Below are 56,268 nucleotides of genomic sequence, written 5' to 3'. Positions count from 1 at the left end.
ACCCTGGTAATAATGGTCGTCGGACATGGTTCCGCTCCGGTAGGAGTTGAGCGCCCGGGGAACCTCGGGCCGGGTTCAGAAACCCCGCGGGCGCACTTGCATTTGATTGCAACATACACCGCATTTCCACAATATGGCAACAAAATCCGTATTTTCCATACCGTAGAATGAAAGGCCGTCCGTCAACACCGAACCGGGGTGAAACTCCCCGCGCAATGCGCCTTCATTTAGTCCGGGATATATGGATTCTCCGGTAATTTTGCGCTAGACTCATTCGGCGTCGGAACCAATTACCCCCTGGATGGACTCAATATGCTCGCTTTCCTCGACAAAATCGAAATAGGCACTCCGCGCCTGCGACGGATTGTTTTCTGGCTGCTGACCGCGTTCGCCGCCTATACCCTGTTCGGCTTCTTCGCCGTGCCGCCAATCATGAAATCCGTCCTGACCTCGCAAGCCCGAAGCATCCTCGACCGGGAAGCGCAGGTGGAGGAAATCTATTTCAACCCGCTCAACTTCCACCTGGAGATCACCGGGCTGCGCGTCAAGAACCGCGAGGAGGAAGGCGACCTTATCTCCCTGGGCCACATGATGGCCGCGCCCGGCATCGCCACCATCTGGAAACTGGCGCCGGTCATCGGCTATCTCAAGCTGGACGACCTGAATGTAAACCTGACCTTCTACGGGAACGGCCGATATTCCATCTCCGACCTCCTGGGCACCCCGGAAGACGCCGAAGAGCAAAAGGAAGAGGGAGCTATTTTCCCCTTCGCCCTCTACGGCTTCGAGATGACCAACTCGACCATCACCTTCGACGACCGCCCCCGCGAAAAAAAGCACGTCATATCCGACATCAACCTGGTGGTCCCGTTTACGTCGAGCTTCACGGACCAGGTCAAGGAATTCACCCAGCCCATGTTCAAGGCGGTGGTCAACGGCGACCCCGTGGAACTCAAAGGCAAGACCCTGCCCTTCGACAAGACCCTGCAAACGGAATTCGAGCTGGGGGCCGTGGATGTGGATTTGCGCCAATACTGGAAGTACGTCCCCATCAAGACTCCGCTCCAGTTGAGCAAGGGCCGGTTCACTTCGGATTTCTCCCTGTTCTTCGAACGGCCCGAGGGCCAGCGGATCAGGTTCTTCCTCGGCGGCGGCGGCAGCCTTACCGATCTGGAGCTGACCACCCCCGGCGACGGTTCCGTCCTCACCATGAAGAAACTCTCCTTCGAGATGGAGCGTTTTTCCTTGAGAGACAACGCCCTGGTCGTCAAGCAGGTGACCATGGAGCAGCCGTTTTTCAAGGTCGTGCGCCGGGACGGCGGCGAAATCAATTGGGCGGGATATTTCCCCGGCTCCCAGGCCGGGGCCACCGGCCCCAAGGTCAAGACGGAAGCGGACACGGACGCCGCCTTCGTTCTGGACCTGCGTAAATTCGAACTGAACAACGGCACCATTGATTTCACCGACAAGCAGGTCAAAAACGGCTTCCAACACACCTTCCGGCAGCTCGACATCGATGTGGAGGGGCTGACCACCCGCGCCGCTCAGACCACCGTGGTCAAGGGTTCCTTCGGGGAAAAGGGCTTCATCTACATCAACGGCGAGGCCACCGTGGACCCGCCGACGGCCAAACTGACCCTTTCCGGCAAGGACCTGGACGTGCCCCTTTACGGTCCCTACATCAATGAATTCCAGCCGTTGCTGGTGGATTCCGGTTCCCTCGGCTTTTCCGTGAACATCGACTACCGCGATGCCGACGGCGCTCCGCAACTGACCGTGCAAAACGGAACCGCCAGCCTGGCGGGCCTGGCCGTACGCAAGCCGGAAGCCGAGGAGCCGAGCTTCACCATGGACACGCTGAACGTATCGGGCGCGTCTCTCGATCTGGCGGCCCGCGAAATCGGCGTGGCCGAGATCAAACTGACCGCGCCCTCGGTCAAAGTGATACGGGAAAAGGACGGCCGACTGGACCTGGAAAAGATTTTCGCGGACATGGGCCAAACGGCCGAAGACTCTCCCGCCGACGAGGTGAAGACGGAAGGGAACGGCGAAAGCCAAGAACCCTGGAAGGCCACCCTGGGCCACCTCGTGGTGGAGGAGGGAGCCGCCGACTTCCGCGACCTGGCCCTGGAGCACCCTGCCCGGCTTGGAGTGCGCAACTTCAAACTGGACATGGCCGATTTCACGACGGAAAAGGGCGCGCAAATGCCCTACTCCCTGAGCGGAGGCTGGTCCGGCGGGGGTTGGTTTTCCGCCAACGGCCGGGCCTCCCTGGACCCGCTCGCCTCCTCGGGCGGTATACGGGTCGACAAGCTCGGCCTCAGGCCGCTGGACGGCTACCTGGCCGAGGACACCGAACTGCTGATCTCGGACGGCGCGGCCCACGCCAACATCTCCTATGCGTTCACCGGGGGCGAGACACCGAAGTACACGGCCAGGGGCGACACGGCCCTGACCGGGCTCAAGGTCAAGACCACCTTCGACGACGCCGAAATGGCGGGCATCGACCGCCTGGACGTCAAGGGCGTCACCTTCGCCAATGCCCCCATGTCCCTGTCCGTGGGCGAAATCAACCTGAACGGCCCGCGCGCCCTGGTGCACTTCGACAAGGACGGCAGACTGAACATACGGCGCGCCCTGCGCCTGGCCGAGCCCCCGCAGCCGCCCGCCGATTCCGCAGCGGCCGGACCCGACGCGCCGGCCCCGGTTCCCCCGGCCGAGGTCGCGGCCATCGAGGCGAAGACCGAAGCCGAAGCCGCCGAGGAGAAGCCGTTTTTCGAAACCCTGACCGTGGGCAAAATCGGTATGCAGAACGGCTCGGTCAAATTCCGAGACGACAGCATCCACCCGGCCTATGCCACGGAGACCACGGACATGAACCTTGTCCTGACCGACATCGGCCAGACCGCGGAGGCGCGTCCCAAGGTGGAATTCAAGGCCAAACTCGGCCCGACGCCCGTGGCGGTCACCGGCGTGCTCAACCCCCTGGTCAGGCCGATCTACTCCGATCTGACCATTTCGGTGAACGGCATGGAGCTGGTTCCCCTGACCCCGTACACCCTCAAGAACCTGGCCTACCCCATAGAAAAGGGGCGGCTATACGCGGACGTGATATTCAAGACCGAGGACTGGGTCCTCAACGCCAAGAACAAGTTCTTCATCGAGCAGCTCAAGCTGGGCAAGAAGGACAAACGGCCCGACGCGCCCAACATCCCGGTCGAGTTCGGCCTATCCCTGCTCCAGGACTCCAACGGCGACATGCAGCTCAACCTGCCCGTCTCCGGAAGGCTGGACGACCCGAACTTCCGCATCGGCGGCATCGTGTTCCAGGCCATCATCAACCTGCTCTTCAAGGCCCTGACATCGCCGTTTTCCCTTATCGGCTCCATATTCGGAGGCGGGGAAAACATGGATTTCGTAGTCTTCGATCCGGGCCGGGCAGCATTGAGCGCGCAGGGCACGGAGAAGCTCGACACGGTCGTCAAGGCTCTTACGGAACGCCCAAAGCTCAAGCTTGAAGTGGATGGGGTTTACGACCCCGTCGCCGACACGAACGGCTTGGTTCAGGCCATTCTCGAACACAAGGTCAGGCAGGCCAAATACGACGACCTGCCGCGCTCCAAGCGGGCCGAGACCACGGTTGACGCAATCGTCGTCGCCCCGGAAGAATACGAGGACATGCTTTATGAGGCGTACGCCGACGAGCCGGACGAGGAAGGCGTCAAGCCCACCACCCTGTTCGTCACTGACCGGCAGCCCGTGGACGTCATGGAAAAGTTCATCCGCGACAGGATCGTCGTGACGGACGAGATGCTCCGTGAACTGGCCTTGCGGCGGGCCAACGCCGTCAAGCAGTACGTCATCACCGGCAATCCGGACCTGACTGACCGCGTCTTCCTCCTCGACCGCGACACCAAACCCGAGGGCAAGACCGGCGTGCCGAAACACCGGGCGGACCTGGGCATCGACTAAGGCGGCCGGACCGGCTTGCACCACGCCGACAACGACAAAGGGCCTCATCGAATTCCGATGAGGCCCTCTTCATTGATAGCGTGTCCTTCGGCCCGCGGCCGAAAAGGCTCTCCTACCCGCCGATGGAGGCCATGCGGGTCTTGCAGACGCCGTGATCGGCGGCGCGCATCTTCCGCAGCAGCTCATTGCCGATGGGCTTGTTCTTTCCGGCCAGCCGGATGATCTTCTCGACCTTTTCCATGCCCAGGGCCGGATGGCGAAGAGCGGGACGGAGCCGGTAGACCCTGTCCGAAAAGAGGCAGGTTCTCAGATTGCCGTCCGAGGTGATGCGCAGCCGGTTGCAGGTGGAGCAGAAGTGGTCGGAATAAGGGGAAATCAGCCCGATGCGGCCCAGGCCGCCTTCGATACTGTACATGCGGGCCGGGCCGCGACGCCGCGCCCCGGGCTCGGTCACGGGGATCAGTTCGGCATAGGGACGGGCCTCGGCCAGGATTTCGGCGGCGGTCCAGACGCGGGAATCATCCCAGCCGGTCTCCAGCCCCACGGGCATGAACTCGATAAACCTGAAGTCCACGGGATGGGTCCGGGCGAACTCGATGAAATCGCCCAGTTCATCGTCGTTGACGCCCTTCATTGCCACGGCGTTGATCTTCAGCGCCATGTTCGCGGCCAGGCAACGGTCGATGTTCTCCCGAACCACGGCGTAATGATCGCGGCCGGTGATGGCCTTGAACTTCTCGGGATTCAGGGAGTCCAGGGAGATGTTCACCCGCCTGATACCCGCCGCAGCCAGCCGTTCGACGTGTTCGCCTATGAGGGTAGCGTTGGTGGTCACGCACAAATCCAGGTCCCCGAACCGTTCGGCCGCAGCGACCATGAAATCGGCGAAACCCTTCCGGACGAAGGGCTCTCCGCCCGTGAACCGGATTTTCCGCACCCCGAGGTTCCGGGCCATGCCCATGAGCTCCAATATTTCTTCGTAACGCAGGATGTTCGGATGCGGGATGAAGTCCAGCCCCTCGCCCGCGCAGTAGGTACACCGCAGGTTGCACCTGTCGGTCACGCTGATGCGCATGTAGCTGACCTCGCGGCCGTGGATGTCCTCAAGGTTCTTGTGCATGGCGTCCTACGCGAAGATTTCTTTCTTGGACACGGCCTCGGCCTTGACGCGGTCAAGGAAGTCGGCCAGGGCAGGCTTGACGTTTTCACGGATGTCGCCCGCCACGATGAGGAAAAGCACGTCGTCACCGGGCTTCATGTGGCCCGAGTTGGCGTGGCACCAGGCGCGGAAAATACCTTCGCGGGCCTCGATCTCCTGACGGATTTCCTCCATCTTCTCGAAATCGGGGGTGATGTCGATGGCCACCACTTCTTCGCGGCCCTTGCGGGACCAGCTCCGAACCACGCCGTTATGCACCAGGATCATGCCCACGTTCTCGGCGAAACCGGGCTCCTTTTTCAGATCTGCCAGGACCTTGTTGAAATCCATATCCGACTCCTTGTTGTCACATTCGTACCGGGTCAAGGTATGCCCTTGGCACAAACCGGACAACCTTTTTGTTTTTCCCCCGGATCAGACACCCGAGGACAATGAAAATATAATACCACTATCCGGCCAAAAAGGTATGTTCGAACCAACGGCCGCACAGGCCGCCTGAAAACGGCACTCCTCCCCTTGCTGACGGTTACCGGCATCGCACCAGGAGAGTCGCGTTCCCCGGACCCAAGCCCTCCACTGCGGCCGGCGGTACCTGCAACGCGGCTGAGATGTCGAAACCGTCCCGAACGGGGTCAGGGACAGCTCCCGGAACAGACCCGGCCCGGGACCGCCTGACCCCTTTTTCGCGCCAGGATGCCCCGCCGCGAAAGACGAAGTGCCGCCCCCCGCAAGAATATTCCGATCGTCGGTCAACAGGCCCGGAAGCGTCGTCCTTACAGCGCCTTGAGACCGGCAAGAACCTCATCGATGAGGAGCCTGGGAGTGGAGGCCCCCGCGGTGACGCCGATGCGCTTGTAGCCCGCGAGTTCGTTCATGGGCAGTTCTTCCATGGTCTCCACGTGCTTGCAGGGCGTGCCCTGTTCCGTGACCACCTTGGCGAGCCTGCGGGTGTTGCCGCTGTTGTACCCGCCGACCACGACCATGAAATCCACTTTCTTCGCCAATTCCTTGGCTTCGGTCTGGCGCAGCTTGGTGGCGTCGCAGATGGTTTCGAGCACGACGACGTCCAGGTCGCCCCGCCCGGCCAGGCTTTCGGCGATGGCCTCGAATTCCACCCGATCCTGGGTGGTCTGGGCGGCCAGGACATACCGCTCCCCCGGAGTGAGCTCGTATCCGGCCAACTCTTCGGCGGAACCGAAGACGAAATGGCCGTTCCCGGCGTAGCTGACCAGACCGGCCACCTCGGGATGGTCGGCCTCGCCGTAGAGAAGCAGCTTGCCGCCGTCCGCGGTGTTGCGCTCGATGAGCAACTGCGCCTTCTTGACCCGGGGACAAGTTGCGTCCTTGATGAGCACCTGCCGTTCGCGCAGGGATTCCTCCACCTGGCGGGTGATGCCGTGGGCACGGATGACGACGTGCGCCCCGGCCGGGACCTCGGCGGGATCGTGAACCATTATCACGCCCTTGTCGGCGTAGCGCTTGAGCACCTGCGGGTTATGGATGATGGGTCCGAGTATGTAGATGGGATGGCCGTCGGGCTCGGCGACAAGCTGGTCGAGCTTGGTCAGGGCCATGTCCACGCCCATACAGAACCCCGCGGTTTCGGCTAAGATGACTTCCACTTCCACGCTCCTTGCGGTTGTTCGCGAAACAATCGGCTCCGGGGAAAACCCTTGACTTGCCGACTCCACTCATGAATAGAATTCGTCAAACATATGTTTCAAGCTTTTTTACTGCGTATTTTACGCCCGTAGGCCCTTAATTATGAACGATTCCCCCGACGTCAATACCAAAACCGCGCTTTTGCTCGCCGCCATGGAGGTTTTCGCCGACAAGGGATTCGACTCGGCCACGGTGCGGGACATCTGCGGCCTGGCCAAGGCCAATGTTGCGGCGGTGAACTATCATTACGGCAGCAAGGACGGCCTGTATGCGGCCGTGCTCGAAGAGATCTTCCCCAAGGGGGAAGAGTGGATTTCCAGCGACGACAGGGACCTGCCCCCCGAAGAGCGGCTGCACAAGTTCGTCAAGGGGCTGGCGGAAGAGATCTACACCCAAAGCACCGGGCAAATCGCGCAGAAGTGGGCGATTTTCCTCCGAGAAATGGCCAAACCGAGCCACAACCTCGACCTTATCGCACGGCACCAGGTCCAGCCGCGCGCCAATGAATTGCGCGACATCCTGAGCAAGCTGCTCGGCCCGGGCACGCCGGAACAGACGCTGGCCTATTGCAGTTCGAACATCTGGGCTCTCATGCTCGACCACCTTCTGACCCAGCCTATCCTGGACCGCCTGACGCCAAACCGGCCCGGTCTGGGCCTTGATGTGGAAGCTTTCGTGGACCACGTGGTCCGCTTCGCCCTCGGCGGCGTTAATGCCGTAAAACATCGCGCGTAAGGCGTGCGGCGGACCGGCCAACCTCCCATAAGATCATGCCGGTCTTCCGCGCCCTTCCCGGGAGCGGGGAGCCGCATCATGAATGCCCCCCCGCTCCCTTTTCCAGGACCGCCCATGCACATGCCCATCGCCATTCTCATGCTGCTGGCCCTGACGGCTTGGGCCGCGCCCGCAGCGGCGCAAACTCCCGTCATCCCCTGCCGGACCGTCGCCGAATATCCTCACGACGCCGGGACCTCCACTCAGGGGCTCTTCCATCTCGACGGCGTGTTCTACGAATCTTCGGGCGGATACAATCGTTCCTTCGTGGCCATGGTCGAGCCCGGGACCGGCCGCAAGCTGAAGACCGTGCCGGTCGCGCCCTCCCTGTTCGCCGAGGGCATCGCGCCCCGGGGCAGCACCTTGCGAATGCTCACCTGGAAGTCGGGCATCGGCCTGATATTCGACCTCAAGGACCTCGCGCCCAAAGGACGGTTCGCCTACCGCTCGACCTTCGGAAAAACCGAGGGCTGGGGGCTGGCCTTCGACGGGGAGAGATTTGTCATGTCCACGGGAAAATCCCGGCTGGAACTGCGCGACGCCGATGACTTCGCCCTCACGGGCACATTGGATGTAACGGACGAGGGACGCCCGGTGCGTCTGCTCAACGAACTGGAATTCGTGGGGGAATGGCTCTACGCCAACATCTGGAAGTCGGACAGGGTGGCGATCATCGACCCGGCCGACGGCAAGGTCCGCGCCTGGCTCGACCTGTCTTCCCTGCGCGGGAGACTGAACCGGGGAGCCGGGACGGCCAACGGCATAGCCTATGACGCGACGGGCGGACGCCTCTACGTCACCGGCAAGTGTTGGGACCGCCTGTTCGAAATCGAAGTGCCGGTATTACGATGACTTGCGATACGCCCAAATCAACCAGCCGAGACCGAACAGGATCATGGGCAGGCAAAGCACCTGGCCCATGGACATCCAGTTGAGGGCCACGAAGCCGAGTTGCCGATCAGGCTCGCGGGCGAACTCCACCAGGAAGCGGAAGACACCGTAACCGAGCAGGAACAGCGCGCCGACACATCCCCTCGACCGAGGTTTGGCCGAATAGACCCAGACGATGATGAACAGGACCAGCCCCTCCAGCGCGGCCTCGTAGAGCTGCGAGGGGTGACGCGGCAGCCCTCCCGCCCCGGGGAACGGCATGGCCCACGGCAGGTCCGTGTAGCGTCCCCACAGTTCGCCGTTGATGAAGTTGCCGATGCGCCCGAAGAACAGGCCGGGCGGAACGAGGGGGGAGATGAAGTCGCCCACTTCGGGAAATGTCATGCCGTTGGCGCGGCCGAAGAGCCAGCAGGCGAGCAGCACGCCGAGGCAACCGCCGTGGAAAGACATGCCGCCCTCCCAGACCGCGAAAATCTGAAGCGGATTGGAAAGATAAAACGAGGGATTGTAAAACAGGACATAGCCGATACGGCCCCCGAAAACCACGCCGAGGATGGCCCAGGTAATGAAGTCGTCCATGAGTTTGGGCGTCATCTTGTTCCACGGCTTGGTCGCGCGGTAACGGCCCAGCAGCCAGCCGCTCAGGATGCCGAAAACGTACATCATGCCGTACCATCGCAGGTCCAAAGGACCTATGGAAATCATGATCGGGTCGAATTGAGGATAGTCGAGCATGAAAAAAGTCTCCGCCGTCAAGGACCGTATTTGTTTTCTTCAAAAAATCGGATACGCTGTGATACAACGTACAGGGTGTCTTTTTTTTCGCCGCCCCGTCAAGCCCAAAGCGGACCGCCATGCAGAAGCCACAGGAACTCGACATACTTGAAATGCCCGTTGAGGGGCTGGCCGCCTACTGGCTGTCCATCAAGAAGATCATGGACGCCCGCAAGGGCCGCGACATCCTGGACGAGGAAATCGCTTCCGCCTCGGAGCCCTACATCCTGCACCTGCTCGAAACGGTCTTTTCCTCCCTGGACGTTCCCCTGGTGCGCCGGTTGGCCTCGGCCAAGAAGGACATCCTCATCGACGACTACCGCACCAAGATCGACCTCATGCGGCTGGCCGTCTACGCCATCGCCTCGGGGGAAAACCCGCGCGTCACCCTGGTCCGGCTGGACTCCAAGTTCGCCCAGCCGCTCATGACCGAGGACCGGGCCTTCGACATGGCCTCGGCCATGTTCGACGCCATCAAACCCCGGGGAGTGGATCTGGACATCCTGCTTTCCGTGGACCACAAGATCAAGGCCGACCGGCTGCTGGTCAAACTGCTCTTCTTCGTCATGTACGCCCGGCGCGAAGGCAGACAAAACCTCGACCGCTTCATCCCGCATCTCGGTTCGCGTTTCTTTTCCGAAGGCATCTCCCTGGCCATCGACAATTTCGAGGCCGACTTCCTGGCCAACCACCTCGAATCCATACGGGATCGTGTCATGGCCGAAACGGCCCGCAAGATGGACATGGCCCTGGAAATGGCCCTGGCCATCCGCAACAAGACGGCCTACGACGACATCTTCCGCATAGCCAGGACCTACATGTCCTGAACAAGGAGGCTTCCACCATGCGCAAAACCCTGACCGCAACCATCGCCTTTCTGCTGATCCTGGCCACGGCCCTGCCCGCAACGGCGGACCCGGTCTCCCTGGGCGACCGCAAATTCCAGCGAGCATGGAGGATGTACGTCACGCGCAGCAACGACAAGGCCGTCGGGCACTTCAAGGATGCGGCCGCGACATACGCCGAGGCGTTGCGGCATGACCCGCCCCTGCGCACCATGAAATTCCAGTCGAACATGGTCGAGGCTGGCATAGCCATGTATTTCGCCGGGGAGTACGACCTGTGCATAAAAACGCTCGAAGACGCCCTGGGAGAGAAGGACAAGATATGGGACGCAGCCCTGTTCATCGCCCTGGCGCAGGGGAAGAAAGGCGACAAGGAAGCCTCGCTCAAGGCCTTCGACAGATTCCTGGACAGCAATCCTTCGCAACGGTACATCACCACGCAAATGTCGAAGGTGCTGCCGGGGGTCAAGGACGGTTCGGTCCCGCTGGCCGACGCCATCGCCTCCATCGAAAAGGAAACCCAGCATCAGTTCGTGGAAAACGTGGCAAGATACAACGGCAGGGACAACGTGATTCCGTCCACGGACAGTTGTAACGGAGCATACTGGTGGCGCCAGAACAGCACCCCCTGCTCCCGCGGCTTGTACCACATGGAATAGTCCGTCAGCTCGCCCGTCCGACAACTTCCGGTCGGACGGGCAACCTAGTACTTGACGAACCTGCGGGAATGTAGAACGATCCACCAAAATTTCTAACGCACCAAGCATATTAATGACTACGGACAGCCTCGATATTCCGCAACAGTACCTTCGGACCTTTTCCAAGGAAGAGATCAACGACCTGCCCCTTCGCCGCTATGAAGGGGAAATCAAAGTCGTCCGAACGGATTCCGATCTCGAAGAAGCTATGGAAGGAATGCTTGATTCCTCCCTGCTCGGCTTCGACACCGAGACCCGTCCGGTTTTCAGGAAGGGCAAAAAGCCCGGTCCGCCTTCCATCCTCCAACTCGCCACAGCCGACTGCGCCTACGTCTTCCAGTTGGGCGTCCTTCCCCTGGCCAAAGGGGTCTGCGACATCCTGGCCAACCGGCGCATTCTCAAGACCGGCGTGGCCGTGCGCGACGACATTCTCGGGCTCCAGAAACACACCCGGTTCAAACCGAGCGGTTTCGTGGACCTGTCCACCATCACGGCCAAATACAATCTTCAGACGCACGGCCTGCGCAACATGGCCGCCAACCTGCTCGGGTTCCGCATTTCCAAGTCCGCCCAATGCTCCAACTGGGCCAAGGACAAGCTCTCCCGGCAGCAAGTGATCTACGCCGCCACCGACGCCTGGATCAGCCGCGAACTGTATCTCGCCCTGGAAGAGCTCGGCCTGACCTAAACGACCCGCCCGGGACCGCAGGTCCTTGGCATGTATCGTGCAATTTCTCCCGCGACGGGCAATTCATGCCCCTTTCTCGCCGCGATTCTGACGGACCGTCTTGTGTTGCGGCCTCCAACGACTTGAATACATTGGACGTATCATGAAAGAGCCGAGCGCACCCCAAGCCGCCGCAGTCATCGATCAGGCCGGAAAACGAACCGCAACGGAACGAATCTACCGATTCAGCCCCAAGGTCATCCTCATCGCCGGGCCGCCGGCAGCGGGCAAGAGTTTCGCGGCCAGGCAACTTGCCCGGGACCTGGACTATGAGCTCCTGCGCCTGGACGCCTTCACGCCGGAGGTGGCGGCCCGATACGGCGACGACATCGAAGCCGTGCGCCAGCCGGGAACCTACTCGGATTTCAAGGGAATCTTCATCCGCAAGCTGCGCGCTCTCCGCTACCGGAATCTCGTGCTCGAAGGATGCCGCATCAGCCACGCGCACATCCACCAGGCCTTCCTCGACGCCCTGGACGACATTTACTCGCCCTTCACCATCGTCCGGCCCTTCTATCTCAACCCGCCGCGCGAGGTCCGCATGGAACGGTTCGCCCTGCGCCGGGTGCGCAAGACCAAGGAAGCCATCCGCGCGGGCAAGCCCATTCCTGCGGGGACCCCGTTCTGCGAGACTCTCGAACCGGTTTTGCCGGGCTATGAGGTGGTCGCGGACACCGGCGACATCCTCCGCTGGGCCGAGGCAAACCGTGACGCAGCCCATCCGGGCGTACCCGAAACCGACCGCGAGGTTTTCAAGACCATCGCCGAAGCGGACTCGTTCAATCCTTTCTACCAGACCATCGAGTACCGGGGCCGCGTGCTCGTGCCCGGCTTCACCCAATCCGGCCTGGCCTGGCAAAACATCCTCAAGCTCGGCGTGGAGTTCTCGGGCAAGTCCCTGTGCGACTACGGCTGTATGCACGGCTATTACACCTTCAAGGCCGAGGAATTGGGCGCGGCGGGAGTGGGACTCGACATGGACCGTGGAGCCGTGGACCTTGCCAATCGCCTGGCCTCGGCCAAAGGCTCCGGCTGCCGCTTCATGGTCTACGACATCACCACCCCGTTGCAACGCAAGTACGACATCATCATGGCCCTGAACGTCCTGCACCGCACAGGCAAATTCGAGCTGACCACCGAGATCATGTTCGCCCACTGCAACGAATGCATCCTCGAAGTGGGCGAGAGCCAGTTGCCGGTCATCATCGCCGAGGCCACGCGCCAGGGATTCAAGCTGAAAAGGAATCTCCCGTCCCACCGCCAGCAGTCGTGCATCGGCCCCAGGCGCATCCTGCACATGGCCCGCAGGGAAGGATAGGCCGTGAAGCGAATCGCCTGGATCGGCGGCTACTATTTCCGGCCGCAGCATACCCGGGACGCGGGCTTCGACATCGTCAACATCCCCCTCTCCGGGCCGGACACCCTGGAGTGGGAGGACATCGTCGCCCGCTGCCACGGTGAGCCGGACATCGTCCTCTACGCGGACAGGTCCATCCCCCCGCCGCTCATCGGCGTGGAATCATACCCTTGCGCCACGGCATTTTACGCCATCGACTCGCACATCCACTCCTGGTACCCCATGTACGCCCAGGGGTTCGACATGGTCGCCGTGTCCCTGCGCGACCACATGCCCCGCTTCCGCAAGCGGCTGGCCGACGAACGGATTCTCTGGCTGCCGCCCTATCCCCTGCGCGACGAACAACCGCCGGAACCGCCTCCGGCCAAGGAGTGGGACCTGCTCTTCGTGGGCAACGTGAACCGCGAGACCACGCCCGTGCGCTATGAATTCCTCAAGGAGCTCAAGGCCCGGCTGCCCAATCTCCACGTGGCCAAGGGCGAATTCGGCGAGCTTTTTCCCAAGGCGAAGGTCGTCCTGAACATCGCCGAGCGGGGCGACCTCAACTTCCGGGTCTTCGAGGCCCTGGCCACGGGCTCCTGCCTGGTCACGCCCGACATAGGCCACGGCCAATCCCTGCTCTTCAAGGACGGCGTGCATCTGGTCACCTATCCCCCCGACGACATGGACGAGCTGGTCCGCATCGTCTGCGAACTCCTGGCCGATCCCGAGCGGCGGGAGGCCATCGCCCGCGCGGGCCACGCCGAGATCGAAGCGGCGCACAGGGCGCACCACAGGGCCGGGACCCTGCTCGCCGCCATGGACGCCATCCCGCCGGAAGCCGTGCAAAAGCGGCTGGCCGACGCGAAAAGCATCCACGCCAGATATCTCAAGGTGGTCTATCTGCACCTGGCCGAAGCCTATGCGGACATGGAACTGGGAGAACGCTACCTGAAGGCCGCCCTGAGAAAGGGCTAATATTCCCCGCTGAAATCGGGCAGTTTGCGATCGCGCTTGCGATCGGCCGTGCGCTTCTTGCGGTCCAGCCGCCTGCGCTTGGCCGACATGGGTGTCCTTGTCTCCCTGCGCGGAATCACCGGCGCGAGCGCCCACTGCATGAGCTCCACGAACCGCTCCACGGCCGAATCCTTGTTGGTCTTCTGGCTGCGGAACTTCTGGCTGGTCACCTGAAGCACCCCGCGTTTGTCCATACGGCGTTTGAGCTTGCCCTTGACCGCCACCTTCTGCAATTCGGTCAGGCTCGGGGAATTCTCCACGTCGAACAGCAGCGTCACACGGGTATCCGTGGTGTTGACGTGCTGTCCGCCCGGCCCGGAACTGCGGCAGGCGATAAAACGGAGCTCGCTCCAGGGTATGGAAACGGTATCGGTGACGGGAAGCATGATCGCAGGGTGCCATGCCGGGCGGCAAGGGGCAAGCGGTTACTCATTGACAGCCGGACGGTTTTCTCTACAATCCGCTGACCAAAAACCAAACGAGGTATCCCATGTCCCAAGAATGCCCTTGCGGGTCCGGCCTGGAACTGTCCAAGTGCTGCGCCCCCTATATCTCCGGCGAGGCCGTGGCTCCGACCGCCGAAGCGCTCATGCGCTCCCGCTATACCGCCTACGTGCTCCAGAAGCTCGATTATCTCAAGGAAACCCTCGCGCCCGAGGCCCTCAAGGACCACGATGACGAATCCGTGCGCAAGTGGGCCGAGGCCGCCGAATGGCTTGGCCTGACCATCCACGACACGTGGGCAGGCCAGGAAGGCGACGAGGCGGGCATTGTCGAGTTCACCGCCGAATACGCCATCGACGGCGAGGAACAAAAGCACCGCGAGCGGAGCCGGTTCCACTTCCTGGACGGCAAATGGCTCTATGTGGACGGCCAGATGGTCGCCGGGCCTCCCATCCGCAAGGAACCCAAGATCGGCCGCAACGAGCCCTGTCCCTGCGGCTCCGGCAAGAAATACAAGAAGTGCTGCGGCCGCTAGGCGCGCCGCAAACGCCGAAAAAGGGAAGGAAAAACCTCTCATCAAGGTTTTTCCTTCCCTTTTTTTTCGCCCCGACCGACCGTTCCCTACAGCGTCCTTGACGCCCGCCGCGCCTGCCCGCGAACAGGATTGAAAGGCCGCGCGTCCGCCCAGGTATTCCGGCAACGCCCCGCCGCCGTGGCGGTCAGGCCCTCTTTTCGAGCCAGAGCGAGGATTCGAAGGCCTGTTCCGGTACGGTTATCGGCCAGTTTTCGATGGCTTCCCCCATGCAGCGGCGCACGTAGGCCGAAGCGAAGCGAACCTTGAACCTGTCGCCGCCCGCCAACAGGGAAGCGGCCAGGAGCTGTTCGTTGTAGCCTCGCCACGCCCAAATGTCCGGGTAGCCGTTCGGCAGGAAAATGTCGTGGACATGCACCCATACCCCTGGCGCAAGGCCGGGCAGAATCCGATTGAACAGGGTATCGACGTCCGTGCCGGGCATGGCTATGTGGCTGCCGTCAAAAAACAGGATGTCGCCAGCGCCCAACTCGCCGAACGCGGCAGGGTCCGCCTTGTCCAGGGTCGTGCGAACGACTTCGCGGCAGAGGTGGTCGATATCCCGTCTCGGCACCGGATCAATGGAGGAAAACCGGGTGGAAAGCTCCCCGTCGCGAATGGCCCGGGCCATGAACCGCGTGGAATGGCCGGAACCGATCTCGATGATCCGCTCGGGCTTCAGCTCCCTGACAAGGGCATAGGCCGCGGCCCCGTCCAGGCCGGGGAACCAGCTCTGGTCGAAACGGGGCCGATCCGGGTCATCTGGGGCGGCCGCCGAAAACTCGGCCAGCCGGTCCAGGTGTTTTTCAATGAGGGAAAGGGTTTCCTCGAACGGGGCGCGATCCGCGTCCCAAGCCGCCTTTATCCATTCGTAGCGGTCATCTTCAGTGAAGGGCGAGAGGCTCCCGGCCCAACGGTACGGGATATGAAACCCCTGCATGATGCCGCCGAACCCCATCCAGGAGCGCAAGGTCGAAACGCCGCGGAAAAAACGGCCCAGCCGGGTGAAGAGACCGGTGCCGGGCGGAAGCATTTCGCGGGAGGCCATGACGGCTATCCACAGAGCTTCTTGAGCGCCCGCTTTATCCCGTCCTTGTCGAGTCCGAGCATTTGGCGCAGTTCCTTTTGCGCGCCGTGCTCGATGAACTCGTCCGGGATGCCGAGCTGCTTGATGCGCTTGCCGTCCATGACTTCGCGCGCGGTGAACAGTTCGAGCACCGCCGAGCCGAAGCCGCCCGCCATGGCGTTCTCCTCCACCAGCAGGATGCGGTTGAACCGCCCGGCCAGTTCCAGGAGCTGCTCCTCTGGCAGCGGCTTGACGAAACGGGAGTTGAAGACCGCCACGTCCAGCCCTTCCCCGGCCAGCTCCATGGCCGCCTCAACGGCGGGATAAACGCGGGAGCCGATGGTTACGACAAGGGCGTCCGCCCCGTCATGCATCAACTCGCCCCGGCCGATGGCGATGGGGGTCGGATCGGAGGACACCTTGGCCCCGACTCCGGTGCCGCGAGGGTAGCGGATGGAGCATGGACCTTCGTGAGCAAAGGCAGTGACCATCATCCGGGCCAGTTCGGCCTCGTCCTTGGGGGCCATGACCACCAGGTTCGGGATGTGGCGCAGGAAACTCATGTCGAAGGCCCCGTGGTGGGTCGCGCCGTCTTCGCCTACCAGCCCACACCGGTCCAGGAAGAAATTCACGTTCAGGTTCTGCAGGCAGACGTCGTGCACTATCTGGTCGTAGGCCCGCTGCATGAATGTCGAGTAGATGGCCACGGCGGGCTTGTACCCCTCGGTGGCCAGCCCGGCGGCGAACGTCACCGCGTGCTGTTCGCAGATGCCCACGTCCACGAACCTGTCCGGATAATTCTTGCGGAAACACTCCGTGCCCGTCCCCTCCGGCATGGCCGCGGTTATGGCCACGATCTTATCGTCCTTGGCCGCGAGGGAACACAGGGTGGAGCCGAAAATCGAGGTATAGGACGGCAGGCCGGAGCCGGAGAACTTCCGGGCCAGGCCGGTCTCGGGGATGAACTCGCCCACGCCGTGGTAGTGTGAGGGGTCGGACTCGGCGGGCTCGTAGCCCTTGCCCTTCTTGGTCATCACATGGACCAGCACCGGCTTGTTCAGCTTCTTCACCTCTTCGAAGACCTTGACCATGGTGGCCGTATCGTGGCCGTCGATGGGGCCGACGTAGGTGAAATGAAACGCCTCGAACAGCATTCCGGGAGTGAAGAAGGATTTGACCGAATCCCCGTACCGCTTGGCGTACACGGCCAGGTCGCCGCCGATCTTGGGAATGGTCCCGAGCAGCCCCTCCACGTCGGATTTCAGCCGTTGCAGGAACGGGGTGGTCATCTTGCGGCTCAGGAACTGCGACAGCGCGCCCACATTTTTGGAGATGGACATTTCGTTGTCGTTGAGGACCACGACCATCTTGCGGCCCAGGTCTCCGGCCTGATTCAAGCCTTCAAAGGCCAGCCCGGCGGTCAGGGAGCCGTCGCCGATGACCGCCACCACCTCGTGATCCTCGCCCTTGAGGTCGCGGGCCATGGCCATGCCGAGCGCCGCCGAGATGGACGTGGACGAATGGCCCACGCCGAAATGGTCATAGGGGGACTCGGCCATACGCGGGAAACCGCTGATGCCGCCCTTCTGGCGAAGGGTGGCAAACTCCTCAACCCTGCCGGTGAGCAGTTTGTGGGCGTAGGCCTGATGGCCCACGTCCCAAACAAGCTTGTCGTGTTCAAGGTCGAAGGAGCGGAAAAGGGCCAGGGTCAACTCGATCACGCCGAGCGACGGGGCTAGATGGCCGCCGTGCACCGAGACCTGGCTGACGATGATGTCACGCAGCTCCTGGGCGAGCGTGGCCATCTGATCCCCTTCCAGGTCACGAACGTCACCGGGCTTGTGTATCTTCGACAGAATGGTCGTCTGTTTCGGGTCTTTGATCATGGGAGCGAAATCCTAGTTCAATCAATAGACCCTGTCCACTATGTATCTGGCCAATTGCCAGAGGAACTCCTGTTCGCTCCCGAAATAGCCGGACAAATGGGTCAGGGCCTCGTCCACATAGTCCTTTGCCAACGATTTACTCTTTTCAAGTCCCATGAGCGCCGGATACGTCGACTTGCCCATGGCCTCGTCGCTGCCGACGGGCTTGCCAAGAGTGGCGGTGTCGCCGACCACGTCGAGGATGTCGTCCACGATCTGGAAGGCCACGCCGATGTTGCGCCCGAACCGGCGGGCGTTGTCGATATCCGCCTCGTCGGCTCCCGACAGGATCGCCCCGCACTCGCAGGCGGCGGTGATGAGCGCCCCGGTCTTCATGGCGTGCATGTTCCTGAGCTCTTCCAGGGACACCCCGGTGCGCCCGGTAAACTCCATGTCCACGGCCTGGCCGCCGACCATGCCGCCCGCTCCGGCAGCCCCGGCCACGATATGGATGGCCCGGAGCACCCTGTCGGCGGGCAGTCCCTTGAATATGGACGACGCGGACATGAGCCCGAAGGCCTCGGTCAGCAGTCCGTCGCCCGCCAGGATGGCCGTCGCTTCGTCGAATTGCTTATGGTTGGACGGCCTGCCCCTCCGCAGATCGTCGTCGTCCATGGCGGGCAAATCGTCATGGATCAGCGAATAGGTGTGGATGCATTCGAGCGAGGCGGCAAAAGGCATGGCCTTGGCCGTTTCGCCGCCGAGCAGTCCGTTCCAGGCCAGGACCAGCACCGGCCGCAGCCGTTTGCCGCCTGCCAGCAGGGAATATTCCATGGATTCGAGCAGTCGCGCCGGTACTCCCCTGCCCCGCAGGCAGGTGACGAGATATCCCTCAACCTCGGCCGCGCGGCGGCCCAGCTCATCCTTGAACGTCACAATTCGTCCTCCGTTTCCGAGTTCAGAGCCTCAAGGGCGTCGAATTCCCGGACCAGCCCTTCGGACACGAGCTTGACCTCGTGCCGAGCGGTCTCCAACTGTCTGCCGCACGCCTTGACGAGTTCCAACCCCTCCTTGTAGAGGGCCACGCCCTCTTCCAGGGGCAGATCGCCGCGCTCCAGCTTTTCCACTACGAGCTTGAGCCGCTCCAGCCGGTCTTCGAATGTATCGTTCGCCACGGGCTACCTCCCTCGGCTTGATTAATCAATTCTTTATTATTCAAATATGTTGCAAAAAGACGTTTGAAATAAAACCTCCGGATCGACCACCGCCCCAAGCACAAACGCGGCCAGATGCAGATGCGCGCCCGTGACCCGGCCTGTGGCCCCGGACAATCCGAGGACCTGACCGGCCTCGACCATATCCCCCTGCCTGACCATCGTTTCGGACAGATGGGCGGACATGGAGAAAAAGCCGTTTCCGTGGTCGATCAACACGCTGTTCCCAGCATAGTAAAAGCCGTCGACAAGAACAACTCTCCCGGCGGCCAGGGCGTGGATGGGCGTGCCGAGCCATGCCCGGAAGTCCAGGCCGGTATGCCGCGCCGCCACATTGCCGTTGAACGTCCGGTACAGGCCGAACCGGCTGAGCATCTTCCCCTTGACCGGACGGTGGAAGGGCAAGTCCCAATACCGTTCCGGAGAAACCACGGCCAGGGCGGCGGCAAGCGTCTTCCGCTCCTTTTCAATACGGGCAAGCTCGGAGGCGGGCGGACGAACCATCTTCGGCTCCACGGACAAAGTCTCCGTGCCCCACTCGGATTCCAAGACCTCGACAGAACGCGCAAACCGCCGCTCATGCCCCCAGATATGCGCCACCACTTCCAGCTCGCGGAGCCCGGACCCGCCGCGATAGTCCGTTCCCAGCAGGACCACGGCCTCTGACCGTTCCCCGCGCAGCGTCACAGCAGGGCGCACGCTCTTCCTGTCCCATCGGACCTCCAGGTCCTCCAAAGGGTACCAGGTGCCGATGCGCACCAGGAAGGGCTTGCCCGTCCCGACGGACGCCGGGGCCTCGACGTCGACCATATCCCCGGCCAGGGCCGGGACCGACGCCATCAGGCAGATGAGAAAGACGAGGCAGGGACCCAACGGCCCCCGCCGTTTATTCGAAGATTGGCAATACATTGAAATCGATCAACCCATTCCTATGGGAACTATCCCTTTAACTCCCTGAAGACAAAATCAGGCGTTGAAAGCCGCTTGGCGGCAACAGCCGGGTGATTTCGCCTCCGGCGGGCAAGGGTTAACACCCTTGCATCCCCGGAATGCGCCTTCGGCGCGGATTTTTTCCGCTCCGCGGCGTCCTGCCGCGAAACCGGGGAGTTAAACATATAGGTCCCATTCCTATTGCAACAACGTGTCTGCGGACATGGTGAACAAGGGCGCCGGATCGACCAGTTCCCCCTGAACCGACAACGAAAAATGCAGGTGGGGGCCGGTGGCCCGTCCGGTCATGCCGGTGAGCCCTATGGTCTGGCCTCGCTTGACCTCGTCCCCTTCCTTGACCGTGGGCTCCGACAGGTGGAAGTACATGGACACCACCCCGTTGCCGTGGTCCACGTAAACCGAATTGCCCGCATAGTAGTGGTCGCCCACCAGGATGACGCGACCGCCGTCCACGCACTTGACCGGATTGCCCATGGGAGAACGAAAATCCAGTCCCCGATGCGGATTCTTGGGCTTGCCGTTGAGGATTCGCTGTGCCCCATACACGCTCAGGATCTTGCCTTGGACGGGCCGCTCCAGGGGCAGATGCCACATGCGCCGGGCCGAAACCGTATTCTTGGCCTCCGTGGTCAGCTTGCCCTCGGCCGCAATGCGGTCGTGAACCTCCTTGGGCGGGGAGACCATCTTCTCCGGCAGGGTCAGCTCCTGCTTGGGATAGTCCTCCGGCGCGATGCGCACCGTGCGGCGCAGGGTGCTTTCCCTGCCTCCCACGGAAGCGACGACAACCAGCTCTTCCTTGCCCGGACGCTCGGTGAGCACGTCCGTGCCGAGCATGGCCAGGGCCACATGACGATCGTTCCAGACGGAAATGGACGGAGCCACCTCGCGCCCCTGCCAGCGAATCGATACCGATTCCAGCGGCAGGTCCGAGGTCAGCCGGACCAGAAACGGCTTGCCCACACCGGCCTTGCGCGGCGCGGCCAGCACCAGGGTCGGAACAGGCTTGACCGCAACCGGAGCGGGTTCGGCCGCAGCCTGAACAGGAGCGGTTTCGACAGGAGTCGGGACAGCCTCGGCCGGGGCTGTTTCTGCCTCGGCGGGGGCGGATTCGACCGCTTCCGAAGACGGCTCGGACTGAGCCGGGGCGGGCACGGCCGGGAGGGACTCGGCCTCGGCGGGAGCGGCAACAGCCGAAGCGGGCTCGGCCGGAACCGGGGCGGGCACGGCCTGTGCTTGGGATTCGGCCGCAGTGACCAGGGAAGGGCCGTCGCCCTCTTCCAGCCCGAAGGACGCATCCTGGGCCATGGCATTCAAGGGAAGGCCCAGCAGGGCAGTCAGAAACACAATCAGAAAAAACCGTCGCATAAACCTCTATTCCTTGTTTGGTCGGGAATCCGTCACAATAGCCGCCACTCGGCCGTCACGCACTGTGATATCAAGAGCATCGCCCTTCGTCACCCTTCTCGGGTCACATAAAAATTCGCCGGTTCCGGCCACCCGCACCAGGGCGTAGCCCCGTTCGAGCGGCCCTTCCGGATCAAGGCCGCGCAAGGCCGTTTCCAAGACGGCCAGCCGCTGCGCCGCGCCTTCGGACGCCGTCCGGCCCCCTTTGTCCAACAGCCGCCCGAGCCCGGCCACGTCCCCGGCCATGCGGTCCACGCGCTGCGGGCCAAAGGCCCGGTTCAGGCGGCCCGCCAGCCCGGCGACCTCCCGCCCCAGCCCCATCGGCCGCTGCGGCCCGTAGGCCCGGTCCAGCCCCTCGGCCGTGCGCACGGCCCGTTCCGCGCATCCGAAAAAATGATCCAATCCAGCCCCTTCCAGCCTGGCCATCAACGCCGAGAACCTGTCCTCCATGCGTTCCAGCCGCCGCGCGGGCGACAGCCAGACCAGGGCCTTGCGCATATGCTCGAAAGCCCCTTCCTTGCCCGACAGCCATCCGGCATATGCCCGGCCCAGGCTCAGGTCTAGGGCGTCCACCTTCTGCGCCAGCGTCTCGCGCCGGGGCCACAGCTCCTGGGCCGCATGGCTCGGGGTGGCCGCCCGCTTGTCGGCCACGAAATCAGCAATGGACACGTCCGGCTCATGCCCCACGCCGGTCACGACCGGCAACCGCGCCCGAAAAATGGCATCCGCAACTTCCTCCGTATTGAAGGCCCACAAATCCTCCAGCGACCCGCCGCCGCGAATGAGCACGGCCACTTCGGCCCAGGATTCCCCGTCCACAAGGTCGAGCGCGGCCGCAATCTGCGCGGGCGCCCGGTCGCCCTGCACCAGCACCGGATAAATACGTATCTCCGCCCCGGTGCCGCGCGTGTCCGCGATGCGCAGGAAATCCCGAATGGCCGCGCCGGATTTTGAGGTAATGACCGCCACCCGCCGGGGATTCCTCGGCAGGTCCAGCTTCCGGTCTTCGTCGAAATATCCCTTGGCCGCCAGCTTCTTCTTCAACGCCTCGAAGGCCACGGCCAGATCGCCCACGCCCTGCGCCTGGACCAGTTCGGCCACCAGTTGATACTGCCCGCGCGGCTCGTACACGTTCAGCCGCCCGGCGCAAAGCACCTCCATGCCGTCCTCAAGCCCGCTGCCGGTCAACGCCGTGCCGCCGGACGATTCCTCGATCTCGCCGGTCAGCGGGTTGACCATGTCCCCGCCCTTTTTTACAGGCTCCGCCGACCGCTGCGACGATCGGAACCAGACCACGGACAAGGCCGCGTCGCCGTCGGTCAGCGTGAAATACACATGCCCGGACGCCGGTCGCGCCAGGTTCGACACCTGCCCCCGCACCCACACGAACGGGAACTCGGCCTCCAGCAAGGCCTTGACCGATCTGGTCAGTTCGGAAACGGTCAGTATATTGGACAAAAAAATGCCTCCCATTCCCCCGGCCCCACATCCCCTCCCCCTTCCCAAACTTTTTATTACGCTTCGCTGTATTGGCGAGGGGATGATGGTTTGGTTGAAATTCTACGTTACTCCGAGGCGATGGCTGCTCCGGCTCCGATCATGATGGTGCCTGCGGTGCGGTTCATGGCCTTCCACAACCGGGTGGAACGGATGGCGTGACGGCCGCGCGAGGCGAGCCAGGCGTAAACAAGGGGGACCGTGGCGATGATCGGAACAATGATGGCCATGACCAGAACCACGTCCGTGGAATTCAAGGACCGCATGTCCACAAAACCGGGCAGGAACCCGCAGTAGAAGGCGATGGCCTTGGGGTTGCCGAGCGTCACGCACAGTCCGGCCAGAAAGCTGCGCCCCGTGCGAACCGGCAGTTCGCACGACGCAGCCGAAAAATCAGGCTTCGCCAGCCAGCAATTCACGCCCATATACACCAGATAGGCCGCGCCCGCCCATTTGAGGACCGCGAAATACGGCCCGATCTGCGAGGCGATCCAGCCCATGCCGAACAGGGCCGTCAGCAGATAGCACACATCGCCCAGGACCAGTCCCGCCGTGAATGCGCCGCCCGCCTTGAAACCGCGCGCCAAAGACTGCGCCACCACGGCTGAAATGCCCGGTCCGGGGATACACGCAAACACCAACGTCGCCAACGCCAACGCAATACCGCTCTCGATTGCCATAGCCCCTCTCCCATACGTCTGTTCCGGCCGATCAAAACCTACCACCCACAACTCCATGCTTCAACCTGAAAGCGCGGAGTTGGGAATGCCTCCGGCGGCCAGAGGGGAAACTTTTGAAAAAGTTTTCCCCTCTGGACTCCCTTTCAAAACTTCTTGTCGCTCGCTTCGCTCGATTACCTATCTATCCAAACTTTCTATTTTTTCCCGTATTTTGGTTCCTCCCGCAAAGCGCACAAAAAGCTTTGGAAAAGGATGGAGATGGGGGTCCGGGGGAAGAGGAAGGAAAGAACCTTTCACCGAAAGGTTTTTCCTTCCTCTTCCCCCGGCCGCCGGAGGCACAAAAAAAACCCCGGCGCGGATTCCGCGACGGGGGTTTCGGATAACAACGAACAAGCGGAATCTACGGGGTTTGCAGGCCCCAGCTATTCCAGATCTGATTGCGCCATTCGGCGAAGGACTCGGCGAAGGTGTCGAGGGGCAGCTCGATCTTTTCGCCGGTCTTGCGGTCCTTGGCCTCGATGATGCCGTTCTTGAGGCCCTTGCCGCCAAGCACGAGCTGCATGGGATAACCGATGAGATCGGCTTCGGCGAACTTGACGCCCGGCCGCTCGTTGCGGTCGTCGAAAGCGACGTCCACGCCCATGCCCTTGAGTTCGGCGTAGAGTTCCTCGGCCTTGTCGGCCACATCCTGATCCTTGCCGCCGAGGGCGATGAGGCACACCTCGAAGGGGGCGATGGACGGCGGGAAACAGCAGCCGTTCTCGTCGAAGTTCTGCTCGATGGCCGAGGCCACGATGCGGGACACGCCGATACCGTAGCAGCCCATTATCATATATTGGGACTTGCCGTTCTCGTCGAGGAAGGTGGCTTCCATCTTCTTGGAGTACTTGAGGCCGAGCTTAAACACGTGGCCCACTTCGATGCCCTTGGTGAACTCGATCGCTCCGCCGCATTCCGGACAGGGATCGGTGGGTTCGATGACGCGCAGGTCGGCGAACTTGACGATGTCGCAATCGCGGTTCAGTGCCAGGTGGAGCACATGGGTGTCGCCCTTGTTGGCTCCAGCCACCCAGTCAGTAGCGGCAAGCAGTTCGTGATCGGCGTAGATGGGCACGTCCTTGTCCAGCCCGGCGGGACCGGCGAACCCTACCGGAGCGTTGGTCAGCTTGCGGACCAGCGCCTCGTCGGCCAGCTCGATCTCGTTGCCGCCCACAAGGTTGCGCAACTTGACGTCGTTCAACTCGCGGTCGCCGCGAACCAACCCGGCCACGGGCTTGCCGTCCACGACGAAAAGCAGGGTCTTGACCAGCTTGTCGGCGGGGATGCCCAGAAACTCGCAGACCTCCTCGACAGTGTGCGCACCGGGAGTGGCGACCTCCTCCATGGGCGGCACGGCCGACTCGTCGGCGGGTTCGCCCTGGGGCGCCTTGACCTTGGCCTTTTCGAGATTGGCCCCGAAATCACAGGACAGGCAGGAGGCGATGGTGTCCTCGCCGGTATCGGCCAGCACCATGAATTCATGGGAGAAATCTCCGCCGATGGCCCCGGAGTCAGCCTGGACCGGCTTGAAGCGCAGACCGATGCGGGAGAAGGCCTTCTTGTAGGCCTCGAACATGTCCCAATAGGACTTTTCCGCGCCCGCCTCGTCCTTATCGAAGGAGTAGGCGTCCTTCATGATGAATTCGCGGCCGCGCATGAGGCCGAACCGGGGGCGAATCTCGTCGCGGAACTTGGTCTGGACCTGATAGAGATTGATGGGAAGCTGCTTGTAGGACTTGATCTCCCCGCGCACCAGATCGGTCATGATCTCTTCATGGGTGGGTCCGAGACAGTAGTCGCGGTCGTTGCGATCCTTGAAGCGGAGCAGTTCCTTGCCGTAATAGTCCCAACGGCCGGTCTCCTTCCATAGGTCGGCGGGCTGGACCGTGGGCAGGAGCACTTCGAGCGCCCCCGCGTTGTCCATCTCCTCGCGGATGATGTCGGCGACCTTGTTGACGGCGCGCAGGCCGAGCGGCAGGTAGTTGTAGATGCCGCTGGTCAGCTTGCGGATCATGCCCGCGCGCATCAGGAGCTTGTGGGAGACGACCTCGGCGTCGGCCGGGTCCTCCTTCAGGGTCGGGATGTAGTAACGGGAAAGACGCATCTATTCACTTCTCCTTTCTTCCAGGAATTTTTCGATTTCTTTCATGAATTCGGGCAGCAGGTTGGCGTTGCCCTTGACCTTGCGGACCACCTCGCCCTTGCGGAAGATGATGCCCAGGTCGCGACCTCCGGCGATGCCGATGTCGGCCTCGCGGGCCTCGCCCGGGCCATTGACCACGCAGCCCATGACGGCCACGGTGAAGACCTCCTCCACGCCGCGCAGGGCGGCCTCCACTTGCTCGGCCAGCTCGATGAGCCCGATCTCCGTACGCCCGCAGGTGGGGCAGGATATAATCTCAGGGCCGCGTTCCCGCAAGCCCAAGCTGCGCAGGATCTCATAGGCAACGCCGATTTCGGCCACGGGATCGTGGGTCAGGGACACGCGCATGGTGTCGCCGATGCCCTCGAACAGCAGAATACCGAGCCCCACGGAGGATTTGACCGCGCCGCGCACCAACGTGCCAGCCTCGGTGATGCCGATATGCAGGGGGTAATCCACCTGCTCGGACATAAGCCTGTAGGCCGCGATGGTCTTGAGGACCGACGAGGTCTTGAGGGAAATCTTGATGTCGTGGAAACCGCGCGCCTCAAGCATACGCACATGGCGCAGACCGGACTCGACCATGGCCTCGGGCGTCGGGCCGCCGTACGTCTTGAGCAGGTCCTTTTCGAGCGAACCTCCGTTGACCCCTATGCGGATGGGCGTGGCACACGCCTTGGCCGCCCGGACCACGGCGTCCACCTTGGCCTCGTCCCCGATATTGCCGGGGTTGATGCGCAGGCCGTCGAACCCGGCGTCCAACGCGGACAGGGCCAGCCGGTGGTCGAAATGAATGTCCGCGATGAGCGGCACCGGGGATTGGGCGCGGATGGTTTCGAGCTTGGCGGCCGCGGCCTCGTCGGGCACGGCCAGCCGCACGATCTCGCACCCCGCCTCGGCCAGTTGGTTGATCTGGGTCACCGTGGCCAGGACGTCGCGCGTATCCGTGTTGCACATGGACTGGACCCGGACCGGGTTGTCCCCGCCGATGCCCACGCCGCCGATGTTCACGACTCTTGTCTGCTTGCGTTGCATAAGGATTGGCACGTTACGCAATTTCCCCGGCCAAGCCAAGAGGCCGCAAGCGGCAAATACAGGCTCCGCGGTTGGCGAGCGACACGTTCGCCGCAGACGGTCGCCGGCCGAGAACCGCCCGGACCGGCCCCTCCGCACACGGTGGCTGGAAAGGGCCGTGGACCGCCCCACCGAGTAACACGTGCGATGGAGCATATGCATCGCCATAATCGCAACTTTTATTTTTTGGTGGACGGCTCATGGAACGCCGCTTTCCAAGCAAAAACCGAATCGCAACAGTCCGTTTTCCTTTTCCTCTTGACGCTCTTGTCCCTTTTATTTAGGAACGTCATAGTGTTACATTTTCACATTTCGTAGCAATATAATCATTTCATTCAAATTTTTTTATGCCACCAAAGGTGCTCAAATGCGAAAAAATCATCTTGTCTACGCCCTGTTGCTGCTTTTCCTGACCTTTCCCACGGACGGGGCGGCCCGCTCCCTGACCGATTCAATCGGCAGGGCCAACGAAATCCCCGACAAGGTGGACAGGGTCATCTGCTCCGGCTCCGGCTGCCTGCGCCTCTTGACCTACCTCCAGGCCCAGGACCGCATCGTGGCCGTGGACGACATCGAGGCGCGCCGCCGCAAGTTCGACGCCCGGCCCTACGCCATCGCCAACCCGCAATTCAAGGAAATGCCCATCTTCGGGCAGTTCCGGGGACACGACAATCCCGAGCTCATCCTGACACTGGAGAAACAGCCCCAGGTCATCCTCAAGACATACTCGGCCATGGGCCACGACCCCCAGGAGCTCCAGGACAAGACCGGCATTCCGGTGGTGGTCCTCAACTACGGCGACCTGGGCAAGAACCTGCCCGAGATGTATCGGAGCCTGCGCATCATGGCGAAGGTCGTGGGCAAGGAGCAACGCGCCGAGGACATTATTAATTACATGGACGGACTGATCCGCGACCTGAGCCTCAGGACCGGCGACGTGCCCGGGCAGGAGCGGTCCACGGTCTACGTGGGCGGCGTGGCCTTCCGCGGCCCCCACGGATTCCAGTCCACGGAACCCGCCTACCCTCCGTTCACCTTCGTCAACGCCATCAACCTGGCCTATGAAGCGGGCGAGGCGGGCAAGAGCATGACCCAGTCGGATATCGCCAAGGAAAAGATCGTGGAATGGGACCCGGACGTCCTTTTTCTTGATCTCTCCACCCTGCAAATGGGCGACGACGCAGGCGGCCTTTACGAGCTGCGCAACGACCCGGCCTACCGCATGTTGACCGCCGTCAAAGAAGGCCGCGTTTACGGACTGCTGCCCTACAACTGGTACACGCAGAACTTCGGCTCCATCCTGGCCAACGCCTATTTCATCGGGACGATCCTCTACCCCGAGCGGTTCGCCGACGTGGACCCGCAAGCCAAGGCGGACGAAATCTACTCGTTCCTGGTGGGCAAGCCGGTCTTCAAGGACATGGACGCCCAATTCAAGGGGATGGCATACAAGCCCGTGCCGGTGAACTGACATGCACTTCTCCGACGGACAGGTTCCCGCCGAATACAGGCGCTACATCGGCGTCAAGCTGCTCCTGATCGGCCTTGCCGGCGGGCTGCTGGTCCTGGGACTGGTGGTTTCCATCTCCATGGGTGCGGCGCACATCCCGGTTGCGGACGTCGGCCGGACCCTCATGGGCTGGGCCGTTTCCAAACGCTATGACGTCATCATCTGGAACATCCGCCTTCCCCAGGCCCTGTCCGCCATCGTGGCGGGCGCGGGCCTGTCCGTCGCGGGCGCCGTCATGCAGTCCATCCTGCGCAACCCTCTCGGCTCGCCCTTCACCTTGGGGATATCCCACGCGGCGGCATTCGGCGCGGCGTTTTCGGTGATGATCCTGGGCGGCGGCATCATGGCTTCCACCAACGCGGACGCCGTGAACATCACCAACCCGTACCTGACCACCGCCGTGGCCTTCTTCTTCAGCCTCGCCGCAGCCGGAGTCATCGTGGCCGTATCGAGACTGCGCGGGTCCACGCCCGAGGTCATGATCCTGACCGGCGTGGCCCTGGGCGCGTTGTTCACCGCCGGGACCATGTTCCTGCAATTCTTCGCCGACGACGTGCAACTGGCGGCCATGGTCTTCTGGACCTTCGGCGACACGGCCCGGGCATCATGGTCCGAGCTGGGCGTCATGACCGCCGTCACCGTCGTCACCTCCCTCTACTTCCTGGCCAACGGCTGGAACTACAACGCCATCGACGCGGGCGACGAGACCGCAAAGGGGCTGGGGGTGCGCGTGGACCGCGTCCGGCTGATCGGCATGATGCTCGCTTCCATGCTCACGGCGGTCATCATCGCGTTCCTGGGCATCATCGGCTTCGTCGGGCTTGTCGTTCCGCATATGGTCCGCAGGCTCATCGGCTCGGACCACCGCTTCCTGCTGCCGGGCTCCATCCTGGCGGGCGGCCTGCTTCTGCTCGCTTCCGACACCGCCGCCCGGCTCATCCTCGCCCCGCATATGCTGCCGGTCTCGGTTCTGACCGCCTTCCTCGGCGCGCCGGTCTTCATTTATCTTATAATAAGGGGGCAGCGGCGATGATCCTCTCCGTCACCGACCTCGACTTCGCCTACAACGGGCGCAAGGTCCTTCGCGACGTAAATTTCGATATCGAGGGCGGCGAGCTCATGGCCATCCTCGGGCCCAACGGCGTGGGCAAGACCACCCTGCTCAAGTGCATCAACGCCATCCATGCCCCGTGCGCGGGCAAGGTCATGGTCGAAAACCGCGACGTGCTCAGGATGCGCCCTGACGAAATAGCGCTCGGCATCGGCTACGTGGCCCAACGCAACGAAACCGCACGGCTGACCGTGTTCGACGCCGTGCTCATGGGCCGCAAGCCCCACATCGTCTGGCGCGTGGGCGAAAACGACCTCAAAATCGTGGATTCCGCCCTGAAAAGGCTGCACATGGCCCACTTGGCCCTGCGCCACATCGACCAGCTTTCCGGAGGCGAACTGCAAAAGGTCGCCATCGCCCGCGCACTGGTCCAGGAACCCCATCTCATGCTCCTGGACGAACCCACCTCCAGCCTGGACCTCAAAAGCCAGGTGGACATCCTGACCATGCTTCGGCGTGTGGTGGACGAGCACCGCATCGGCGCGGTCATGACCATGCACGACCTGAACACCGCCCTGCGCTACGCCGACAAGGTCCTGTTCCTCAAGGACGGGCGCATCCACTCCACCGGCCCTGCCTGCGAAGTCACCTCCGAGGTGGTCGAAGAGGTCTACGGGCTGCCCGTGCATATCCACACCGTCCAGGGCCACCCGCTGGTTGTCCCTGCCGTATAGAACCGAAAAAGGAGACTTCCCATGTCCTGCGCCATTCCCAAAGAGCAAATCGACGAAACCATCCGATTCCACGGGCACCACTGTCCCGGCCTGACCATCGGCATACGCGCCGTGGAGCTCGTCCAGCGAGAACTCGGCGAACTCGACACCCTTGAGCTGGTCACTGTGGCCGAAACCGACATGTGCGGCGTGGACGCCATCCAGTTCCTGACCGACTGCACCCTCGGCAAAGGCAACTTCATCCACAAGGACTACGGTAAACGCGCCTTCACCTTCTTCGACCGCAAATCCGGCAAGGGGTTCCGCGCCCTGCTCAAGGAAACCGGCCCCCGCAAGCCCAACGAGTGCTGGGAGGAAGCCATCGACCATTTCATGACCATTCCCCTCGACGACATGTTCACCGTCACCCGGCTCGATTGCCCCGCCCCGAGGCCCGCGCAGGTCCTCGAAAGCCTCCACTGCGCACAGTGCGGCGAGGCCGTCATGGAGTCGCGTACCCGCCGCTACGGCGGCAAGACATACTGCATCCCCTGCTTCGGGGAAATCGACCAGAAGTTGTAGAGGAATGCCTCCGGCGGCCAGAGGGGAAACTTTTGAAAAAGTTTTCCCCTCTGGACTCCCCTTCAAAACTTCTTGTCGCTCGCTTCGCTCGATTACCTACCTCTCCCTACCTTTCAACGTTTCACGTATTTTTTTGTTCATCCCGCAAAGCGCACTAAAAAGCTTTGGAAAAGGATGGAGATGGGGGTCCGGGGGAAGAGGAAGGAAAGAACCTTTCACCGAAAGGTTTTTCCTTCCTCTTCCCCCGGCCGCCGGAGGCATAAAAAAGCCCCCGCACTCGCGCGCGGGGGCTTTGCTCATTGCATTGGGAAACGGCTATTTGCCGCTTTTTTTGCCCTTCTTGCCGGCCTGTTTCGTTTCAGGCTTGGCTTCGGCCTTCACTTCCGGCGTAGCTTCCGCCTTGGTTTCAGGCATGGCTTCAACCTTCGTTTCGACCTTGGCTTCGGGCTCGGTTTCGACCTTGGCTTCAGGCTCGGCCTTGGAAGCGACGGTCATCTTTTTGGGCTTGGGCGGATTCCCGTGCTCGATCCAGGTGATCTTCTCGGTGACCGGCTTGCGGTGCGTGTCCTTCATGGACAGGCACTTGGTCGGGCAGTTGTCCCTGCACAGGCCGCAGTAGACGCAGGCATGGGGATCGCACTGCCAGGTGCCGGACGCCTTGTCCACGACGATGCACTGGCTGGGGCACTTGCGCGAACACAGGCCGCAGAGGATGCACTTGTTGATGTCGATAACCAGCTCTCCCCTATACTTGGGGAACGGAGCGCGCACCTCGAAGGGATACTTCCGGGTGACGGGCTTTTTCAGCAGGTTCCTGATGACTGTGGGTGTAAACAGCATACGACCTCCTAGCGTTCGGTGCAGCTGATGCACGGGTCGATGGACAGCACGATGACCGGCACGTCGGCCAGCTCGCAGCCCGGCAGCATGGCCAGAAGCGGCGGGATGTTGGCGAACGTGGGGGTGCGGATGCGCAGCCGGTCCAGATGCTTGGTGCCGTTGCCTCGGATGTAGTAGACGCACTCTCCGCGCGGCTGTTCGACACGGGAGAATATCTCTCCCTCGGGCGGGTTGCCCTTGACCTTGGCGGCAAGCTCGCCCTCGGGCAGCTTGGCGATGGCCTGCCGGACCAGATCAATGGACTGGAGCACTTCGCGGAAGCGGACCGTGGAACGCGCCCAGCAGTCGCCCGCGGCCTCGACCACGGGTTCGAAGTCCAGCTCGCCGTACGCGCCGTAGCCGGTCATGCGCATGTCGGACGCCACGCCGGAGCCGCGCAGGGTCGGCCCTGCGGCGCCGAGTTCCCAGGCCTGGGCCTTGGTCATCACGCCGATGCCCACGGTACGGGACTTGACCGTGTAGTCGTTCATGATGGTGTCCTGCATCGCGCGGACTTCCTTCTCGACGATCTCGATCTCGGACAGAATCCAGCGGATCTGCTCGGGGCTGAGGTCGGCGCGGACGCCGCCGATGACGTTGACCGAAACGATGACGCGGCTGCCGGTGGTCGCCTCGTTGATGTCCATGATGCGCTCGCGCACACGCCAGAACTGCATGAACAGGGACTCGAAGCCGAAGGCGTCGGCGAACAGGCCCAGCCAGAGCAGATGGGAGTGGCAGCGATGAAGCTCGGACCAGATGATGCGCAGCATTTTGGCGCGGTCCGGGACCTCCACGCCCATGAGTTCCTCGACGCTCTGCGAGTAGCAGACGGCGTGAATCATGGAGCAGATGCCGCAAACGCGTTCGCAGACGTTAATCATCTGATGGTAGTCGCGGATGTCGGCCAGTTTTTCCAGGCCGCGATGGACATAGCCCAGCGCCGGGATGGCCTCCTTGACGATCTCGTCCTCGACCTTGAGGGTCAAGTGAACCGGCTCGGGCAGGACGGGATGCTGCGGGCCGAAGGGTATAACGGTGGTTGCCATTTCAGCCCCCTATTTCTTGGGCTCGATCTTGACGTTGGACACCAGGGGAACCTGGGTGACCTCGGGGTCGAGATAGAGCGTGCGGTTGAAGTCGAGAACCAGGCCGTCGAACTTGACGTCCCACTGGTCGCGGATTTCGTTTTCCACCAGGAGGGCGGCGAAATAGACGCCGGACACGCTCGGGATGGGCTTGTCCATATCGGCCAGCAGCCGCAGGTGGGTGATCTCCAGGTTCTTGTCGAAGTGGTAGAGGATGCCGATCTTGTCTCCTTCCTGATAGGTGGAGTACGTGACAAGCCTCTGCCCGTCGTTCTTCATATTCATGACTTCGCCAACAAGGGTGTCGACGGTCACATCTATAACTTTACCTTGCATTGAATACCTCGCGTGAAGCTACTTGGCTTCTTCGACTTTCTGGGCGAACTTGGCGAGTCCCGCCACGACGCCGTCGATGATGGCCTCGGGCTTGGCCGGACAGCCGGGAACGTAGACGTCCACGGGGATGACCTTGTCCACGCCGCCCACGACATTGTAGGCTTCGCGGAAAATACCGCCGGTGTTGCCGCACGCGCCGATGGCGATGACGGCCTTGGGCTCGGGCATCTGATCGTAGATGTTCTTGAGCACCTTCTTGTTCCGGTGGTTGACCGTGCCAGTGACCAGAAGCACGTCAGCGTGCTTGGGGTTGCCGACGTTGACGACGCCGAACCGCTCCACGTCATAGAGGGGGGTCAGGCAGGCCAGGACCTCGATATCGCAGCCGTTGCAGCTACCGCAGTCGAAGTGCATGATCCACGGCGATTTGGCGCGAGATTTCTTTATGAATGATCCGAACATGATTTACCCCGCGTACAGCCAGATGAGGTTAACGACGGACATGCCCATGCCGAGCAGCCAGACGCGCTTGATCATCCAGCGCCAGGTCATACGGGCCATGGTGTTGTCCACCAGGATTTCGAGCATGTAGGTGGCCGCGAGCAGAAGCGCCATCCAGGCCACGTTGGTATGCCAGAAGAGCGCGCACAGGCCGAGCACCAGGATGGTCTCGTACCAGTGGGCGATTTCGATCAGGCCGAGGTAGGGGCCGGAATACTCGGTGAGCAATCCCTTGACCAGTTCCTGATGGCCGTGATGGGAAGTCGAGAAGTCGAACGGGGACTTCCGCAGCTTGATGGTCAGGGCGTAGCCCAATGCCAGGTACAGCAGCGGCATCTTGGCCAGCAACGGCGTCTCTTGGGCCCAGATGGCCTCGATGGAGAAGCTGCCGGTGACCATGTAGAAGCCCACGAAGACCAGGACCAGTATCGGCTCGTAGGCCAGGACCTGAATCAGCTCGCGCTGCGCGCCGACCTGGGCGTACGGGGACTTGGTGGACATGGCGCCCATGACCAGGAAGACCGCGCCGATGGCCTGCACGAAGATGACGAGCAGCAGGTCGCCCTGAGCGAAGAACAGGGCCACGGAAGCGGCCGCCGCCACGAGGTACACCCAGGCGCAGAGGATCTGCCACTGGTTGACGACCATCTTCTCTTTTCCGAAGAGCTTGGCCACGTCATAGAAGGCCTGCATGATCGGGGGACCCTGCCGCGACTGGAACCAGGCGGTTACGCGACGATCCAGACCGGCGAGCAGGCCGCCCGCCAACGGAGCGCCAACAAGTCCGATGATGACGAGAATGAGAGTTTCCATTAGAGCGCCCCTCCCAGCATGAGGACGATCAGCGCGACCGCCATTGCGTTGAAGATGGGCGTGAGCTTGGGTTCAGCGAACAGCTCGCCCAGATAGAGGTTGCCGGTGGAGAACGGCACGTCGCCGTTCATGGGACCGACGTAGGTGCCGTCAGCGGAACTGTTCACCCCGCTCACGTAGGGCGGCATGATCTTGACCCTGCGGTAGCCCGAGGCCGCCTTGACCGCGTACAGCAAGCCAAGACCGAGAACCAGGCCCAGAGGCACCACCACAAAGGTGCCGTGAGCGGACTCAAGGGAGCCGAAGCCCACGGTAAAGGGAGCCGAACCGATCCAGGGAGCCAGCAAGGAGTTGTAGATCCACGGAGAGGCCAGGGAGAGGACCACGGTACCCAGGCACAGGGTCATCAGCGGAATGCGGATGAGCAGAGGCTGGGATTCCGGCCGGGCGCCCTGCTCGCGGGTGCCCATGAGGGAACCCGCCCAGCGGGCCAGGTACACGACCATCAGGGCCGAGCCCAGGGCCAGCATGACCACCACGAAGATGTTGCTGTCGGCGGAAGCCTCGATGGCCATCCACTTGCCGAGCAGCACGCCGAAAGGCGGCAGCATCATGGAAAGGATGCCCGCGATGGTGATGAGGGCGGTCCGGGGATGCTCGCCGTACAGGCCGCGCATGTCCTCGATGTCACGGGAACCGATGGCCTGCTCGATGGTGCCGACGCACAGGAAGAGCAGCGACTTGGAGATCGCGTGGAAGAGGATAAGCAGGATCGCCGCGGTCAACGCCAACGGGGTGTTGATGCCCGCGCAGCAGATTATCAGGCCGAGGTTGGCCACAGTGGAGTAAGCCAGGATTTTCTTGCCGTTGGACTGCCCCACGCCGAGAGCTGCGCAGCTGAGGAAGGTGAACGCGCCGCACAAGGCGATGCCCGTCGACAAGAAGGTTCCGGCATAAACCGGAGCAAACCGCAGCACCACGAAAACGCCCGCCTTGACCATTGTCGAGGAGTGCAGGAGCGCGGAAACCGGGGTCGGAGCGACCATGGCCCCGAGCAGCCAGGACTGGAACGGGACCTGGGCGGCCTTGGTGAAACCGGCCAGACAGAGGAAAGCGACGCCTGTGACCATCATGGCTCCGGAGGGACCGAGGGCGAGGATCGCGGAGATGTTCAGCGTACCGGCATGAGCGTAGACCAGCATCATGCCGACAACGAAGGCCAGGCCTCCGAAGGCGTTCATCCACAAGGCCCGGATCGAATTCTTCGTGGCGATCTCGGTGGCGTCATGCCCGATGAGCATGAAGGAGCACAGGGTGGTCACTTCGAAGAAGAAGTACATCCACAGGATGTTGTTGGACAGGACCAGACCGTTCATGGCGCCCAGGAACAGCAGCATGAAAAAGAAGAACCGCGGCTGGCGGGTCTTCTTCAATCCCAGATGCTCTTCGTGTTCCTTCATATAGGGAATGGCGAAGACGCAGATGAGGGAGCCGATGATCGATACGACCAGGACCATGATCAGTGCGAGTTGGTCGCCCATCAATGCGGGCACCGCCTCGTGGCCGACCATAACCGCCTCGAACCAGACGAGCAAAGCGGTCTGGGCCAACGTGAAGCCCTGGACGAGCAGGCTTTTGTGTTTGTAACCATAAAAGAAAATGAGCCCCAGCAGCACGAAATCCAGGACGGTAACCAGGAAATCACTGCCTATGCCCAGGAATGAGCCGATCTCGATCGGCGCAAACGTCCCCTGCATAAGCAGCCCCAACGACGCAAGCGTCAGGATGCCCCCAGTGGCGAGTACGGTCAGCTTCCGCACGGACGAAGACCGCACGAAATAACAGACCGTCGCCGCTGCCATCGGCAGCAGGATGAGAAGCACTAACAGATTTGACATGAAGACCTCGTTTCAGAAGATGAAGAACGAGTACAGCAGGCACCTGGATTCCGGTTCACCTCCAACCGAAAACCAGTGCGTTTGCACTTACCCCTTAGCCTAATAAACACTTGTCCTTAGGTGAAGTTGACACCCAGGTCAAGGCCCGAACCGAACTTTTGCCTCATACTCAGGCACACTGCAACAGACCGTATCTACACACGATTTTGCACAATTTGACGTTTTTGATAAAACACGTCTCGAAAAAGTATGGAATTTAGTGAAAAAAAGCACAATACCCACCTGACATGGCCTCCGAGTGATTCGCCACCCGGACTATGAAGACTGCTCAGAAGTATCCGAGATTGGTCAGGGCGGACAGAACCGCCTCCTTGCCTCCGGCCCGGCCGGACCGTTCGCCCCCCTGCACGTCGGGAAGCGTGGTGCAGGGGCGGCAGCCAAGGGAACGGTAACCTTGATCGTAGAGTTCGCAGTACGGCAGGCCGAAGCGGGCGTGGAAAGCCCAGACGTCGGTTTCGGTCCAATCGAGCAACGGGTTGACCAGGGTGTGAGCCGGGTCGCTCCGCTTCTCCATCTCTTTTCTGGTCAGGCGATCCGGGTGCTCATCCCGGCGAATGCCGGTCAGAAGGAAATCGGTCCCGGTTTCGCGCACCGCCTTTTTCAAGGGCTCCACCTTGAGTTCTCGGCAGCAGACGAGCGGATCGCGGGCCAAGGGATACCCGTCCAGGGAAACGGCGGGACGGGCTACATGAAGGTCCACTCCCCACGCCTCGGCCAGTTGGTCGCGGAAGGCGAGCACTTCGGGGAACTTGCAGCCGGTATCAAGGTTGATGGCCCGGACAGGGCCGTTGCCGGCGTGTTCGACCAAGGTTTTCCAGATAAACAGGACAACGGTGGAATCCTTGCCTCCGGTCCAGGCCACGCGTACCCGGGCGGGGTCTATGCGGTCGGCCAGAGCTGCAAGGAGGGTTTCGCTATGCAGAACTTTCTCTTCGAGAGTGGACATTAAGTTGTTCCCGTATGGTTGTTTACACACCAACGTTGCCGCACCCCACCGCCATAGGCAAGGGGAAAATACATCTCGTTCAACACAGTTCCCCACATCCTCCCGCGCGACCTCCCATGCGCGCGTCCAGAGCAGGCAAACTCCTCATTTTCTCCCTCCGGGAAGAAAAAAATGATCTTTTTTTGAGCATCAACCCGAACACGGACAAACCCGATCAATGGAGAAAATGAGTCGCCGGAATTTTTTCCCATTCTGCCAAAATCACTTGGCGGCGGGCCTGGTTAGCCCACGGCCCTGGGCATGATCTTCGATTATCGCCCGTATGACGCGGTTTTACGGCGGTCCGTCATCCGGCTCGACGGGACAGACGAAAGCCCGCGCCGTGAGTCACGGGAAGATTTTCTCGGACAAATTTAAAAAACTGAAAAAAAGCGCTTGACGTCCGACGAGGTTACGCATAGACATGCATCTCGTTTGCGCGCCCGTGGCTCAGCTGGATAGAGCATTCGGCTACGAACCGAAAGATCGCACGTTCGAATCGTGCCGGGCGCACCACGCTAGCAAAGTCCCCCTGTAGGTCAACCTACAGGGGACTTTTCAGTTGCGCCAATCGGCGATTGACTCCTTGGACGCCTGACCGCATTCTTTGGTTGAACATCCAAGGAGGAAAGAATGGATCGACCAAAGGTGTACGTCACCCGCCAAATCCCCGAAGAAGGGCTCGCCCTGCTCCGACAGGTGGCCGAGGTGGAAGTCAACCCCGTGGACGCCCCCGTGTCCCGCACCGAACTGCTTGAAATAATCGCCGACTGCCAGGGAGTCATCGGCCTGCTCACCGAGAGGATCGACGCCGAGTTTTTCGACGCGGCTCCCAAACTCAAGGGATACGCCAACTACGCCGTCGGCTTCGACAACATCGACGTGCCCGAAGCCACCCGGCGGTCAATGCCCGTATCCAACACCCCGGACGTGCTGACCAACGCCACCGCCGAATGCGCCTGGGCGCTGCTCTTCGCCGTGGCCCGCAAGGTCATCCCCGCGGACCGGACGATGCGTTCCGGCGACTGGCCCGGCTGGGGCCCCCTGCAATTCATCGGCGGCGACGTGTCCGGCAAGACCCTGGGCATCGTGGGCGCGGGACGCATCGGCACGGCCATGGCCCGCATGAGCCGGGGATTCGATATGCCGATCCTGTACACAAGTTCAACCAACCGGCGGAACGAAGCACTGGAATCCGAGCTGAACGCCCGCCTGGTCTCCTTCGAGGAGCTGTTGGAGGCGTCAGACTACATATCCCTTCATACCCCGCTCAATCCCGGCACCCGGCATCTGTTCGGGTCCGACGCCTTTGCGCGCATGAAGCGGACCGCCTGCATCATCAATACAGGACGCGGCCCCGTCATCGACGAGCAGGCCCTGCTCCACGCCCTGAAAACCGGGGAGATCGCCGGAGCAGGCCTGGACGTATATGAAAATGAACCCGCCCTAACGCCCGGCATGGCCGAGCTGGAAAACGTGGTTCTGCTGCCGCATATAGGTTCCGGCACAGCCTCCGCGCGAGCCGACATGGCCGTGCTGGCCGCCCGCAACCTCATCGCCATGCTCGAAGGCCGGAAGCCCGAGACCTGCCTCAACCCAGAAATATACGACTAGTCAGCCGGGCTGCATGGTCCGCCGACAACCGCCCGCCGCTCTCGACGCGCGGCGGGCGGCCTGCGGCGCTCTCCGGTTCAATTTTGAACATACGGATGTTGTCTCTCCGGGCGTGAAAAGTCCTTGCGTATGCAAAAATCGCAAGCGACAGGAATAAGGGGTTTTCCCTGCACACAAACTGTGCTAACCGCCAGCCCATGAAATGCCCTAAATGCGGGACGGCCATCCGCCCCCAGGACCGTAAGTGCCGCCGGTGCGGCCAGGCTGTGAAACGGCCTATCGACGAGATCACGCGGAAAATGACGCTTTCCCCGCGTCTGGCCGTGACTTCCGGCGTGCTGCTCATCCTCGTGGCGGCGGCCCTGCTCCTGTACGGCGCGGTGGAGTTCGGGGCCGTGCTGCTCTGCTTTGGCGTGCCGCTGGCCCTCATTGGCCTGCTCATGCGTTGACCCGCCCGTTATCCTGAACGCGACGAGCCCCGCCCGGAAGAATCCGGACGGGGCTCGTCGCGTTCAGGGACCGGCGTCACGGGTTATTGCGCGCGCGTCTCCCGGCTGGCCAAACCGCCTGCGGTAAACGTCATGCTCCCGATATCGCCGAAGGTTGTGGCCTGGCGCACGGTCAGCTTGAGTGGACGGGTGTAATCAACCCGGAAAGAACGTCCTTTTTCCAAGGGCACGTCCCCGGCCAGGGCCACCAGCTTGTCGTCCGGGCCGTTGCTCCATGCGGACTCGAACACGTAGTCGCCTTCGGGCAACCTGTAGCTGCCGCCGGAAATCCACGGAATAAGCAGGTTTTGCCCACGCTCGTCGCCGAGGCGCAGGGCAAGGACAGTACGCGGCAGAATCTCGACGTAGAACGTGGACCTTGGCACACCGGGCGTCTCCCGGACGACCCGGAACAGGGTTCCGGACGAACGGTCTTCCTCAAGGGCGTACTTGGACATGAAATTGTCGGGGTCCAAAATGATCTCCCAGCCAAGGTCCTGGCCGTTGTTGGCCCAGGGGATGGCCACGAACCCCTTGAGGTTGACCACTTCCTTGAGGTCGCTGCCCCAAATCCCTTCGAGAATGAGCTGGTCGCCGAGTACGGCATGGAGGGTTTCGCCCTCGCGCACGAAAATTGGGTTGCCGTTGAGCCAACAGACGAACACCGGGGTATCGTCGCCCGGCGCGTTGGGAAGCCTGCCGGTCCAGCGAACCTGCGCCTCGGCTACCTTGCGGCCGTCGGAGCGCAATTCCAGCTCTGAGAACTGTTCGAGAACCATGCGCCGGGCGTTGATGAGGTTCACGCCAGGCCGGTCCGAGGCGAACAGGGCAAGTTCCGGAGCGAACTCGGTCGGTCCGGCGGAAACCTGCTTCACGGCCAGGGTCGAACCCGGGGCCAGATTAATGACCTTGTCCTTGCCCAGGGTGCGGCCGTTGACCATGACCGTCACACCCTTCCGGGCATAGGCCTGCACATCCTCGTCGGTGAACTCGGGCGGAACCACTTCGACGCCGAGACGGTGAAGAAGCATGATGGTGGCGGTCAACTGCTGCCGGACCTTCCAGTCTATCTGAATGATGGACTTGGAGACCTCCACGGCCACGGCCGGGATGTTGTGCTCGGCCAGCGCGTAGCAGGTCAGGGATTTGCGCATCTCGGGATAATTGGTGCCCTGGTCGAAGGTCCTGGTGTTGAACAGCCGGAACTTGTAGTCGCTCATCCCGATGTGGTTGTTGAGTTCGTCCAGCACAGGGGCCACGGTCCCGGCCAGATCGATCTGGTTGTAGGCCAGGGTGTCCACGATGAAGGACTGTCCGTACCGCTTCGGGTTGCGCAGGTTGTCCACGTAGGTCGGGTTGTAGAAGCCGCTGCCCTCGTGCAGATGGATGAAGGCGTCCGCCTGGTTGAGGAGGTAGCGGATGACCCGGGCCACGCGGTCCTCGTAGAAGCGGTTGTAATTTTGGTCGAAGCGGCGGTTCATGTCCACGTTGATCTGCCGCTTGCGCAGGTTGATGGACGGCACGTTGGCCCGAGGCAGGACGATCAGGTTGCCCCGCAGGACCTTGCCCTGTGAAAGGAGTTGGGCGGTGATGTACCCGGCGGTTTCATCGCCCTGGATGCCGCCCTGGACCATGACGGTGGGCCCGGGCTGCCCGCCCTGGAGATAGACGACCTTGAGAGGGTATTGTGTGCCCGCGAAAAATGAATGCTCCCACGATCCTGCGTCGGCCGGGGAGGCGAAGGAGAGGAAGAGGATCAGGCTAAGAAGCCAGAATGTGGTAGAAGGGATACGTTTCGGCGAAAACGACATCTCCATCCTTTCCCTTGATTTCAAGCCGCAACCCGAAGAGATCCTTGCGCTCCATGCCTTCGGGCAGGAGGAAGGTGGTTTGAATGCGCTTGAATCGTTGAATCTGGAACGACAGGTCGTCCTTGTTGGTTTCGGCGTCCTCGGCCGCGCCGCCCTTGGTCAGAAAGATGAAGTCCGCCTGCCCGGCCATGGACTTGGTGGCCTGGAGGTTGTTCAGCTCGAAGGAGACGGTCAGCTTGCGCCCCGTCAGCTTGGCCTGCATGTTTTCCACGCCGACCTGGCGGGTGTCGGCGCGGGTGAAAATCTTGTTCAGGTTGATTTCCTCGCGCGGCTCGGGGTGCTCCGCCTCGGTCGTGGCGGCGGACAGGAGGGATTGCAGTTCGGTAGCGTCGTAGGATTCGAGGATTTTCTCCATGTTCCCCAGCCGTTCCAGACGCACTTCGGCGTCCACCAGACGCTGTTCCAAATCCTTCTTCTCGGTTTGGAGCGCGGCGTTGATCCGGAACCCGCGCACTCCCATATAGATGCCGCCTGCGGCGCACAGAAGCAAAAAGACCTGGCTGAAGACAAACATCTTCAGCCAGAACGGGCTTAGGCGATATCGGGACACGTCCCGGTCATCGCGCATGAAGAGCACGCTGTACTTGGAATCGCTCATCTCATCCGTCTCCACTGCTCACTGTCGATTTTCCAGGAGTCGCCTTCGGGTACCAGGATCAAGGTCTTGCGGCCTCTGTCCTCATACCCCCCGGCATCGGCGAAAACCTGGTCAAAGGCCACCTTGAGCCCCATGGGATGCAAAGCGACTTTCAGGTCATCAATTTCCAACCTAACAGGAGGCTTCTTGGCCCACAACGTCTTTTTGTAATCGGCGATATCGGCCGCCCCGCGACGCCCTCCCTGGTCGGCGTCCCGCTCGTAGAAACTCCCGTATGCGGCCACGTCGGCGGCAAGCCACGCCTCGCGCCATTTCTCCACCAGCTCCCTGGCCTCGACCGTCTTGGCGGCCAGATACTTGCCGTCCAGTTCTTCGGTGACGGGGACGTACTCGCGCCCGGCGATGCGCCAGCGGCCCTGCTCGTCCTGCACCCAGTAGAACCGTTTGCCCGTGGTGGAGGCCATGCCCCTGGTCCGGTAATACTGGTCGAACCAGGTCACCCAGTAGCCGGGGCCGGGAATGGCCCTGACGTTGTCCACCATGACGTGTATCCAGGGCTGGGCGGAGAATATGTTGCGCTTGTGCGCCTCGAACCCGTCGAAATCGAGTCCCTCGGACATCTTGAGGAGCGGCTCGTCGTAATAGGAAAAGAACGCCTCGTCCTTGGCGCCCCAATCGCGGGCCCAGGCTTCCAGGGTCTTGACCAGATTCATGGCCGTGATCTCGCTTTCGCCCGGCTCCGGGGTCCAGTCGACGTCGTCGGCTATGACCACCGGAGTGCCGTAGGCCGCGTCCAGGGCCACGTTCTTCATGTCCGGGACCTTGAGCGCAACGCAGCCGAGCGTATCGCGGGGCAGGAAGGTCTTGCCCCGGCCGTGCAGCCAGATGCCGGAGCCGGTCTTGCCCTTGATGCGGTCGATCGGATTGGGATAATTCAAGGAATAGGCGATATTTCCGTAGAGATCCCAATCCAGCTCGCGGTTGATGCGGCGGCCGACGAAATAAACGCCCTCGGGGGTGCGCATATCGCCTTCAACGGCCTTGTCGCCCAGGGACTGCCCTGTGGTACAGGGAAAACGCCGCACCTCGTGCAAGGGCGACTTGCGTTCGAGCACGATCAGCTCCTGCGCTCTCTTGTCCACGGCGATGATTCGCTCCGGCCCGTAGGAATGGGAGGAAAGCAACGGCGTCCAACCCCCGGCCAGGGCCGTTGTCGCGGACATAATGAGTGTCAGGACGATGAGTGCTACCCGCATGTGCTGTTACTACCCGCTCCTGGTTTCACCAAACCGGCTCCCGGCGTTCCGGCGAGCCTATTTCCCCGCAGCCAGCAATTCCTGGCGGGTGAAGATGGCGTCGAGCTCCAGCCCGGCCTCCTTCAGCCGCTCACGGCCGCCTTCCTCGCGATCGAGGACGGCCAGCACGCCTGCAATCTCGAGCCCGGCATCGCGCACGCGCTCGGCGGCGGTTATGAGCGTGCCGCCGGTGGTGCAGACGTCCTCCAGCAGGACGACCCGGTCGCCCTCGCTGAAGTTGGCCAATCCCTCAAGGTACTGGTTGGTGCCATGACCCTTGGCCTTCTTGCGGATGATGAAACCGGGCAGCGGCCGTCCTTCCAGGAAGGACACCACGGTCACTGCGGAGACCAGCGGGTCCGCCCCGAGAGTCATGCCGCCCACGCCCTGCACCTCGTAGTTCTTGAGCATCTCCACGAAGAGCCGCCCGATGAGGTAGCCGCCCTCGGCATTGAGCGCGGTCTGCTTGCAGTCGAAGTAATAGTCGCTCTTCTTTCCCGAAGTCAGCGTGAAATCGCCTTCCTTGTAGGAGAGCTTGAGCAGAAGCCTTGCCAGCCGCGATTTGAGTTCCGTCATCCTGTTATCCCTCGAAGACGCGATGGAAAACCACGTCTTCATAGCGTTTGTAATACGAAGGGTCAAAAGCTTCGTCAAGTTCGTTGGAACCCAGATGTTTCTTAACTTCCGGGTCGTTACGCACCTCGTCCTCGAACTGGACGCGGTTTTCCCAGCAGCGCATGGCCACGCGCTGCACCATTTCGTAGGCTTCCTGCCGCTTCAGGCCGGTGTCGATGAGCTTGTTCAGGACACGCTGGGAATAGAAAAGGCCGAAGGAGCTGAGCAGGTTCCGCTCGATGACGTCCTCCTTGACCACCAGCCGTTCCAGAACCCCGGCCATGCGGTGCAGCATGTAGTCGATGAGCGCGGTGGTGTCGGGCATGATGACCCGCTCCACGGAGGAATGGGAGATGTCGCGCTCATGCCACAGGGCCTGGTTTTCCATGGCCGCAAGGGAGTTAGAGCGGATCAACCGGGCCAGGCCGCAGAGGTTCTCGGCGGAAATGGGGTTCTTCTTGTGGGGCATGGCGGAGGAGCCCTTCTGGCCCTTGGTGAAGCCTTCCTCGACCTCGGAAACCTCGGTGCGCTGCAAGTGGCGCAGCTCAAGGCCAAGCCGCTCGATGCCCCCGGCCAGCATGGCCAGGGAGGTAAAGAACTGGGCATAGCGGTCGCGCTGCACGATCTGGGTGGAGTGCGGGTCCGGCGCAAGGCCGAGCGCGGCGCAGGTGCGCTCTTCGAGCTCGGGACCGGAGTGGGCGAAAGTGCCCACCGCGCCGGAGAGCTTGCCCACGCGGATGTTCTCGCGGGCCGCCTCGAAACGCACCTTGTGGCGGGCGAACTCGGCGTAGAAGCCGGTGAACTTCAGGCCGTAGGTGGTGGGCTCGGCGTGGATGCCGTGGGTCCGGCCCATGCAGATCAGGCCCTTATGCTTGTAGGCAAGGCCCTTGAGCACCTCAAGGATGCGGTCGATGCCTTCGGAAATAATCACCCCGGCACGGGTCAGGAGCAGCCCGTTGGCCGTGTCGACGATGTCGGAAGAAGTGCATCCCAGATGAATGTAACGGGAGCTCGGCCCGACCTTTTCCTCGACGGCGGACAGGAATGCGATGACGTCGTGCTTGGTGGTCTGTTCGATCTCCAGGATACGGTCGACGTCGAAATCCGCCTTCTCGTGAATCTCGTCGCAGGCGGCCTGCGGGACCCTTCCCATTTCGGTCCAGGCCCTGACCACCGCCAACTCCACCTCAAGCCAGACCCGGAACTTGTTTTCCAGGGTCCACAACGCCCGCATCTCCGGACGGGAATACCGTTCAAGCATCGTCTCTTTTCTCCATTTTTGGGTGCTCGCCGCGCAAGTGGTACACTATGGCAACGGAGCTGTAAAAACTCAAGTGGCGCGGAGCCAATAAAAAAGGCAGCGGGTGCTGCCTTTGGCGCGTGTCTAGGACGCTGAACCTGCGCTCGATGTATCCGCCTTGGCGGGACAGGCCGGGGCCGCTTGCGGCTTGGCCGAGGTCTCTGATCCGCCGCTGTCGGCGGGCGACTGCGCTTCGCCGGGTTTGTTCCCGGCGCTCGTTCCGCCATAACCGTCGGCGTACCAACCGCCTCCCTTCAGATGAAAGGAAGAGTGGGAAATGAGTTTCTTGGACTCGCCCCCGCACTCGGGACAGCGCATTTCGTGTTCTTCGAACCCGGACTGCCACTCCTCGAACACGGCGTGGCAGGAATTGCATTGGTACTCGTAGATGGGCATGACTTAAAACGTTCCTTCGATGACAAAGGCAAAAATTCCAGCGCCTCATGCGGGGCGCTAACAAGCCCCGGCGCCGTGCGCGCAACGCACGGCCCGGCGGGGAAACGCGCCGGCTTGGGGGCGCGGCGCGGACAAACGACTGGGTTAGGCCTTGGCGGCCTTGGCTTCCCGGATGCGGGCCTTGATGGCCTTCTGGCGGCGGTGACGCTTGCGATCCAGTTCCTTCATGCGCTCATGCTTCTTGTGGCGTGCCATGGTTATCTCCTTAGATATTTAGGCCCGGTATGGGCTTTTCTTTCTTGCGAGCCGCACTTCATATAACAACTGCATCCGCTTTGTCTACCCCCGGCTTGCCGGATTTCCCCTTGACTCGAAACGGTATGATGACCATATTCCCGAATCCAAGCATAAATTCAAAGGAGCAAGATCATGCTCAGAAGCGTCAGCGTAAAGAATGCCATCAACGATGCCCTCGAAATCTTCCAATTCGACCAATGGGTAAGGTTCTATTTCACGGTTGATAAAGACGGCGGATTGCGAATAGAAATTCCGGAGGAAAAGCTGCGGAAACTCGAGGCGGAATACCCTGTCCTCTACAGGTTCGCGGACATGGTCAACGACGCTCCCCTCGACTACAAACGCTCCCAGGACAACGTCTGCTCCTTTGTCGCGTCGCGCCTGGACGGCGAGAAGTACGAAGCCACGGTCCTGCCGCAGGTTTTCGACGACGCCCGGTTCAAGGTGGAGATGTACCTGTTCAACGTGTGGCAGAAAATGCACGAGCCGCACCTGGACGAGGAATACCTCGATTTCAGCGAATGGATGGAAATGTACGAGGGCTGGAACTCCCTGGACGAAGTCAAGGAGTACCGCTCCAAGCTGCTCGAAAGCGGCGTGGATCCGCAGACCCCCGCCTGCGGCACCGCCCAGTAGCCCCTGCGCAAGCGCGCGAAAAAGCCCCCTCGACCAATAGGTCGCGGGGGCTTTTTCGCGCGCTTCGACACACGGCTATTTCTTCTTTTTAGGCCGCTTTTCAGGCTCCCGCTCCACGCCGGTGACCTTGCCGCCCTTGCCCTTGATGATAACCGTCTTGTGGTGCTTCTCGTCCCGGTCTCCGTGCACGGCCTGGCCGTTTCTCCTGTCGCCCTGTTCGGAGGCCGCGAGCAAAGGACCCGCCGGGAAACGGACGTCCGCGGCCCGGACCGGGGAGAGCATCACGAGAGTGAGGACTGTCGCCAATAGTATTTTCTTCACTCGGGCCTCCTGCGCCCTTCAAGCAAAGGGCGTTCCCAAATGAAATCGCTGCGACTTCAATGCGTTGCCCATGCCCGACTTTTCGCGCGCGCCCAAAAATGCGCACCCGGGAACCATACGTTCCCGCTCGGGGCAATGGTATCCGCACCGCTTCCGCGCGTCAACGGCGGGTCAGTAGCGGAGCTTGTCGTCCAGGTAGACCGAAAGCACGGCCTCGTCCACGGCGCGGCGGGCCTTGGCGTCGCCGGGGTCCACGGAGGCGGCGAAAGCCAACATGCCCTTTCGGGTGTAGACGATGTAGGCCAGATTGAGTTTGGTCTCGCCGTCCCGAGAGACCTCGGTCTCGATGCGCAGGGTCTTCTTGTCCTTGAAATAGGAGGCGTCCTTGAAGACCGTAACAGGATCGCCGGGCAGGCGAGCCTGGTCGCGAATGGACCGGGTCAGGGAGCGGATCAAAAATCTATTGAAGTTGGAGATGTCCGAGGCCTGCATCTTGCGGCCCGGCTTGACCTCCACCAGAAGGGAGCATCCCCGGCCGTCGGCATTGACGTAGCCGGCTTTCCAATCCGGGGCCATGCCCTGGACAGGCCACGGCATACGCGCCCGCTCGGCCGAGTCCAGATAGTCCGCCGAGGCTTCGGTCCAATCCTGGGGCAGCCAGATGGTATAGCCCACGTCCGGGTTGCAGTAGGGAAGCGACGCCCAGACCGGAGCCGAAAAGATGATCATCGCGATCACGGCGACAATAAAAAACAATATACGCATTGGGGGATTCCTCCGCTTCACGACTGTGAAGCGCTCAGAGCAGAGTTAGACCATACACGGCCCGGCCCGCCATGGCAACCGCCAATGCAGCCATTTTCTCGGCCTTCCCCTTTTCTCTTTTCTGATTTTGTCCTATAGCGACAGATAAGCGGAAACACGAAATCGGAGGTTCATCATGCTGAGCTACACTTGTATCGTCGAAGGCAAGGTCACGGGAGGCAATTTCCAATCCTGGGTTCAGAGCACCGCCCAACGCCTGGGACTCAAGGGCTGGGTACGGAACATAGCCGACCGCAAGGCCGAAATCCTGTTGCAGGGCGAGGCGGCGATGTACGCGGCCTTCCGCGAGCACCTCAAGACCGAGGCCCCCATCGTGGACAAGATCGAGATCACCTGCAACTCCTTCGACCACGACAAGACGTACGACGTATTTGAAATCCGGGGCTGATTTCCCGGCCCTCGATCAACCGGCCCGCCCGCTGCGCCCCACGGCGTGACGGGCGGTATCGTTTGCCGCGCGCTTCGATTGCGCCCCCCACCCGGATGCGGTAGGAGACTTGCCATGCCCGAGGCCCGCCACCTGAATATCGCAACCAAGCTGACCATCTGGTCATGCGCCCTGATCGCGGTGTTCTTCGCCACCTCGGCCTACCTCTTCCGCCAGGTCAGGCAGGACGCCGACATCGCCGCCCTCATCGTCACCGAAAACCACGCCTTGGACTCGGCCATACAGCGCATGCTCGAACGCCTCGGCAACGTGCAGAACAACATCCGCCGCTACCGCATCCTGGGCGGCGACCAGGCGGCGGTGAGCTTCATCGTCGAAGACCTGACCCGGTTCGGGGAAATCCTCAACGAGACCATCCGGGAACATCCCCGGTACGCCGAAGAATGGAAGGAGCTGACCTCGGAATACGAGATCACCCTGGACCCGGCCAATTCCCCGGGGGACAACCTGGCCCCCGACGACACGGTCCGCGACTGGACCGACATCCTCGAACAATCCCTGCTGGACAACCAGGCCGACCTCGAAGCGCGGTTGACCGCCCTGCGCGACGCGGGCCGTCACGCCGCGAACGTGGGCATGTACGGGCTGGCCTTCTGCCTGATCGTGGGCGTGGGGGGCAGCCTGCTGCTGGCCTATACCCTGAACCGCTCCCTGACCGAGGTGCGTCGCGGCATCCGCGAACTCGGCGAGGGAGCCGCTCCACGGGACGTGCGCATCCTGTCGGGCGACGAACTGGGGGAGCTGGCCCTGGCCTTCAACGCCATGGCCGCGCGACTCAGACGCGAAGAGCGTATGCGCGCCGACTTCATAGCCATGCTCTCCCACGAGATACGCACCCCGCTGACTTCGGTGCGCGAGGCCGTGGACCTCATCGGGTCCGGCGCCTTCGGCGAGGTCAACGAAAAGCAGAAGCGGTTCCTGGACATCGCCGAGCAGGAGTCCGACCGGCTGTCCGCCCTGCTGACCAGGCTCCTCTCGGTCTCGCGCCTGGAGGCCCAAGAACTGGAACTCGCCCCGGAGCGCATGGACGCGGCGGAATTGGTGGCATCCACCCTGGAACGGATGACGCCCACGGCCAAGGCGGCCCATGTGGCCCTGAATGCGGATGTCGAGCCAAAACTCGCCGTCCGGGCCGATCCAGAGCACATCCGCCAGGTGTTGACCAATCTGGTGGGCAACGCCGTGAAGTTCTCCGGCCGGGATGGATCGGTCCTGGTGAGCGCCGTCCGCAGGGACGGGGAAGCGGTCTTCAGCGTCGCGGACGACGGGCCGGGCATCCCGCATGACGAACAGGAGCGCATTTTTCTCAAATACTACCGCGAACCCGGCGTGAGGGAGAGCATCGACGGGGCCGGGCTGGGCCTGGCCATCTCGCAACGCATCGTCCTGGCCCACGGGGGCCGCATCTGGGTCGAGAGCGAACCGGGCCGGGGTTCCGTCTTTTTCTTCACACTGCCCGCCACTTCCTGACGAGGAGCATCCATGAGCGCGAAACCGGACATTCCGACCATACTCGTGGTCGACGACGACGAAAACATCCTGCAGGTGCTCGAAGCGCGCCTGCTTTCCTCCGGGCTGAGCCCGCTGCTGGCCGACCGGGCCGAGACCGCGCTGGAAATGCTGGCGGACGAGCCGGTGGACCTGATCGTCTCCGACGTGAAGATGCCCGGCATGGGCGGACGGGGGTTGCTCAAGGAAGTCATGGAAAACTGGCCGCACATCCCGATCATCATGCTCACGGCCCACGGGACCATCCCGGACGCCGTAGGGTCCATCCAGGATGGGGCTGCCGATTACCTGACCAAGCCGTTCGACGGCAAGGAGCTGGTCCGCCGAATCCGCGCCAGGCTCGAAACCCGCGGCGAGGCGGCTCCGGGCGGCGCGCCCGGCGCGAAGCCCGCTGGACGGCCCTCTTCCCGCCCCGCCCCCAAATCCGGCGCACACGGCCTGATCGGCGGACAGGCCCCGGCCATGGCCCGGTTTCTGGAACGGCTGGACAGGGTTGCCCGCTCAACGGCCACGGTCCTGCTCTTCGGCGAGTCGGGCACGGGCAAGGAGATGGCCGCGCGCATCCTGCACGACGCCAGTCCCCGTGCGGGCGGTCCCTTCGTGGTGGTGGACTGCGGGTCCACCCAGCCCACCCTGCTCGAAAGCGAACTTTTCGGCCACGTCAAAGGGTCCTTCACCCACGCGGTCAAAGACAAGAAGGGGCTCATCGAGGAAGCCGACGGCGGGACCCTGTTCCTCGACGAGATCGGCAACATCTCCCCGGAGATGCAGACCCGGCTGTTGCGCTTCCTCCAGGAAGGGACCATCCGAAGAGTGGGCGACAACGGAGAGCGGACCGTGTCCTGCCGGGTCATCGCCGCCACCAACGCGAACCTCCCGAAGATGGTCGCGGACGGCGGGTTCCGCGAAGACCTCTACTACCGCCTCAAGGTGGTTACGCTAACCATCCCTCCCCTGCGCGAACGGCGCGAGGACATCCCGGCCCTGGCGGACGGGCTTCTCGAACGCCTCTGCGCACGCCAGGAACGTCCCCGCGCGAAGCTCTCGGACGCGGCCCTGCGCCTGCTCGAGAATCATCCCTGGCCGGGCAACGTCCGGGAGTTGGAGAACACCCTGGAGGCGTCCCTGGTCTTCTGCGACGGGGAAACCATCGGAGCCGAAGATCTCCAGCTCGAAACGCCGTCCCCCGGCTCGCCGCATGTCTCCGGAGAAAGCCTCTCCCTGGAGGACAACGAGCGTGAAACGATCATCCGCGCCCTCAAGGCGGCGGGCGGAGTCAGAAAGGTCGCCGCAGACCGTCTGGGAATCAGCCGCCGGGCCATACATTACAAAATAAAAAAATACGGCATCGACGGAGAATAGCTGCCTTTCCACCGGGAATAGCCCCATGTCCGGGGTTGCGCACGGCAAACCGCTTGTATATGTTCTAGGTCACTATACCGGCGGGTCCGCAGAGGCCCTGGAGACACTTGTTAATGAGCGAAACCAAGATCCTGTTGGAGTCGGGCACCAATGAGCTCGAAATCGTCGAATTCTATCTCGACGAAATGCGCGCGAAAGGCGGCTACCGGGGGTATTACGGCATCAACGTCGCCAAGGTCCTGGAAATCATCCAGATGCCCGAGCTGACCGAGATGCCCGAAGCGCCCCACGAATCCGTGCTCGGCGCGTTCACTCTCCGCAACGAGGTCATTCCGCTCATCGACCTGACGGGATGGCTGGGCAAGACCCGCGCGGAGAACGAGCCGCCCAAGGTCATCGTCACCCAGTTCAACCGCACCAAGAGCGCGTTCCTGGTTTCGGGCGTGACCCGCATCCACCGCATAGGCTGGCAGGAGGTGGAGGCCCCCACCAACTACGTCTCGGCCCTGACGGTCAATTCCATCACCGGCGTGGTCAAGATTTCCGGGCGGATCACCTTCATCCTGGACATGGAAAAGATTTGCATGGACCTCAACCCCGAGGGCGAGCCGGACCTGGATCCCTCCCACGCCGTCAGGGAGACCATAGCCCACAAGGAATACCGGGTGCTCCTGGCCGACGATTCCGCCATGGCGCGCAAGATGATCGCCAACATTCTGACCTCGGCCGGTTTCAAGGTCCAGACGGTGGAAAACGGCGAAATGGCCCTGCAATACCTGCTCAAGGCCAAGGCCAAGGCGGCCGAGGAGAATTGCTCCCTGGACCGGTTCGTGAACCTGGTGGTCACGGACATCGAAATGCCTTCCATGGACGGGCACACCCTGACCCGGCGCATCAAGGAAGACGCAAGCCTCAGAAGCCTGCCGGTCATCCTCTGTTCTTCCATCATCACCGAGACCCTGCATCACAAAGGCATGGCCGTCGGGGCCGATGCGCAGATTTCCAAAGCTGAACTGAGCGAACTCGCCCCCCGGGCGATGAAACTGCTCGAAACCCAGGCCGACTAGACCGGACCCCGAGGCAAAGAACGCATGAAACCCGGAATCGCCAAAAAGTTCTTCGCCTACCTGGCAAAACACTATCCGGTAATGTGCGCCTCGGGCGCATTCCCGCTCATGCCGCCCGTGACGGACGCTTCCAAACGTCTCGACCGGCTGGACGATCTTTCCCGCAAGGGCATCCCCCGCCACCTGGCTTCCCTCGAATCCTTCCGCCAAACCTTCCTCGCCGAAGCGGACAAGGCCACGGACCCGCTGGACAAGGCGCGGGCGCAGGCCCTGGCCATGAACGCGGGCGGCGCCATCGCCGAGCTGGACGGCATCCGCGCCTGGGAACGGGCGCCGGAACTCTATCTCCAGGTGGCCTTCACGGGACTCGAACAGGCCGCCGACCTGCCCGCCAAGAACGAACGGGCCAGGCAGAAGCGATTCATCGCGCGGCTCAAGGCCGTTCCCGCCCTGCTCGCCCACGCCACTGAAAACGTCGAAGCCGCCAGCGCGGCTGGGCGGGCCAACTCCCAGACCATGGTCCGGGACTGCGCCCGCTACCTGACCGAACTGAGCGGCACGGAACTGGGCCACGCGGGCAGGGCCCCCCGTTTCCTGGCAGACGCCCTGGCCTCCCTGCGCGAATATGACCGTTTCATCACCTCCAGGCCCGTGATCCCCGACCCGGATGGACCGCCCTTCAGCTACACGGCTGAGCACGTCCTCGGCACGACCCGATCCGTGGAGGAGTTGCGCGACCTGGCCGAAGCCGATTTCGACGCCCGGCTGACCTCCCTCAAACGGCTGGAATCCTCGATCGGCGGCGGGTCTTGGCTGGAACTGTACGAAGGATACGAGGGCCCGCCGACTGACGGTCTCGCTCCCCTGGACCTGATTATCCGCGAGATACACCGGCTGCGCAGCTTCGTGCAGAACGGCCCTCTGTCCGGGGTCTTCGCCGATTCCGGCCTGCGCATAGAGCCACAACCCCGGCACATGGCGTCCGGCCTGCGGCCCATTCACCATGACCCCGTGCTCGGGGCCTGGGAAAACGAGCCGTCCCGCTGCTACGTCAGTCCTCAGATTTTTACCGGCAACAGATTCCGGGACACCCCCGCCCACCTGGCCCGCATTCGCCGCGAATTCCCCTTCCTTACGGCAATGCAGACATACCCTGGACGCCACCTGCTCGATTCCCAACGCCGCGCGCTCGACGACCCGATCCTCAGCCAGGTGACCAACCCCCTGTTCATGGCGGGCTGGCTGGCTTTCTCCGAGCATCTTCTCGATGAGCTGGGCTATCTGGAAACCGATCTGGACCGGCTGGTCCGCCATGTGCGCGGCCTGCGCCGGGCGGCCCTGGCCCGCATCGACTGTGAACTGGCTTCGGGCAACCTGGACCAGGACCACTGTCTGGCCATCCTGGACAAGGCTGGGTTCACCAGGGAGGAAGGAATGGCCGAGGCCAAGCTCATCCGCATGGCCCCCGGCCACAGGGTCATGCCCATTCTCGGCCTGCACGAGCTGACCGAACTGCGGCGCGAATGGCGGCTCGACCTACCGCTCTTCTGCAAGACCCTGTTCGCCGAAGGGCAATTGCCCCTGCCCTGCATCGCGCGCCGACACATCCGCTGACCGCATTCACGGCGCGGTCCGGCTTTATCTAGAGGCTGGACAGATTGCCGAGGGACGACAGGTGGGTGGCCCTGGTCACCTTGACCTGATCGGAAAGCATCTCGATGCTTTCGATATTCGTGAGGAAAAAATTGGTCAGATCGGCGTCGAGCTTGCCTTCATCCACTTCCTTGCGAAGAATCTTCATGGCTTCGCTGCGGGTGTATGCGGGCTTGTAATGCCGCTCCTGGGTGACCGCGTCGTAAATATCCACGATGGCCATAAGGCGGCTCTGGAGCAGGATTTCCTCTTTTCCCAGACCGTCAGGATAGCCCGAACCGTCCAGCCGCTCATGGTGCTGGCGGATAATGGTCAGGAGATTGCCGTAGCCGTCCTGCATGGGGATATGCTGCAAAATGCGCTCGCTCTCGGCCGGATGACGCTGAATCTCCCTGCGTTCGTCCCTGGTCAAGTTGCCGTAGGTGAGCAGCAGGTTTTCCAATTCGTCATCATACAGATAACGCAGATCGGTCCCGTTGCGGCGCATGACCCTGGCTCCCAGCTCGCGGACGAAATCCAGATCGGCCGCGTCCGGGACCATGGCCTTGTTCACGTCGCAAAGGCAATTATAGGCCCTTCCCCAATCGAACTCGTCGAACTGGCCCAAAAGCTGAAAGCGGGCCCGGACGACGTCCATGCGCCGCTCGGACAGCCTGGTGCGCTTGGTCAGGACATCCTCCTTGATGCCGATCTTGCCCACGTCGTGCAGAATGCCCGCGTAATAAATCTCGCGCAGTTCGTCGTCGCTGAACGCCTCGCCCCGATATCCGCCAGCTTCGTTCAGTGAGTGGGCGAAGGCCACGGCCAGATGGGCCACCCGCTCGGAATGTCCGGCGGTGTAAGGGTCCCGCGAATCGATAGCCTCGGCCAAAGCCTGGAGGATGGCGTTCATGAGCTTCTGGATGCCCTCGAAGTTGAAGGCGTTCGAAACCGAAATGCCCGCCACCGAGGCAAGGGTGGACAGGCTTCGCCGATGAGCGGCCTCGAACACCCCCGTGTTTCTGGACGCGAGGATGAGCGCGCCCTCGCATCGATTGGGCGAATTGACGGGAATAAGGATCATGGACCCGAGCCCCGGGAGTTCGCCGTCCCAACGCGACTCCTTTTCCAAATCATTGACGATCTCGGCCCGCCCCGAGGCGACAACCTCCTGGAACAGGGCGCTGTCCACCATGGGCTGAAGATAGGTGCCGAAGGGAAAACCGAATTGCACGGCCAGACGGAACATCTTGCGGCTTGGCTCCAGCAGGAAGATCATGCCCAGCTCGCCTGGATAGTTCTCCAGCCGACACTCGTCTATGAGCGCGTTGACCACGTCCCGCATGTGCAGGGAAGTATTGATATTCGGCACCGAGCGGTGCAGCAGGGCCAGCTCGCGGTACTTGGCCAGCGCCTCCTCGGCGATGGAACGCCGCGCGCGCTCCATATCCACGAGTTCCTGGATGGAATAGGCGACGAGATCAAGCAGGTCGGCCCGCCCGGTTCCGTCGTCGGGATCTTCGGAGCGCAGGAACAACCGGCCCGAATGCGTCTCGTCGAAGCGGATCGGAACGCTGAGGACCCCCGGTTCGCCCGCGCCGAACCCATCGGCCGAGGCCGGGCCTTCCACGATGAGCACTGCACCATCGAAACTCATGGCCAGGGAACACCGCCCGCCGCTCAGCCTGGCCGCCTTACGCAGAAGATTCCGCAATACGCCGGGACGTATGTATTTTTTGAGAACTATCATGAAAAAAGATCGATTGCCGCTAAAATCCGGCTACAATTCGAGGAGCTCCTTGGATACCCGCAGAATCTCGTCGGGATCGAACGGCTTGGTCATGTACATCATGGCGCCGAGTTCCAACCCCTGTTTGCGGTCAACTTCCTGTCCCTTGGCCGTGAGCAGAATGATCTTCACATCGGCGAGGGAGGCGTCGTCCTTGATGATGCGGCAAACCTCGTAACCGTTCATCTTGGGCATCATGATATCGAGAAAGACCAGATCGGGGCGTTTGCTGCGGATGAACTCCAGGCCCTCCTCCCCATCGGAGGCGGTGTACAGGTCAACTTCAAATTCGTCCTCAAGCTCCTCAAGCGTCTGCTCAAGCAGCATCTTGATGTGAACCTCGTCATCAACAATGAGGATCTTCTTGGCCATTACATAATCTCCTTGAAGTGTACCGGTTGAAACAGAATCGAGCTTTGCTCCCCAATGGCGCGACCATGCCACAAGAATGCGGGGTATCGCAATTGGAATAACGGGAACGGCCCAATCGTCATGAATCCGGGACGGCAAAATGACCTCCGACGCGAAGGCGATGCGGGCTGGTCCGGCTTTTCCGCTGAAGTCGGCGGAATACGCGCGGGGCCTTTGATGCCGCCCTCGGCCGGAGCCGGATATCCTCAGGAGCGGCGCTGGCCGCCCCGCTGCCGGCCCCGCCCTTGCCAAGCCAGGGCATGTGCAGTAATTCAACTAGTCCATGCAGGACGCCCGGCGCGCCATGCATTCCAGCACCGCCCCGCCGTTCCGCACCGAAACCATCCACCAGGAGTACACGACCGCCATGTGTGGTATCGCCAGTTTCTTAAGCAATAAAAAATGGTTGGAGACGCCGGACGCCGACTGGCTCTTCGCTCTCGACGCAGCCTTCACTGCCATCCGTGAAACCCCGAACCTTCTCGACGCCGCCAAGCCTCTGGGCGAGCTGGCGGAGCGGTTCTACGAGCTCATGTCCTTTGGGCTGCATATGCGGCTCGTGGGCGATCCCGAAA

54 protein-coding genes, 1 tRNA gene and 2 pseudogenes (1 of these 57 only partly in view) are annotated in these 56,268 nt (G+C 62.2%); 24 read left to right on the top strand and 33 right to left on the bottom strand.

All coding sequences use genetic code 11. From position 1 onward, the window contains the following. Positions 1-27, bottom strand: the 5' portion of a protein-coding gene (locus PSN43_RS12900; RefSeq protein ID WP_272701146.1) for a sensor histidine kinase. 1,692 nt of this gene lie to the left of the window's left edge; only the first 27 of its 1,719 coding nucleotides appear in the window; its start codon is at positions 25-27; its stop codon lies off the left edge, out of view. 285 nt (positions 28-312) lie between these two features. Between PSN43_RS12900 and PSN43_RS12895 the strand changes: the two genes are divergently transcribed. After that, positions 313-3,972 carry a DUF748 domain-containing protein gene (locus PSN43_RS12895; protein WP_272701145.1) on the top strand — a complete coding sequence of 1,220 codons (3,660 nt, stop codon included), beginning with the start codon at positions 313-315 and terminating at the stop codon, positions 3,970-3,972. Between the two features lie 112 nt (positions 3,973-4,084). On the opposite strand, the gene moaA is transcribed toward PSN43_RS12895, so the two are convergent. From moaA to ispH, 3 genes are all read right to left on the bottom strand, one after another. Then, positions 4,085-5,092, bottom strand: coding sequence for a GTP 3',8-cyclase MoaA (moaA, locus tag PSN43_RS12890; RefSeq protein WP_272701144.1), 1,008 nt, complete (start codon positions 5,090-5,092; stop codon positions 4,085-4,087). Between the two features lie 6 nt (positions 5,093-5,098). After that, entirely contained in the window at positions 5,099-5,461 is a 363-nt protein-coding gene (locus tag PSN43_RS12885; RefSeq protein WP_272701143.1) for a molybdenum cofactor biosynthesis protein MoaE, read from the bottom strand. Positions 5,462-5,904: 443 nt separating this feature from the next. Further along, positions 5,905-6,753 (bottom strand): 4-hydroxy-3-methylbut-2-enyl diphosphate reductase, encoded by an 849-nt coding sequence (gene ispH, locus PSN43_RS12880; protein WP_272701142.1) that lies wholly within the window; start codon positions 6,751-6,753, stop codon positions 5,905-5,907. Positions 6,754-6,895: 142 nt separating this feature from the next. Here ispH and PSN43_RS12875 point away from each other — a divergent pair, with 142 nt between their 5' ends. Together PSN43_RS12875 and PSN43_RS12870 are read left to right on the top strand one after the other, a co-directional pair. Continuing rightward, positions 6,896-7,528, top strand: coding sequence for a TetR/AcrR family transcriptional regulator (locus PSN43_RS12875; protein ID WP_272701141.1), 633 nt, complete (start codon positions 6,896-6,898; stop codon positions 7,526-7,528). Positions 7,529-7,642: 114 nt separating this feature from the next. Next, the gene (locus PSN43_RS12870; RefSeq protein WP_272701140.1) at positions 7,643-8,419 is read left to right on the top strand and encodes a glutaminyl-peptide cyclotransferase; all 777 of its coding nucleotides are present in this window, start codon (positions 7,643-7,645) and stop codon (positions 8,417-8,419) included. On the opposite strand, the gene lgt is transcribed toward PSN43_RS12870, so the two are convergent. After that, positions 8,411-9,193 carry a prolipoprotein diacylglyceryl transferase gene (gene lgt, locus PSN43_RS12865; RefSeq protein WP_272701139.1) on the bottom strand — a complete coding sequence of 261 codons (783 nt, stop codon included), beginning with the start codon at positions 9,191-9,193 and terminating at the stop codon, positions 8,411-8,413. The two genes, PSN43_RS12870 and lgt, sit on opposite strands and share 9 nt — an antisense overlap. Positions 9,194-9,312: 119 nt before the next feature. On the opposite strand from lgt, the gene PSN43_RS12860 reads away from it, so the two are divergent. The 5 genes from PSN43_RS12860 to PSN43_RS12840 all read left to right on the top strand — a co-directional run bounded on the left by PSN43_RS12860 (position 9,313) and on the right by PSN43_RS12840 (position 13,816). Next, a complete protein-coding gene (locus PSN43_RS12860; RefSeq protein ID WP_272701138.1) occupies positions 9,313-10,059 on the top strand; it encodes a hypothetical protein in 747 nt (248 codons plus the stop codon). A gap of 17 nt (positions 10,060-10,076) precedes the next feature. Beyond that, a complete protein-coding gene (locus tag PSN43_RS12855; protein WP_272701137.1) occupies positions 10,077-10,736 on the top strand; it encodes a tetratricopeptide repeat protein in 660 nt (219 codons plus the stop codon). A gap of 112 nt (positions 10,737-10,848) precedes the next feature. After that, entirely contained in the window at positions 10,849-11,463 is a 615-nt protein-coding gene (locus PSN43_RS12850; RefSeq protein ID WP_272701136.1) for a 3'-5' exonuclease, read from the top strand. 142 nt (positions 11,464-11,605) lie between these two features. Then, positions 11,606-12,820, top strand: coding sequence for a methyltransferase domain-containing protein (locus PSN43_RS12845; RefSeq protein ID WP_272701135.1), 1,215 nt, complete (start codon positions 11,606-11,608; stop codon positions 12,818-12,820). Between the two features lie 3 nt (positions 12,821-12,823). Further along, positions 12,824-13,816 (top strand): glycosyltransferase family protein, encoded by a 993-nt coding sequence (locus PSN43_RS12840; RefSeq protein WP_272701134.1) that lies wholly within the window; start codon positions 12,824-12,826, stop codon positions 13,814-13,816. On the opposite strand, the gene arfB is transcribed toward PSN43_RS12840, so the two are convergent. Continuing rightward, complete coding sequence (gene arfB / locus PSN43_RS12835) at positions 13,813-14,241, bottom strand: alternative ribosome rescue aminoacyl-tRNA hydrolase ArfB (RefSeq protein ID WP_272701133.1); 429 nt, start codon at positions 14,239-14,241, stop codon at positions 13,813-13,815. The genes PSN43_RS12840 and arfB overlap by 4 nt on opposite strands. Positions 14,242-14,345: 104 nt before the next feature. Between arfB and PSN43_RS12830 the strand changes: the two genes are divergently transcribed. After that, on the top strand, positions 14,346-14,834 hold the full coding sequence (locus tag PSN43_RS12830; protein ID WP_272701132.1) for a YchJ family protein: 489 nt from the start codon (positions 14,346-14,348) through the stop codon (positions 14,832-14,834). Between the two features lie 184 nt (positions 14,835-15,018). On the opposite strand, the gene PSN43_RS12825 is transcribed toward PSN43_RS12830, so the two are convergent. From PSN43_RS12825 to PSN43_RS12800, 6 genes are all read right to left on the bottom strand, one after another. Further along, entirely contained in the window at positions 15,019-15,918 is a 900-nt protein-coding gene (locus tag PSN43_RS12825) for a class I SAM-dependent methyltransferase (protein WP_272701131.1), read from the bottom strand. A gap of 5 nt (positions 15,919-15,923) precedes the next feature. After that, positions 15,924-17,822: a 1-deoxy-D-xylulose-5-phosphate synthase gene (gene dxs / locus PSN43_RS12820; RefSeq protein ID WP_272701130.1), complete on the bottom strand. Its 1,899-nt coding sequence runs from the start codon at positions 17,820-17,822 to the stop codon at positions 15,924-15,926. 21 nt (positions 17,823-17,843) lie between these two features. Further along, entirely contained in the window at positions 17,844-18,737 is an 894-nt protein-coding gene (locus PSN43_RS12815; protein ID WP_272701129.1) for a polyprenyl synthetase family protein, read from the bottom strand. Beyond that, positions 18,734-18,976, bottom strand: coding sequence for an exodeoxyribonuclease VII small subunit (xseB, locus tag PSN43_RS12810; RefSeq protein WP_272701128.1), 243 nt, complete (start codon positions 18,974-18,976; stop codon positions 18,734-18,736). Before xseB ends, PSN43_RS12815 begins: the two co-directional genes overlap by 4 nt. 36 nt (positions 18,977-19,012) lie before the next feature. Further along, positions 19,013-19,855, bottom strand: a complete 843-nt coding sequence (locus tag PSN43_RS12805) for a M23 family metallopeptidase (protein ID WP_272701127.1) — start codon at positions 19,853-19,855, stop codon at positions 19,013-19,015. A 288-nt stretch (positions 19,856-20,143) separates the two neighbouring features. Continuing rightward, positions 20,144-21,118, bottom strand: coding sequence for a M23 family metallopeptidase (locus tag PSN43_RS12800; protein WP_442874876.1), 975 nt, complete (start codon positions 21,116-21,118; stop codon positions 20,144-20,146). A 46-nt stretch (positions 21,119-21,164) separates the two neighbouring features. Between PSN43_RS12800 and PSN43_RS16005 the strand changes: the two are divergent. Next, positions 21,165-21,320 (top strand): annotated as a pseudogene (locus PSN43_RS16005) (hypothetical protein); the annotation flags it as partial. Positions 21,321-21,337: 17 nt separating this feature from the next. Here PSN43_RS16005 and xseA read toward each other — a convergent pair. The 4 genes from xseA to ispG all read right to left on the bottom strand — a co-directional run bounded on the left by xseA (position 21,338) and on the right by ispG (position 26,764). Further along, positions 21,338-22,828 carry an exodeoxyribonuclease VII large subunit gene (gene xseA / locus PSN43_RS12795; protein ID WP_272701125.1) on the bottom strand — a complete coding sequence of 497 codons (1,491 nt, stop codon included), beginning with the start codon at positions 22,826-22,828 and terminating at the stop codon, positions 21,338-21,340. Between the two features lie 107 nt (positions 22,829-22,935). After that, positions 22,936-23,547, bottom strand: a complete 612-nt coding sequence (locus PSN43_RS12790) for a LysE family translocator (RefSeq protein ID WP_272701124.1) — start codon at positions 23,545-23,547, stop codon at positions 22,936-22,938. A gap of 400 nt (positions 23,548-23,947) precedes the next feature. After that, positions 23,948-25,690, bottom strand: a complete 1,743-nt coding sequence (locus tag PSN43_RS12785) for a proline--tRNA ligase (protein WP_272701123.1) — start codon at positions 25,688-25,690, stop codon at positions 23,948-23,950. Continuing rightward, positions 25,691-26,764 (bottom strand): flavodoxin-dependent (E)-4-hydroxy-3-methylbut-2-enyl-diphosphate synthase, encoded by a 1,074-nt coding sequence (gene ispG / locus PSN43_RS12780; protein WP_272701122.1) that lies wholly within the window; start codon positions 26,762-26,764, stop codon positions 25,691-25,693. 406 nt (positions 26,765-27,170) lie between these two features. On the opposite strand from ispG, the gene PSN43_RS12775 reads away from it, so the two are divergent. The 4 genes and pseudogenes from PSN43_RS12775 (at position 27,171) to PSN43_RS12760 (ending at position 30,659) form a co-directional block, all read left to right on the top strand. Beyond that, entirely contained in the window at positions 27,171-28,274 is a 1,104-nt protein-coding gene (locus PSN43_RS12775) for an iron ABC transporter substrate-binding protein (RefSeq protein ID WP_272701121.1), read from the top strand. Between the two features lies 1 nt (position 28,275). Next, positions 28,276-29,346: a FecCD family ABC transporter permease gene (locus tag PSN43_RS12770; RefSeq protein ID WP_272701120.1), complete on the top strand. Its 1,071-nt coding sequence runs from the start codon at positions 28,276-28,278 to the stop codon at positions 29,344-29,346. A gap of 50 nt (positions 29,347-29,396) precedes the next feature. After that, a pseudogene (locus tag PSN43_RS12765) lies at positions 29,397-30,098 on the top strand (ABC transporter ATP-binding protein); the annotation flags it as partial. A 21-nt stretch (positions 30,099-30,119) separates the two neighbouring features. After that, positions 30,120-30,659, top strand: coding sequence for an FmdE family protein (locus PSN43_RS12760; RefSeq protein ID WP_272701118.1), 540 nt, complete (start codon positions 30,120-30,122; stop codon positions 30,657-30,659). Between the two features lie 315 nt (positions 30,660-30,974). Here the strand turns inward: PSN43_RS12760 and PSN43_RS12755 are convergent, their stop codons facing one another. The 7 genes from PSN43_RS12755 to PSN43_RS12725 all read right to left on the bottom strand — a co-directional run bounded on the left by PSN43_RS12755 (position 30,975) and on the right by PSN43_RS12725 (position 37,180). Beyond that, on the bottom strand, positions 30,975-31,499 hold the full coding sequence (locus PSN43_RS12755) for a 4Fe-4S binding protein (protein ID WP_272701117.1): 525 nt from the start codon (positions 31,497-31,499) through the stop codon (positions 30,975-30,977). Between the two features lie 8 nt (positions 31,500-31,507). Further along, positions 31,508-32,587 carry a hydrogenase large subunit gene (locus PSN43_RS12750; RefSeq protein ID WP_272701116.1) on the bottom strand — a complete coding sequence of 360 codons (1,080 nt, stop codon included), beginning with the start codon at positions 32,585-32,587 and terminating at the stop codon, positions 31,508-31,510. A 9-nt stretch (positions 32,588-32,596) separates the two neighbouring features. Next, on the bottom strand, positions 32,597-32,962 hold the full coding sequence (locus PSN43_RS12745; RefSeq protein ID WP_272701115.1) for an NADH-quinone oxidoreductase subunit C: 366 nt from the start codon (positions 32,960-32,962) through the stop codon (positions 32,597-32,599). Positions 32,963-32,980: 18 nt separating this feature from the next. Next, a complete protein-coding gene (locus PSN43_RS12740) occupies positions 32,981-33,424 on the bottom strand; it encodes an NADH-quinone oxidoreductase subunit B family protein (protein WP_272701114.1) in 444 nt (147 codons plus the stop codon). Positions 33,425-33,427: 3 nt separating this feature from the next. Continuing rightward, complete coding sequence (locus PSN43_RS12735) at positions 33,428-34,276, bottom strand: respiratory chain complex I subunit 1 family protein (protein WP_272701113.1); 849 nt, start codon at positions 34,274-34,276, stop codon at positions 33,428-33,430. Next, positions 34,276-36,174: an NADH-quinone oxidoreductase subunit 5 family protein gene (locus PSN43_RS12730; protein WP_272701112.1), complete on the bottom strand. Its 1,899-nt coding sequence runs from the start codon at positions 36,172-36,174 to the stop codon at positions 34,276-34,278. Before PSN43_RS12730 ends, PSN43_RS12735 begins: the two co-directional genes overlap by 1 nt. A 328-nt stretch (positions 36,175-36,502) precedes the next feature. Further along, complete coding sequence (locus tag PSN43_RS12725) at positions 36,503-37,180, bottom strand: phosphoadenosine phosphosulfate reductase family protein (protein ID WP_272701111.1); 678 nt, start codon at positions 37,178-37,180, stop codon at positions 36,503-36,505. A 478-nt stretch (positions 37,181-37,658) separates the two neighbouring features. Between PSN43_RS12725 and PSN43_RS12720 the strand changes: the two genes are divergently transcribed. From PSN43_RS12720 to PSN43_RS12710, 3 genes are all read left to right on the top strand, one after another. Further along, a tRNA-Arg gene (locus tag PSN43_RS12720) sits at positions 37,659-37,735 on the top strand. 117 nt (positions 37,736-37,852) lie between these two features. Further along, positions 37,853-38,833 (top strand): 2-hydroxyacid dehydrogenase, encoded by a 981-nt coding sequence (locus tag PSN43_RS12715; RefSeq protein WP_272701110.1) that lies wholly within the window; start codon positions 37,853-37,855, stop codon positions 38,831-38,833. Positions 38,834-39,030: 197 nt separating this feature from the next. Continuing rightward, positions 39,031-39,282 carry a zinc-ribbon domain-containing protein gene (locus PSN43_RS12710; RefSeq protein ID WP_272701109.1) on the top strand — a complete coding sequence of 84 codons (252 nt, stop codon included), beginning with the start codon at positions 39,031-39,033 and terminating at the stop codon, positions 39,280-39,282. Between the two features lie 83 nt (positions 39,283-39,365). Here PSN43_RS12710 and PSN43_RS12705 read toward each other — a convergent pair whose 3' ends face one another. From PSN43_RS12705 to PSN43_RS12680, 6 genes are all read right to left on the bottom strand, one after another. Beyond that, positions 39,366-41,132, bottom strand: a complete 1,767-nt coding sequence (locus PSN43_RS12705) for a M14/M99 family metallopeptidase (RefSeq protein WP_272701108.1) — start codon at positions 41,130-41,132, stop codon at positions 39,366-39,368. Beyond that, entirely contained in the window at positions 41,083-41,790 is a 708-nt protein-coding gene (locus PSN43_RS12700) for a hypothetical protein (protein ID WP_272701107.1), read from the bottom strand. Before PSN43_RS12700 ends, PSN43_RS12705 begins: the two co-directional genes overlap by 50 nt. Beyond that, complete coding sequence (locus PSN43_RS12695) at positions 41,787-43,046, bottom strand: L,D-transpeptidase family protein (protein WP_272701106.1); 1,260 nt, start codon at positions 43,044-43,046, stop codon at positions 41,787-41,789. The genes PSN43_RS12700 and PSN43_RS12695 overlap by 4 nt, the downstream gene beginning before the upstream one ends. Positions 43,047-43,103: 57 nt before the next feature. Next, complete coding sequence (gene pyrE, locus PSN43_RS12690) at positions 43,104-43,661, bottom strand: orotate phosphoribosyltransferase (RefSeq protein ID WP_272701105.1); 558 nt, start codon at positions 43,659-43,661, stop codon at positions 43,104-43,106. A gap of 4 nt (positions 43,662-43,665) precedes the next feature. Continuing rightward, the gene (gene purB, locus PSN43_RS12685) at positions 43,666-44,961 is read right to left on the bottom strand and encodes an adenylosuccinate lyase (RefSeq protein ID WP_272701104.1); all 1,296 of its coding nucleotides are present in this window, start codon (positions 44,959-44,961) and stop codon (positions 43,666-43,668) included. A gap of 123 nt (positions 44,962-45,084) precedes the next feature. Continuing rightward, positions 45,085-45,396, bottom strand: a complete 312-nt coding sequence (locus PSN43_RS12680) for an FmdB family zinc ribbon protein (protein ID WP_272701103.1) — start codon at positions 45,394-45,396, stop codon at positions 45,085-45,087. A 429-nt stretch (positions 45,397-45,825) separates the two neighbouring features. On the opposite strand from PSN43_RS12680, the gene PSN43_RS12675 reads away from it, so the two are divergent. After that, the gene (locus tag PSN43_RS12675) at positions 45,826-46,329 is read left to right on the top strand and encodes a hypothetical protein (RefSeq protein ID WP_272701102.1); all 504 of its coding nucleotides are present in this window, start codon (positions 45,826-45,828) and stop codon (positions 46,327-46,329) included. Positions 46,330-46,404: 75 nt separating this feature from the next. Here PSN43_RS12675 and PSN43_RS12670 read toward each other — a convergent pair whose 3' ends face one another. Both PSN43_RS12670 and PSN43_RS12665 read right to left on the bottom strand, forming a co-directional pair. Continuing rightward, a complete protein-coding gene (locus PSN43_RS12670) occupies positions 46,405-46,650 on the bottom strand; it encodes a hypothetical protein (protein ID WP_272701101.1) in 246 nt (81 codons plus the stop codon). Positions 46,651-46,821: 171 nt separating this feature from the next. Next, positions 46,822-47,415 (bottom strand): hypothetical protein, encoded by a 594-nt coding sequence (locus PSN43_RS12665; protein WP_272701100.1) that lies wholly within the window; start codon positions 47,413-47,415, stop codon positions 46,822-46,824. A gap of 175 nt (positions 47,416-47,590) precedes the next feature. On the opposite strand from PSN43_RS12665, the gene PSN43_RS12660 reads away from it, so the two are divergent. From PSN43_RS12660 to PSN43_RS12640, 5 genes are all read left to right on the top strand, one after another. After that, positions 47,591-47,863 carry an acylphosphatase gene (locus PSN43_RS12660; protein ID WP_272701099.1) on the top strand — a complete coding sequence of 91 codons (273 nt, stop codon included), beginning with the start codon at positions 47,591-47,593 and terminating at the stop codon, positions 47,861-47,863. 114 nt (positions 47,864-47,977) lie between these two features. Next, positions 47,978-49,393: a HAMP domain-containing sensor histidine kinase gene (locus PSN43_RS12655; RefSeq protein WP_272701098.1), complete on the top strand. Its 1,416-nt coding sequence runs from the start codon at positions 47,978-47,980 to the stop codon at positions 49,391-49,393. A 12-nt stretch (positions 49,394-49,405) separates the two neighbouring features. Beyond that, complete coding sequence (locus PSN43_RS12650) at positions 49,406-50,794, top strand: sigma-54-dependent transcriptional regulator (protein ID WP_272701097.1); 1,389 nt, start codon at positions 49,406-49,408, stop codon at positions 50,792-50,794. Between the two features lie 113 nt (positions 50,795-50,907). Further along, positions 50,908-51,861, top strand: coding sequence for a chemotaxis protein (locus PSN43_RS12645; RefSeq protein ID WP_272701096.1), 954 nt, complete (start codon positions 50,908-50,910; stop codon positions 51,859-51,861). Between the two features lie 24 nt (positions 51,862-51,885). Then, entirely contained in the window at positions 51,886-53,475 is a 1,590-nt protein-coding gene (locus PSN43_RS12640; protein ID WP_272701095.1) for a DUF885 family protein, read from the top strand. 28 nt (positions 53,476-53,503) lie between these two features. On the opposite strand, the gene PSN43_RS12635 is transcribed toward PSN43_RS12640, so the two are convergent. Both PSN43_RS12635 and PSN43_RS12630 read right to left on the bottom strand, forming a co-directional pair. Continuing rightward, positions 53,504-55,243, bottom strand: a complete 1,740-nt coding sequence (locus PSN43_RS12635; RefSeq protein ID WP_272701094.1) for an HD-GYP domain-containing protein — start codon at positions 55,241-55,243, stop codon at positions 53,504-53,506. A 30-nt stretch (positions 55,244-55,273) separates the two neighbouring features. Further along, entirely contained in the window at positions 55,274-55,654 is a 381-nt protein-coding gene (locus PSN43_RS12630) for a response regulator transcription factor (RefSeq protein WP_269942857.1), read from the bottom strand. Positions 55,655-55,976: 322 nt separating this feature from the next. Between PSN43_RS12630 and PSN43_RS12625 the strand changes: the two genes are divergently transcribed. Next, positions 55,977-56,268: hypothetical protein (locus PSN43_RS12625; RefSeq protein WP_272701093.1), on the top strand; the 292-nt coding region annotated here is incomplete at its 3' end.

Origin of the sequence: Desulfovibrio sp. Fe33, from assembly GCF_028532725.1 — a bacterium.
GTDB lineage: Bacteria > Desulfobacterota > Desulfovibrionia > Desulfovibrionales > Desulfovibrionaceae > Pseudodesulfovibrio.
This window is presented reverse-complemented; position numbering and strand designations above follow the sequence as displayed.

What these genes read in the sequence shown, in the direction of transcription:
- moaA (WP_272701144.1), bottom strand. Translation starts at nt 5,092, where the DNA reads ATGCACAAGAACCTTGAGGACATCCACGGCCGCGAGGTCAGCTACATG.
- PSN43_RS12665 (WP_272701100.1), bottom strand. Translation starts at nt 47,415, where the DNA reads ATGCGTATATTGTTTTTTATTGTCGCCGTGATCGCGATGATCATCTTT.
- PSN43_RS12715 (WP_272701110.1), top strand. Translation starts at nt 37,853, where the DNA reads ATGGATCGACCAAAGGTGTACGTCACCCGCCAAATCCCCGAAGAAGGG.
- PSN43_RS12635 (WP_272701094.1), bottom strand. Translation starts at nt 55,243, where the DNA reads ATGATAGTTCTCAAAAAATACATACGTCCCGGCGTATTGCGGAATCTT.
- PSN43_RS12825 (WP_272701131.1), bottom strand. Translation starts at nt 15,918, where the DNA reads ATGGCCTCCCGCGAAATGCTTCCGCCCGGCACCGGTCTCTTCACCCGG.
- pyrE (WP_272701105.1), bottom strand. Translation starts at nt 43,661, where the DNA reads ATGACGGAACTCAAATCGCGGCTGGCAAGGCTTCTGCTCAAGCTCTCC.
- PSN43_RS12735 (WP_272701113.1), bottom strand. Translation starts at nt 34,276, where the DNA reads ATGGAAACTCTCATTCTCGTCATCATCGGACTTGTTGGCGCTCCGTTG.
- purB (WP_272701104.1), bottom strand. Translation starts at nt 44,961, where the DNA reads ATGCTTGAACGGTATTCCCGTCCGGAGATGCGGGCGTTGTGGACCCTG.
- PSN43_RS12660 (WP_272701099.1), top strand. Translation starts at nt 47,591, where the DNA reads ATGCTGAGCTACACTTGTATCGTCGAAGGCAAGGTCACGGGAGGCAAT.
- arfB (WP_272701133.1), bottom strand. Translation starts at nt 14,241, where the DNA reads ATGCTTCCCGTCACCGATACCGTTTCCATACCCTGGAGCGAGCTCCGT.
- PSN43_RS12680 (WP_272701103.1), bottom strand. Translation starts at nt 45,396, where the DNA reads ATGCCCATCTACGAGTACCAATGCAATTCCTGCCACGCCGTGTTCGAG.
- PSN43_RS12850 (WP_272701136.1), top strand. Translation starts at nt 10,849, where the DNA reads ATGACTACGGACAGCCTCGATATTCCGCAACAGTACCTTCGGACCTTT.
- PSN43_RS12790 (WP_272701124.1), bottom strand. Translation starts at nt 23,547, where the DNA reads ATGGCAATCGAGAGCGGTATTGCGTTGGCGTTGGCGACGTTGGTGTTT.
- PSN43_RS12650 (WP_272701097.1), top strand. Translation starts at nt 49,406, where the DNA reads ATGAGCGCGAAACCGGACATTCCGACCATACTCGTGGTCGACGACGAC.
- PSN43_RS12695 (WP_272701106.1), bottom strand. Translation starts at nt 43,046, where the DNA reads ATGCGGGTAGCACTCATCGTCCTGACACTCATTATGTCCGCGACAACG.
- PSN43_RS12775 (WP_272701121.1), top strand. Translation starts at nt 27,171, where the DNA reads ATGCGAAAAAATCATCTTGTCTACGCCCTGTTGCTGCTTTTCCTGACC.
- PSN43_RS12770 (WP_272701120.1), top strand. Translation starts at nt 28,276, where the DNA reads ATGCACTTCTCCGACGGACAGGTTCCCGCCGAATACAGGCGCTACATC.
- PSN43_RS12630 (WP_269942857.1), bottom strand. Translation starts at nt 55,654, where the DNA reads ATGGCCAAGAAGATCCTCATTGTTGATGACGAGGTTCACATCAAGATG.
- PSN43_RS12885 (WP_272701143.1), bottom strand. Translation starts at nt 5,461, where the DNA reads ATGGATTTCAACAAGGTCCTGGCAGATCTGAAAAAGGAGCCCGGTTTC.
- PSN43_RS12895 (WP_272701145.1), top strand. Translation starts at nt 313, where the DNA reads ATGCTCGCTTTCCTCGACAAAATCGAAATAGGCACTCCGCGCCTGCGA.
- PSN43_RS12755 (WP_272701117.1), bottom strand. Translation starts at nt 31,499, where the DNA reads ATGCTGTTTACACCCACAGTCATCAGGAACCTGCTGAAAAAGCCCGTC.
- PSN43_RS12745 (WP_272701115.1), bottom strand. Translation starts at nt 32,962, where the DNA reads ATGCAAGGTAAAGTTATAGATGTGACCGTCGACACCCTTGTTGGCGAA.
- PSN43_RS12725 (WP_272701111.1), bottom strand. Translation starts at nt 37,180, where the DNA reads ATGTCCACTCTCGAAGAGAAAGTTCTGCATAGCGAAACCCTCCTTGCA.
- PSN43_RS12845 (WP_272701135.1), top strand. Translation starts at nt 11,606, where the DNA reads ATGAAAGAGCCGAGCGCACCCCAAGCCGCCGCAGTCATCGATCAGGCC.
- PSN43_RS12875 (WP_272701141.1), top strand. Translation starts at nt 6,896, where the DNA reads ATGAACGATTCCCCCGACGTCAATACCAAAACCGCGCTTTTGCTCGCC.
- PSN43_RS12830 (WP_272701132.1), top strand. Translation starts at nt 14,346, where the DNA reads ATGTCCCAAGAATGCCCTTGCGGGTCCGGCCTGGAACTGTCCAAGTGC.
- PSN43_RS12675 (WP_272701102.1), top strand. Translation starts at nt 45,826, where the DNA reads ATGCTCAGAAGCGTCAGCGTAAAGAATGCCATCAACGATGCCCTCGAA.
- PSN43_RS12645 (WP_272701096.1), top strand. Translation starts at nt 50,908, where the DNA reads ATGAGCGAAACCAAGATCCTGTTGGAGTCGGGCACCAATGAGCTCGAA.
- PSN43_RS12805 (WP_272701127.1), bottom strand. Translation starts at nt 19,855, where the DNA reads ATGGCGTCGGTCCCGGCCCTGGCCGGGGATATGGTCGACGTCGAGGCC.
- ispG (WP_272701122.1), bottom strand. Translation starts at nt 26,764, where the DNA reads ATGCAACGCAAGCAGACAAGAGTCGTGAACATCGGCGGCGTGGGCATC.
- PSN43_RS12860 (WP_272701138.1), top strand. Translation starts at nt 9,313, where the DNA reads ATGCAGAAGCCACAGGAACTCGACATACTTGAAATGCCCGTTGAGGGG.
- PSN43_RS12640 (WP_272701095.1), top strand. Translation starts at nt 51,886, where the DNA reads ATGAAACCCGGAATCGCCAAAAAGTTCTTCGCCTACCTGGCAAAACAC.
- PSN43_RS12700 (WP_272701107.1), bottom strand. Translation starts at nt 41,790, where the DNA reads ATGAGCGATTCCAAGTACAGCGTGCTCTTCATGCGCGATGACCGGGAC.
- PSN43_RS12710 (WP_272701109.1), top strand. Translation starts at nt 39,031, where the DNA reads ATGAAATGCCCTAAATGCGGGACGGCCATCCGCCCCCAGGACCGTAAG.
- PSN43_RS12785 (WP_272701123.1), bottom strand. Translation starts at nt 25,690, where the DNA reads ATGCGTCTTTCCCGTTACTACATCCCGACCCTGAAGGAGGACCCGGCC.
- lgt (WP_272701139.1), bottom strand. Translation starts at nt 9,193, where the DNA reads ATGCTCGACTATCCTCAATTCGACCCGATCATGATTTCCATAGGTCCT.
- PSN43_RS12870 (WP_272701140.1), top strand. Translation starts at nt 7,643, where the DNA reads ATGCACATGCCCATCGCCATTCTCATGCTGCTGGCCCTGACGGCTTGG.
- PSN43_RS12730 (WP_272701112.1), bottom strand. Translation starts at nt 36,174, where the DNA reads ATGTCAAATCTGTTAGTGCTTCTCATCCTGCTGCCGATGGCAGCGGCG.
- PSN43_RS12705 (WP_272701108.1), bottom strand. Translation starts at nt 41,132, where the DNA reads ATGTCGTTTTCGCCGAAACGTATCCCTTCTACCACATTCTGGCTTCTT.
- PSN43_RS12750 (WP_272701116.1), bottom strand. Translation starts at nt 32,587, where the DNA reads ATGGCAACCACCGTTATACCCTTCGGCCCGCAGCATCCCGTCCTGCCC.
- PSN43_RS12855 (WP_272701137.1), top strand. Translation starts at nt 10,077, where the DNA reads ATGCGCAAAACCCTGACCGCAACCATCGCCTTTCTGCTGATCCTGGCC.
- PSN43_RS12740 (WP_272701114.1), bottom strand. Translation starts at nt 33,424, where the DNA reads ATGTTCGGATCATTCATAAAGAAATCTCGCGCCAAATCGCCGTGGATC.
- PSN43_RS12655 (WP_272701098.1), top strand. Translation starts at nt 47,978, where the DNA reads ATGCCCGAGGCCCGCCACCTGAATATCGCAACCAAGCTGACCATCTGG.
- dxs (WP_272701130.1), bottom strand. Translation starts at nt 17,822, where the DNA reads ATGATCAAAGACCCGAAACAGACGACCATTCTGTCGAAGATACACAAG.
- PSN43_RS12760 (WP_272701118.1), top strand. Translation starts at nt 30,120, where the DNA reads ATGTCCTGCGCCATTCCCAAAGAGCAAATCGACGAAACCATCCGATTC.